Source organism: Pseudomonas sp. PDM30, from assembly GCF_019218985.1.
GTDB classification, from domain to species: domain Bacteria; phylum Pseudomonadota; class Gammaproteobacteria; order Pseudomonadales; family Pseudomonadaceae; genus Aquipseudomonas; species Aquipseudomonas jessenii.
The window spans coordinates 345235-402905 of record NZ_JAHUWM010000001.1 but is presented as its reverse complement, the minus strand read 5'-3'; the positions used below and the strand labels follow the sequence as shown (position 1 = coordinate 402905).

The 57671-nt window shown below is 60.2% G+C and carries 51 protein-coding genes, 1 tRNA gene and 1 pseudogene (2 of these 53 only partly in view); 24 read left to right on the top strand and 29 right to left on the bottom strand.

The annotated features are described in order from the left end of the window. The 4 genes from KW840_RS01830 to zwf all read right to left on the bottom strand — a co-directional run. A protein-coding gene (locus KW840_RS01830; RefSeq protein WP_218494307.1) for an intradiol ring-cleavage dioxygenase crosses the window boundary here: on the bottom strand, positions 1-110 show its 5' portion. It extends 616 nt beyond the left edge of the window; 110 of the gene's 726 nt are visible here — the first part of the coding sequence; the start codon lies at positions 108-110; the stop codon falls past the left edge of the window. Between the two features lie 275 nt (positions 111-385). Then, positions 386-1051, bottom strand: coding sequence for a bifunctional 4-hydroxy-2-oxoglutarate aldolase/2-dehydro-3-deoxy-phosphogluconate aldolase (locus KW840_RS01825; RefSeq protein ID WP_008050561.1), 666 nt, complete (start codon positions 1049-1051; stop codon positions 386-388). A gap of 17 nt (positions 1052-1068) precedes the next feature. Further along, the gene (gene pgl, locus KW840_RS01820; RefSeq protein WP_057713555.1) at positions 1069-1782 is read right to left on the bottom strand and encodes a 6-phosphogluconolactonase; all 714 of its coding nucleotides are present in this window, start codon (positions 1780-1782) and stop codon (positions 1069-1071) included. Beyond that, the gene (gene zwf, locus KW840_RS01815; protein ID WP_057713554.1) at positions 1769-3238 is read right to left on the bottom strand and encodes a glucose-6-phosphate dehydrogenase; all 1470 of its coding nucleotides are present in this window, start codon (positions 3236-3238) and stop codon (positions 1769-1771) included. The genes pgl and zwf overlap by 14 nt, the downstream gene beginning before the upstream one ends. 226 nt (positions 3239-3464) lie before the next feature. Between zwf and KW840_RS01810 the strand changes: the two genes are divergently transcribed. Further along, positions 3465-4325, top strand: a complete 861-nt coding sequence (locus KW840_RS01810; protein ID WP_170948639.1) for a MurR/RpiR family transcriptional regulator — start codon at positions 3465-3467, stop codon at positions 4323-4325. A gap of 167 nt (positions 4326-4492) precedes the next feature. Here the strand turns inward: KW840_RS01810 and KW840_RS01805 are convergent, their stop codons facing one another. The 11 genes from KW840_RS01805 to edd all read right to left on the bottom strand — a co-directional run bounded on the left by KW840_RS01805 (position 4493) and on the right by edd (position 18384). Continuing rightward, the gene (locus KW840_RS01805; protein WP_057713553.1) at positions 4493-5347 is read right to left on the bottom strand and encodes a D-hexose-6-phosphate mutarotase; all 855 of its coding nucleotides are present in this window, start codon (positions 5345-5347) and stop codon (positions 4493-4495) included. A 292-nt stretch (positions 5348-5639) separates the two neighbouring features. After that, on the bottom strand, positions 5640-6986 hold the full coding sequence (locus KW840_RS01800) for a carbohydrate porin (protein ID WP_218494306.1): 1347 nt from the start codon (positions 6984-6986) through the stop codon (positions 5640-5642). Positions 6987-7179: 193 nt separating this feature from the next. Next, entirely contained in the window at positions 7180-8340 is a 1161-nt protein-coding gene (locus KW840_RS01795; protein WP_218494305.1) for an ABC transporter ATP-binding protein, read from the bottom strand. Between the two features lie 3 nt (positions 8341-8343). After that, complete coding sequence (locus tag KW840_RS01790; RefSeq protein ID WP_007974434.1) at positions 8344-9189, bottom strand: carbohydrate ABC transporter permease; 846 nt, start codon at positions 9187-9189, stop codon at positions 8344-8346. After that, positions 9182-10090: a carbohydrate ABC transporter permease gene (locus KW840_RS01785; protein WP_007974433.1), complete on the bottom strand. Its 909-nt coding sequence runs from the start codon at positions 10088-10090 to the stop codon at positions 9182-9184. The genes KW840_RS01790 and KW840_RS01785 overlap by 8 nt, the downstream gene beginning before the upstream one ends. A 200-nt stretch (positions 10091-10290) precedes the next feature. Next, complete coding sequence (locus KW840_RS01780; protein ID WP_150813281.1) at positions 10291-11589, bottom strand: ABC transporter substrate-binding protein; 1299 nt, start codon at positions 11587-11589, stop codon at positions 10291-10293. A 117-nt stretch (positions 11590-11706) separates the two neighbouring features. Further along, positions 11707-12966 (bottom strand): AGE family epimerase/isomerase, encoded by a 1260-nt coding sequence (locus KW840_RS01775; RefSeq protein ID WP_218494304.1) that lies wholly within the window; start codon positions 12964-12966, stop codon positions 11707-11709. A 267-nt stretch (positions 12967-13233) separates the two neighbouring features. Then, the gene (locus KW840_RS01770) at positions 13234-14661 is read right to left on the bottom strand and encodes an ATP-binding protein (protein ID WP_198530255.1); all 1428 of its coding nucleotides are present in this window, start codon (positions 14659-14661) and stop codon (positions 13234-13236) included. Between the two features lie 31 nt (positions 14662-14692). Beyond that, positions 14693-15424 (bottom strand): response regulator, encoded by a 732-nt coding sequence (locus KW840_RS01765; protein ID WP_008050538.1) that lies wholly within the window; start codon positions 15422-15424, stop codon positions 14693-14695. A 177-nt stretch (positions 15425-15601) separates the two neighbouring features. Beyond that, positions 15602-16561 carry a glucokinase gene (locus KW840_RS01760; protein ID WP_154860414.1) on the bottom strand — a complete coding sequence of 320 codons (960 nt, stop codon included), beginning with the start codon at positions 16559-16561 and terminating at the stop codon, positions 15602-15604. Next, on the bottom strand, positions 16558-18384 hold the full coding sequence (edd, locus tag KW840_RS01755; protein WP_057713545.1) for a phosphogluconate dehydratase: 1827 nt from the start codon (positions 18382-18384) through the stop codon (positions 16558-16560). The genes KW840_RS01760 and edd overlap by 4 nt, the downstream gene beginning before the upstream one ends. A 220-nt stretch (positions 18385-18604) precedes the next feature. Between edd and gap the strand changes: the two genes are divergently transcribed. The 8 genes from gap (at position 18605) to KW840_RS01715 (ending at position 26759) form a co-directional block, all read left to right on the top strand. Beyond that, the gene (gene gap, locus KW840_RS01750; protein WP_218494303.1) at positions 18605-19606 is read left to right on the top strand and encodes a type I glyceraldehyde-3-phosphate dehydrogenase; all 1002 of its coding nucleotides are present in this window, start codon (positions 18605-18607) and stop codon (positions 19604-19606) included. A 161-nt stretch (positions 19607-19767) separates the two neighbouring features. Next, positions 19768-20232, top strand: coding sequence for a methylglyoxal synthase (locus KW840_RS01745; protein WP_057713543.1), 465 nt, complete (start codon positions 19768-19770; stop codon positions 20230-20232). Positions 20233-20309: 77 nt separating this feature from the next. After that, positions 20310-20828: an RNA polymerase sigma factor gene (locus tag KW840_RS01740; protein ID WP_057713542.1), complete on the top strand. Its 519-nt coding sequence runs from the start codon at positions 20310-20312 to the stop codon at positions 20826-20828. Between the two features lie 121 nt (positions 20829-20949). After that, positions 20950-21915: a FecR domain-containing protein gene (locus tag KW840_RS01735; protein ID WP_218494302.1), complete on the top strand. Its 966-nt coding sequence runs from the start codon at positions 20950-20952 to the stop codon at positions 21913-21915. Between the two features lie 122 nt (positions 21916-22037). Continuing rightward, positions 22038-24605 carry a TonB-dependent receptor gene (locus KW840_RS01730; RefSeq protein ID WP_218494301.1) on the top strand — a complete coding sequence of 856 codons (2568 nt, stop codon included), beginning with the start codon at positions 22038-22040 and terminating at the stop codon, positions 24603-24605. Positions 24606-24718: 113 nt separating this feature from the next. Then, positions 24719-25327 carry a biliverdin-producing heme oxygenase gene (locus tag KW840_RS01725; protein ID WP_218494300.1) on the top strand — a complete coding sequence of 203 codons (609 nt, stop codon included), beginning with the start codon at positions 24719-24721 and terminating at the stop codon, positions 25325-25327. A 160-nt stretch (positions 25328-25487) separates the two neighbouring features. After that, positions 25488-25877, top strand: coding sequence for a YbaN family protein (locus KW840_RS01720; protein WP_218494299.1), 390 nt, complete (start codon positions 25488-25490; stop codon positions 25875-25877). Between the two features lie 147 nt (positions 25878-26024). After that, a complete protein-coding gene (locus tag KW840_RS01715) occupies positions 26025-26759 on the top strand; it encodes a hypothetical protein (RefSeq protein WP_218494298.1) in 735 nt (244 codons plus the stop codon). A gap of 62 nt (positions 26760-26821) precedes the next feature. Here KW840_RS01715 and KW840_RS01710 read toward each other — a convergent pair whose 3' ends face one another. Continuing rightward, positions 26822-27607 (bottom strand): hypothetical protein, encoded by a 786-nt coding sequence (locus KW840_RS01710; RefSeq protein ID WP_131726847.1) that lies wholly within the window; start codon positions 27605-27607, stop codon positions 26822-26824. A gap of 457 nt (positions 27608-28064) precedes the next feature. On the opposite strand from KW840_RS01710, the pseudogene KW840_RS28885 reads away from it, so the two are divergent. The 3 genes and pseudogenes from KW840_RS28885 to KW840_RS01700 form a co-directional block, all read left to right on the top strand. Next, positions 28065-29297: pseudogene (locus KW840_RS28885) on the top strand (chemotaxis protein); the annotation flags it as partial. A gap of 150 nt (positions 29298-29447) precedes the next feature. Continuing rightward, a complete protein-coding gene (locus tag KW840_RS28880; RefSeq protein WP_371318440.1) occupies positions 29448-30203 on the top strand; it encodes a methyl-accepting chemotaxis protein in 756 nt (251 codons plus the stop codon). A 174-nt stretch (positions 30204-30377) separates the two neighbouring features. Then, positions 30378-31727, top strand: coding sequence for a CoA transferase (locus tag KW840_RS01700; RefSeq protein ID WP_218494296.1), 1350 nt, complete (start codon positions 30378-30380; stop codon positions 31725-31727). Positions 31728-31795: 68 nt separating this feature from the next. Here KW840_RS01700 and KW840_RS01695 read toward each other — a convergent pair whose 3' ends face one another. Continuing rightward, positions 31796-32659, bottom strand: coding sequence for an AlkA N-terminal domain-containing protein (locus tag KW840_RS01695; RefSeq protein ID WP_218494295.1), 864 nt, complete (start codon positions 32657-32659; stop codon positions 31796-31798). Then, positions 32656-34083 (bottom strand): arginine-ornithine antiporter, encoded by a 1428-nt coding sequence (arcD, locus tag KW840_RS01690; RefSeq protein WP_218494294.1) that lies wholly within the window; start codon positions 34081-34083, stop codon positions 32656-32658. Before arcD (KW840_RS01690) ends, KW840_RS01695 begins: the two co-directional genes overlap by 4 nt. A gap of 444 nt (positions 34084-34527) precedes the next feature. Here arcD (KW840_RS01690) and arcD (KW840_RS01685) point away from each other — a divergent pair, with 444 nt between their 5' ends. The 12 genes from arcD (KW840_RS01685) to KW840_RS01630 all read left to right on the top strand — a co-directional run bounded on the left by arcD (KW840_RS01685) (position 34528) and on the right by KW840_RS01630 (position 49229). Further along, the gene (arcD, locus tag KW840_RS01685) at positions 34528-35955 is read left to right on the top strand and encodes an arginine-ornithine antiporter (RefSeq protein ID WP_218494293.1); all 1428 of its coding nucleotides are present in this window, start codon (positions 34528-34530) and stop codon (positions 35953-35955) included. A 34-nt stretch (positions 35956-35989) separates the two neighbouring features. Next, positions 35990-37246: an arginine deiminase gene (gene arcA, locus KW840_RS01680; protein WP_218494292.1), complete on the top strand. Its 1257-nt coding sequence runs from the start codon at positions 35990-35992 to the stop codon at positions 37244-37246. 74 nt (positions 37247-37320) lie between these two features. Continuing rightward, the gene (locus KW840_RS01675) at positions 37321-38331 is read left to right on the top strand and encodes an ornithine carbamoyltransferase (protein WP_057713529.1); all 1011 of its coding nucleotides are present in this window, start codon (positions 37321-37323) and stop codon (positions 38329-38331) included. 184 nt (positions 38332-38515) lie between these two features. After that, positions 38516-39445: a carbamate kinase gene (arcC, locus tag KW840_RS01670; RefSeq protein WP_057713528.1), complete on the top strand. Its 930-nt coding sequence runs from the start codon at positions 38516-38518 to the stop codon at positions 39443-39445. Between the two features lie 63 nt (positions 39446-39508). Next, positions 39509-39871: a DUF5064 family protein gene (locus tag KW840_RS01665; RefSeq protein ID WP_090457435.1), complete on the top strand. Its 363-nt coding sequence runs from the start codon at positions 39509-39511 to the stop codon at positions 39869-39871. A 218-nt stretch (positions 39872-40089) separates the two neighbouring features. Further along, the gene (locus KW840_RS01660) at positions 40090-41598 is read left to right on the top strand and encodes a sigma-54-dependent transcriptional regulator (RefSeq protein WP_102670347.1); all 1509 of its coding nucleotides are present in this window, start codon (positions 40090-40092) and stop codon (positions 41596-41598) included. Positions 41599-42030: 432 nt separating this feature from the next. Then, positions 42031-42414, top strand: coding sequence for a glycine cleavage system protein GcvH (gene gcvH, locus KW840_RS01655; protein ID WP_007996035.1), 384 nt, complete (start codon positions 42031-42033; stop codon positions 42412-42414). Between the two features lie 11 nt (positions 42415-42425). Beyond that, the gene (gene gcvP, locus KW840_RS01650; RefSeq protein ID WP_218494291.1) at positions 42426-45278 is read left to right on the top strand and encodes an aminomethyl-transferring glycine dehydrogenase; all 2853 of its coding nucleotides are present in this window, start codon (positions 42426-42428) and stop codon (positions 45276-45278) included. 215 nt (positions 45279-45493) lie between these two features. Next, complete coding sequence (locus KW840_RS01645) at positions 45494-46870, top strand: L-serine ammonia-lyase (RefSeq protein WP_102670349.1); 1377 nt, start codon at positions 45494-45496, stop codon at positions 46868-46870. A 36-nt stretch (positions 46871-46906) separates the two neighbouring features. Then, complete coding sequence (gene gcvT, locus KW840_RS01640; protein ID WP_057713523.1) at positions 46907-48031, top strand: glycine cleavage system aminomethyltransferase GcvT; 1125 nt, start codon at positions 46907-46909, stop codon at positions 48029-48031. A gap of 402 nt (positions 48032-48433) precedes the next feature. Next, positions 48434-48646: a cold-shock protein gene (locus KW840_RS01635; protein ID WP_007977299.1), complete on the top strand. Its 213-nt coding sequence runs from the start codon at positions 48434-48436 to the stop codon at positions 48644-48646. Between the two features lie 94 nt (positions 48647-48740). Beyond that, positions 48741-49229 (top strand): RDD family protein, encoded by a 489-nt coding sequence (locus tag KW840_RS01630; protein WP_057713522.1) that lies wholly within the window; start codon positions 48741-48743, stop codon positions 49227-49229. Positions 49230-49365: 136 nt separating this feature from the next. Here KW840_RS01630 and nadA read toward each other — a convergent pair whose 3' ends face one another. The 11 genes from nadA to ybgC all read right to left on the bottom strand — a co-directional run. Continuing rightward, on the bottom strand, positions 49366-50424 hold the full coding sequence (gene nadA, locus KW840_RS01625; protein ID WP_007995624.1) for a quinolinate synthase NadA: 1059 nt from the start codon (positions 50422-50424) through the stop codon (positions 49366-49368). A 270-nt stretch (positions 50425-50694) separates the two neighbouring features. Continuing rightward, positions 50695-50770, bottom strand: a tRNA-Lys gene (locus tag KW840_RS01620). A gap of 63 nt (positions 50771-50833) precedes the next feature. Beyond that, positions 50834-51526, bottom strand: a complete 693-nt coding sequence (gene queC, locus KW840_RS01615; RefSeq protein ID WP_090457445.1) for a 7-cyano-7-deazaguanine synthase QueC — start codon at positions 51524-51526, stop codon at positions 50834-50836. 1 nt (position 51527) lies between these two features. Beyond that, entirely contained in the window at positions 51528-52175 is a 648-nt protein-coding gene (queE, locus tag KW840_RS01610; protein ID WP_007995628.1) for a 7-carboxy-7-deazaguanine synthase QueE, read from the bottom strand. A gap of 166 nt (positions 52176-52341) precedes the next feature. Continuing rightward, positions 52342-53175, bottom strand: a complete 834-nt coding sequence (gene ybgF / locus KW840_RS01605) for a tol-pal system protein YbgF (protein WP_057713519.1) — start codon at positions 53173-53175, stop codon at positions 52342-52344. Positions 53176-53181: 6 nt separating this feature from the next. Next, positions 53182-53679, bottom strand: a complete 498-nt coding sequence (gene pal, locus KW840_RS01600) for a peptidoglycan-associated lipoprotein Pal (RefSeq protein WP_003178634.1) — start codon at positions 53677-53679, stop codon at positions 53182-53184. A 52-nt stretch (positions 53680-53731) separates the two neighbouring features. After that, on the bottom strand, positions 53732-55012 hold the full coding sequence (gene tolB / locus KW840_RS01595) for a Tol-Pal system beta propeller repeat protein TolB (RefSeq protein WP_167362903.1): 1281 nt from the start codon (positions 55010-55012) through the stop codon (positions 53732-53734). 17 nt (positions 55013-55029) lie between these two features. Next, complete coding sequence (gene tolA / locus KW840_RS01590) at positions 55030-56109, bottom strand: cell envelope integrity protein TolA (protein WP_056726036.1); 1080 nt, start codon at positions 56107-56109, stop codon at positions 55030-55032. Beyond that, on the bottom strand, positions 56109-56561 hold the full coding sequence (gene tolR, locus KW840_RS01585) for a protein TolR (protein ID WP_162135951.1): 453 nt from the start codon (positions 56559-56561) through the stop codon (positions 56109-56111). The genes tolA and tolR overlap by 1 nt, the downstream gene beginning before the upstream one ends. Before the next feature lie 23 nt (positions 56562-56584). Beyond that, the gene (gene tolQ, locus KW840_RS01580) at positions 56585-57280 is read right to left on the bottom strand and encodes a protein TolQ (protein WP_007897030.1); all 696 of its coding nucleotides are present in this window, start codon (positions 57278-57280) and stop codon (positions 56585-56587) included. Beyond that, on the bottom strand, positions 57270-57671 hold the 3' portion of the coding sequence (gene ybgC / locus KW840_RS01575; RefSeq protein WP_057713518.1) for a tol-pal system-associated acyl-CoA thioesterase. The gene runs 66 nt beyond the window's last position; the window shows 402 of its 468 coding nt (coding positions 67-468); its start codon lies off the right edge, out of view; it ends in the stop codon at positions 57270-57272. The genes tolQ and ybgC overlap by 11 nt, the downstream gene beginning before the upstream one ends.

Here is a 57671-nt window from a genome sequence, read left to right as displayed (position 1 = left end):
CTGATGTTTCTGCGGATCAGTTTGGGGTTGCGGAAATACGGGCCGGCAATCTGTTCGGGAGACAGCAGGTAGACCGGTGCCGGGGGTGCAGCTGAGGTGGTAGCGTCCATGACGTTCTCTCTTCCATAAGATGAACGCAGGCTAGCACCGGTCGATTTTCGTTATGCGGTAACTATGTATCGCATGATGTCCTTGTCCCAGTGGGAGTGAGCTTGCTCGAGCTGGCGTCGTGTCAGTCAACATCCATACAATCTGTCACACCGCTATCGCGAGCAAGCTCGCTCCCACAGGGGTACGACAACTTTCTTCAGGCAAAAAAAAACGGTGCACCGACCAAGCGCACCGTAAAGCCGTAGAACACACAACGAGGTGTAGGGTGAAGCGATCAGTCCAGCAGCGCCAAAGCCTCGGCGGTGCATTCCTGAATGCGGGCCCAGTCGCCGTTCTTGATCCACTCCGGATCAAGCATCCAGCTACCGCCCACGCACATGACGTTTTTCAATGCCATGTAGCTCTTGATATTGGCAGGTCCCACGCCGCCGGTCGGGCAGAATTTCACTTCGCCGAACGGGCCGCCCAGAGCCTTGATGGCCGCGACGCCGCCGCTGACTTCGGCCGGGAATAGCTTGAAGCGGCGATAACCCAGGCCGTAGCCTTCCATGATGCCCGAGGCATTGCTGATGCCTGGCAACAGTGGAATCGGGCTGGCGACGCTGGCTTCCAGCAGGTCGCGGGTGATACCCGGCGTGACGATGAATTGCGAGCCGGCCGCTTCCGCCGCCGCCAGCATGTGGCGATCCAGCACGGTGCCGGCACCGGTCACCAGCTCCGGACGCTGCTCACGCAGAATCTGGATGGCCTTGAGGCCGAATTGCGAACGCAGGGTGACTTCCAGGGCCGTCAGGCCACCGGCCGCGAGGGCGTCGGCCAACGGCAGAACGTCCTGCTCGCGGGCAATGGTGATCACCGGCAGAATCCGCGCTTTCGCGCAAATACTGTCGATCAGGGCAACTTTGTCCGCCATGGAAACGGTCGGGGATGGGTTTGTCATAGCGGCTGTTCCTTGGCTCATGGGCACCAGTAAATCTCTAACGTGGGTTGCAGAAACGCGCGCACCGGCATTTCGGCGACATCGTCACCGGCCAGCGCGAAACTCAGGGTGGTCAGCTTGGACTGACCGGAGATCGACAGAATTTTATGTTTGGCCGAAGCCAGCAGCGCGCGGCTCATGGTCAGGCGCTGATGCGGCACGGTCGGCGCCAGCATCGGCCAGCAGCGACGAACGCCATCGACCTGTAATGCCTCGGCAAGGTTCGGGCTGTTGGGGAACAGCGATGCGGTGTGGCCGTCATCGCCCATGCCGAGGATCAGCACGTCGATCACCGGCAACTCCGACAGCAAGCGGTCGGCCTGCTCGGCCGCCTGTTCCAGGTTGGCACTGGCGCTGTACAGGCTCAGGAACTGCGCCTTGGCCGCTTGGCCTTGCAGCAGGTAACGCTTGATCAGGCCGGCGTTGCTGTCGGCGTGTTCGACCGGCACCCAGCGCTCGTCGGCCAGGCTAACCACCACGTTCGACCAGTCCAGCGTCTGCTTGGCCAGGTGCTGGAAAAACGCCACCGGGCTGCGGCCACCGGAAACCACCAGGGTCGCAGTGCCCTGGGCGTCGATCGCGTCGCTCAGTTGTTTCGCCACGTTCAGTGCCAGGCTTTCAGCCAGCAGCACCGGGCTCTTGTATGCATGGGCGCTGACGCCCTGCGGCAGTTTCAAATCAGATATCGCCATACCACGACCTCCCGTCCCGCGTGATCAGAGCAATGGAGCTCATCGGTCCCCAGGACCCGGCCGCGTACGGCTTGGGCGCATCACCGGATTTTTTCCACCCGGCGATCAACTGGTCACACCACTTCCACGCGGCTTCGATTTCATCTTTACGGACAAACAGGTTCTGATTGCCGCGCATCACTTCCAGCAACAACCGCTCGTAGGCATCGGGAATCCGTGCGCTGCTCCAGGTGTCGGAAAAATTCAGCTGCAACGGACCGCTGCGCAGCTGCATGCCCTTGTCCAGGCCTTGATCTTTGGTCATGACACGCAAGGAAATGCCTTCGTCCGGTTGCAGGCGGATAATCAGCTTGTTGCTGATTTGCAGGCGCTGCTCGGGAGCGAAGATGTAGTGCGACGGTTCCTTGAAGTGGATGACGATCTGCGACAGCTTCTGCGGCATGCGCTTGCCGGTACGCAGGTAAAACGGCACGCCGGCCCAGCGCCAGTTGCGGATGTCAGCACGCAGGGCGACGAAGGTTTCGGTGTCGCTCTGGGTGTTGGAATTGGGTTCTTCCAGGTACCCCGGTACTGCCTTGCCTTCGCTGTAGCCGGCGATGTACTGGCCGCGCACCACTTGAGTGGTCAGGCCTTCCGGGCTGATCGGCGCCAGGGCCTTGAGCACTTTGACCTTCTCGTCGCGGATGCTGTCGGCGGACAGGTCGGCCGGCGGGTCCATGGCGATCAGGCAGAGCAGTTGCAGCAGGTGATTCTGGATCATGTCCCGCAGCTGGCCGGCCTTGTCGAAGTAACCCCAGCGGCCTTCGATACCGACCTTCTCGGCCACAGTGATTTCCACGTGGGAAATGTAATTCTGGTTCCACTGGGTTTCGAACAGGCTGTTGGCGAAACGCAGGGCGATCAGGTTCTGGACGGTCTCTTTACCCAGATAGTGGTCGATGCGGTAGGTGCGGTTCTCCGGGAAGAACTGCGCCACGGCGTCGTTGACCTTGCGCGAGGATTCCAGATCCGAACCGATGGGTTTTTCCAGCACCACACGGGTGTTTTGCGCCAGGCCGACCTTGGCCAGGTTCTCGCAAATCGCGCCATACACGGCGGCAGGAGTCGCAAAGTAGGCGATGACCCGCTGCGAACTGCCGGCGGATTCGGCCAGGGCCACATAATCATCGGGGTTGAGGAAGTCAACGTGCAGGTAGTTCAGGCGCGCCAGAAAACGCTCGACCACGGCTTCGTCCAGCTCTTTGGCACCGACATAGCGGCGCAGCTCGGAGGTGATGAACGCCAGGTGCTCCTGCTCGCTGCCCGGCTCACGGGCCAGCGCAATAATACGCGTGTCCTCGTGCAGCAGGCCGGCGCCGTCGAGTTGATAGAGGGCAGGAAACAGCTTGCGCAAGGCCAGGTCGCCAAGGGCGCCGAACAAGGCAAAGGTGCACGGTTCAACCGTAATCGAGAGCATGATGTTTGTTCTTTTATCAAGTTAAGCTACAAATACCTTTTTTCAAGGCATCACTCAAGGGAAAATGTAGTAATAACCACAACATTTTCGCAAAATACAGATTCCGAGTGGTGGTCGGTCGGAGCCATCAGTAGGATAGGCCACCGTTACGGGCCTCACCAAAGGCCCTTTTTGCATTAGCCGCGCGCTTGTTGGCGCAGGTGTAAAGGATACTTATATGGACCGCGTGCGAAATTTACTGGAGCAAATCCAGAATCGCCTTGAAGAGCTGAACAAGGCCGAACGCAAAGTCGCCGAGGTGATCCTGCTCAACCCGCAGCAGGCCACCCGCTTCAGCATCGCCGCCCTCGCCCAGGCCGCCTCGGTCAGCGAGCCGACGGTCAACCGTTTCTGCCGTTCGTTCGGTGTCAGCGGCTACCCCGAGCTCAAACTGCAACTGGCCCAGAGCCTGGCCAGTGGCGCCGCCTATGTCAGCCGTGCGGTGGAGGCCGATGACAATCCGGAGGCCTACACCCAGAAGATCTTCGGCAGCGCCATCGCCTCACTGGACAGCGCCTGCCAGGCACTGGACCCGAACCTGATCAGTCGCGCCGTCGACCTGCTGATCCAGGCCCGGCAGATCCACTTCTTCGGCCTCGGCGCCTCGGCCCCGGTGGCACTGGATGCGCAGCACAAGTTCTTCCGCTTCAACCTCGCCGTCACGGCCCATGCGGATGTGCTGATGCAGCGCATGATTGCCTCGGTGGCCCATACCGGCGAATTGTTCGTGATCATTTCCTACACCGGTCGCACCCGCGAACTGGTGGAAGTGGCGCGCATCGCCCGGGAAAACGGCGCCTCGGTGCTTGGCCTGACCGCCGAGAACTCGCCACTGGCCAAGGCCAGCACCCTGAGCCTGAACATCCCGCTGCCGGAAGACACCGACATCTACATGCCGATGACGTCGCGGATCATCCAGCTGACCGTGCTGGACGTACTCGCCACCGGCATGACCTTGCGCCGTGGCGTGGACTTCCAGCCGCATTTGCGCAAGATCAAGGAAAGCCTGAATGCCAGCCGGTATCCGGTTGGAGATGAGTTCAACTGATCCAACATTTGCGCTGATCGTCCTGACCTCATCGTCGGAACGCCGCCCGGAGCAAGCTCGCTCCCACAGGGGATTGGTGTTGAACACAAAAACTGTGTTCACCGAAGATCCAGTGTGGGAGCGAGCTTGCTCGCGATGGCGGCAGACGCAGCACCGCAAATCCAGAGCTAAGCCCCCACCCGCGCCTGCAAACTCAAATGCGCCCGCTCCCCGGGTGCAAGGCACAGGCTGTCGGTGCCGCCGCTAGCGGCCTCTACGCAAACGAATTCGGATATCTCGTTCCAGGTCACGCCGAGCAACGGGCGTGAACCGGGATGCCACACCACCGTGTCTGCCGTATCCCCGGTATCAATGCACAACGCCCGCTGCCAGGCATGGTCGTTCAACTGCAATTCGCCGTCGTGCTGGAACACCCGCTGACACCCGCCATCAACGCGTAACTCGCCTTCCTGCTGACAAACCTGTCGGCTCAACTGATCGTAACCCTGCGCGCCTTCGAGCCCAGACAGCGCTATCTCACTGACATCGCCAATACGCCAGTAAGCGTGCAAAGCCTGGCTCAACTGGCACGGCATGTCGTCCTGATGCTCGGTGCTCAGACGCAGTTCCATGCGCTCACCCAGGTGCGCGTGCAGGTCCACCTGCCAGTCGCACAACTTCAGTTGCCAGTGCAATCGCACGCCATCGTCGTCACTGTTGCTGTCGAGCAGCTTCCAGTCGAGCAACCGCGCCCAGCCATGGGACGGCCAGGCATTTTCGCTCGGATGCCGGCCATACCACGGCCAACATACCGGCACGCCGCCGCGAATGGCGCCGACCTGCGGCCACTTTGCCGCGCACCACAGCCAGGGTTTCTGGCCCTTGGGCTGGAAGTGCAACAACTGCGCGCCCTGACGACTGAACACCGCCTGACACAGCGGATGATCGATCACCAGCACATCGCGCGTCTGATAGCGCTCCCACGCGAACACCGGACGTTCGCGCAAGGATTTGAAGAAGCGTTGTAGCGGATGCTCAAGCATGTGCCACGGTCCTGAAAAACATGGGTGCACTCATACTGTCGTGACCAGTGAACCACTGTGGCGAGGGGGCTTGCCCCCGCTGGAGCGCGAAGCGCTCCCAATACTGTCGCAACGAATTATCTGAAAGAACCAGTTGGCTGTTTTTGGGGCCGCTTCGCAACCCAACGGGGGCAAGCCCCCTCGCCACAGTTGCGCTCGACACAACATGTCTTGTTAGCCCTCACAAAAAAAAACGGACAGTCATGGCTGTCCGCAAATATGCGCACATGGAGAGAAGCTTATCGCAGACGCGTTAGAACACCGACTGAATTTTCAGGCCGGCCACCAGCGCATTGTCGACTTCATCCACACCACCCGGGTGAGTGACGTATTGCAGGTTGGGACGTACGGTCAGCCAGTTGGTCACGTGGAAGCCGTAGTTGATCTCGTAGTTGTATTCGGTTTCACGAATGGGCGAGAACAGCGGATTGTCGTATTCCGAAACACCGTTGGCCGCGTTGGTCAGTTCAGCGTTTTTCTTCACGTCATCGTTGACGTGGATACGGGCGAAACCGATGCCCACGTCATCCTTCGGACGCGCGTCGAACGGGCCCTTGTACACGAACATCAGCGACTGGTAGTTGTCGATGAAGTTGGTGTCTTTGTCGTGGAACGTTGCGTTGGCCGCGATGTTCAGACCACGGGAAGCATCGCCATTGTGGTTGGTCAGTTGCTGCTGCGCGACGAACCAGTAGCCATGCTTGCTATCGTGGACGCGATAAGGGTTGCCGGTGGTCGCTGCGTTCTGGCCGTTGTCGTCCTTGAGAACGTCGTCGGCATCAGAGGTACTTTTGTAGTAACCGACACGGTATTCGCCCGGCAGGTTGTTGACCTTCGGCGACCAGACCAGCTCGACCGGCAGGACGGTGCCATTGGTGCCACTGCCGCTGAGCTTGAAGCCGTTACCGTGCTCCAGTTGCGACGTGTTCTGGTTGTACGCGCCAATCTGGGCGTAGAGCTCGTCATTGATGTTGTACTTCACACGGATCGCCGCCTGGCTGACCGGCCAGTTGTACCAGATGTTGGTGGCCCAGTTACCCACCTGGGATCCGCAGAACGCCAGGTTCTGGAACTCGCACGGGAAGGTGTTGAAGTCTTCACCTTCACCGAAGTAACCAGCCTTGACGTCCAGCTTGTTGTCGAAGAACTGGTGCTGAATCCACAACTGGGTCAGACGGACCATGTGGCCGCGACCATAGACTTCCTGGGATGAACTCAAGGTGCCGGCACGCGGATCGCCGATACGGTCGTTGGAGATGTTCTCACCGTTACGGTTGGTGAGCTGGATCTTGGCCTGGGTGTTATCCCAGCCAAACAGCTTCTCCAGGTCCAGCGCCGCGCCCAGGCCAAACTGGTCGGCGTAGCGCGCGGTCTTGTCATCGTTGAAGCCGCCATGCAGGTTAGCGCCGACTTCACCGACGTAATCCATCTTGATGTCGATGCCTTGCTCGATCAGCTTGGTACGCTCGCCACCCCAATCGCCCGTCATCCATTTGGAGTCGGAGCTGAACGCTTCATCGGCCATCGCATTGCCGGCCAGAACCAGTGCTGCCGCTGCTGAAACCTGGCAGATCAACCGGGCCTTGTTCTTCATCTTCATCCCTACTTCCTCGTTTTATTGTTATTAACTTTTCTTTTTTTAACGCGGTTACATCCGGTGCAACGCGCGACAGGCCGCGCATTGCGAATCCCCCCCTGTAGGAGCGAGCTTGCTCGCGATGGCGGTGTATCAGGTGACAAAGATGTTGAATGTCATTCCGCTATCGCGAGCAAGCTCGCTCCCACATTGATCTCTATCTACCTTTGAACTGTGCGACGTTGGCAGCGTGCGATTCGGTTTTCGCTACGCCGGCGACGCCCAGTCGTTCACCCGTTTTCGCATCAAACAACAGCACTTTCGCCGGATCGAATTGCAGGGTCAGGGTCTCGCCCACCGCCGGCGCCACGTCCGGCGCCAGGCGGCAGCAGACCTTGGTGTCGTTGAGATTGACGAAGACCAGGGTGTCGGGCCCGGTCGGTTCGGTGACCTGGACTTCGGCACGAATGGTCGGCAACCCGTTTGCTTCGCCGTTGGCCAGGATGATCTGCTCAGGGCGGATGCCGAGGATCACTTCGCGGTCTTCAAGACCGGCGTCCTGCATGCCCAGCGGCAATTCGCAACGGGCCTGACCGCTGTCGAGCAGCGCCAGCAGACGACCGTCCTTGCGTTGCAAGCGCAGCGGGATGAAGTTCATCGGCGGCGAACCGATGAAGCTCGCCACGAACAGGTTGGCCGGGTTGTTGTAGATGTCCTTCGGCGTACCGAACTGCTGGATGATCCCGTCCTTCATCACCGCCACTTTGTCGCCCAGGGTCATGGCTTCGATCTGGTCGTGGGTCACGTAGACCGTGGTGGTTTTCAGGCGCTGGTGCATCAGTTTCATTTCGGTGCGCATCTCGACCCGCAGCTTGGCGTCGAGGTTGGACAGCGGTTCGTCGAACAGATAAATCTTCGGCCGCCGCGCCAGGGCACGGCCCATCGCCACGCGCTGTTGCTGGCCGCCGGAGAGCTGGCCGGGCTTGCGGCTGAGCAGGTGTTCGATCTGCAACAGCTTGGAAACCCGAGCGACCTCTTCGTCGATTTCGGCGGTCGGCATTTTGCGGATCTTCAGGCCGAAGGCGATGTTGTCGCGCACGCTCATGGTCGGGTACAGCGCGTAGGACTGGAACACCATGGCGATGTCGCGATCCTTGGGGCTCATGCCGCTGATGTCGGCGTCGTCCACCAGGATCGCGCCACCGCTGATGGTTTCAAGGCCCGCGATGCAGTTCATCAAGGTCGACTTGCCGCAGCCCGACGGGCCGACCAGGATCAGGAACTCACCGTCATCGATCTTCAGTTCGATGTTCTTCAGGGTGTCCGGCAAACCGGGGCCGTAGGTCTTGTTGACGTTGCGTAATTCGAGAGTTGCCATGTTCTACCCCTTGACCGCGCCGGACGTCAGCCCGCGCAGGAAATACTTGCCAGCGAATATGTAGACCAGCAGTGTCGGCAGCCCGGCGATCATCGCGGCGGCCATATCAACGTTGTATTCCTTGGCCCCGGTGCTGGTGTTGACCAGGTTGTTCAGGGCCACGGTAATTGGCTGGGCGTCGCCACTGGCGAACACCACGCCGAACAGGAAGTCGTTCCAGATCTGGGTGAACTGCCAGATCAGGCAGACCATCACGATCGGGATCGACATCGGCAGCAGGATCTTCAGGAAGATCGTGAAGAAGCCCGCGCCATCGAGCCGTGCGGCCTTGACCAGCGCATCCGGAATGCTCACGTAGTAGTTGCGGAAGAACAGCGTGGTGAACGCCAGGCCGTAGACCACGTGCACCAGCACCAGGCCGGTGGTGGTGTTGGCCAGGCCGAACTTGCCGAGGGTGAACGAGGCTGGCAGCAGCACGGTCTGGAACGGCAGGAAGCAGCCGAACAGCAACAGGCCGAAGAACAGTTGCGAACCACGGAAGCGCCACATCGACAGCACGTAGCCGTTCATGGCCCCGATGAACGTGGAGATCAGCACTGCCGGCACGGTGATCTTCACCGAGTTCCAGAAGTAGCCGCCGACCACGTCCCAGGCCTTGATCCAGCCAATGCCGTCGATCACGGTCGGCCAGCTCAGCAGGTTGCCGGTACGGATGTCTTCCGGAGATTTGAAGCTGGTCAGCAGCATTACCACCAACGGGATCAAGTACACCGCTGCCGCCAGCAACAGAGTTGCGTAGATCGCGATGCGGCTGAAACTGATACCCGATTTTCCGAGTTGATTAGTCATGGCGTTTGCCTCGCAGCTCGGAGTACAGGTACGGCACGAGGATGGTCAGCACGGCGCCGAGCATCAGCATGGCGCTGGCCGAACCGATGCCCATCTGGCCACGGCTGAAGGTGAAGGAATACATGAACATCGCCGGCAGGTCGGAGGAGTAGCCAGGACCACCCGCGGTCATCGCCGCGACCAGGTCGAAGCTCTTGATCGCGATGTGCGCCAGGATCATGAAGGCACTGAAGAACACCGGGCGCAGGCTCGGCAGGACGATCTTCAGGTAGATGGTCGGCAAGCTCGCGCCATCGACTTGCGCAGCGCGGATGATCGATTGATCGACACCGCGCAGGCCGGCGAGGAACATCGCCATGACAAACCCGGAGGCTTGCCACACGGCGGCGATCACCAGACAGTAGACCACGCGATCCTGATCCACCAGCCAGTCGAGACGGAAGCCTTCCCAGCCCCAGTCGCGCAGCATCTTGTCCAGGCCCAGGCCTGGGTTGAGCAGCCATTTCCACGCGGTACCGGTGACGATCATCGACAGCGCCATCGGGTACAGGTAGACGGTGCGGATGAAGCCTTCCTTGCGAATGCGCTGATCCAGCAGCACCGCGAGGAACACGCCCAGCACCAGGCTGATGCCGATGAACATGCCGCCGAACACCGCGAGGTTCTTGCTCGCGACCCACCAGCGGTCGTTGTCCATCAGACGCATGTATTGCTGCAGGCCGACCCACTTGTAGCTCGGCATGAAGCTGGAGTTGGTGAAGGACAGAATGAACGTCCAGATGATGTAACCGTAGAAGCCAACCAACACGATCAGCATGCTCGGCGCGAGTACCAACTTGGGTAACCAGCGTTGCAGCGCATCGAACGGTGAGGCTTTGCTGAAAACCGCCACAGAGCTCATCGGGATAATCCAGGTGGAGAAGTGAAATCCGGACAGAGTTCCCCCCTGTAGGAGCGAGCCTGCTCGCGATGGAATCAAAAACACCGGGGCCTGTCTGGATTGGCGCGGTGCCTGGTAGTCCATCGCGAACAAGCTCGCTCCCACAATGGGATGGAGCTCTCTCTGGGGTTTGCCGCAGGATCACCTGCGGCGATTACGAGTTACTGGGCAGCTTTGACAGCCGAGGCCAGTTGGGCGCTGGCCTTGGCCGGGTCAGCGTCCTTGTCGTTCATGAAGTTGGTGACCACGTCGAAGATCGCGCCCTGCACGGCCAGGGAGGTGGCCATGTTGTGCGCCATGCTCGGTTGCAGGCCGCCGGTCTTGTCGTCCGCGATGAAGTCCTTCGCCGACTTCTGGGCACACTCGTCGAAGCCGAGCTTGTCCATTTCGTTCAGCATGTCGTTACGCACAGGGATCGATCCCTTGTTCATGCTGAAGACTTTCTGGAAGTCGGTACCCAACGCCACTTTGGCCAGGTCTTGCTGGGCAGCGATGTCGCCTTTGCGATCGGCCTTGAGCTTGAACACCGCCATCGAATCGATGTTGTAGGTGAAGGCTTTTTCGGTGCCCGGGAACGCTACGCACTGGTAGTCCTTGCCGGCGATTTTCTTCGCGGCGGTCCACTCGCTTTTCGCCCAGTCGCCCATCATCTGCATGCCGGCCTTGCCATTGATGACGTCGGCGGCGGCGATGTTCCAGTCACGACCGGCGCGGTTCGGGTCCATGTAGCCGGTGATTTTTTTCAGCTCGGCGAACGACTTGGTCATCTCCGGGCCGGACAGGGTTTTCTGGTCCAGGTCGACCAGGGCTTTCTTGTAACCGTCGGCGCCCATGACCGAGAGCACCACGTCTTCGAACACGGTGCTGTCCTGCCAAGGCTGACCGCCGTGGGCAAGCGCGATGAAGCCGGCGGCCTTGAGCTTGTCGCCGGCGGCATAGAATTCTTCGAGGGTCGTCGGGGCTTTTTCGATCCCGGCTTTCTTGAACACTTCAGGGTTGATCCACAGCCAGTTGACGCGGTGGATGTTCACCGGCACGGCGACATAGTCACCTTCGTACTTCACGGTGTCGGAGACTTTCTTCGACAGCAGGCCATCCCAGTTTTCCGCCTTGGAAACGTCTTTCAACGCGTCGGTGCTGAGCAGGCCAGTGCTGCCCCACTCCTGGATGTCCGGGCCTTTGATCTGGGCAACGCCCGGCGGGTTGCCGGCTACGGCGCGACTCTTGAGTACGGTCATGGCCGTGGAACCGCCACCGCCGGCGACTGCGCCGTCCTTCCAGGTGAAGCCGTCTTTTTCGACTTGAGCCTTCAGGACATCGACCGCTGCTTTTTCACCACCGGAAGTCCACCAGTGAACGACTTCAACGGAACCTTTGGATTCGGCGGCCAGGACACTGAGGGGGAGCGCAGACAGGGAAGCGAGAGAAATGACAGTAGCGAGGCGAGAAATCGCATTCATCTAGGAGCACCTTTCTTGTTGTTATGCATGCAAGTCTGTTGCTTGCGCTGCATAAGATTCTAAACAGGGGATATCCCCTCGCAGGTAACGAAGGGATGCGCGAATGTCACCGCATGGTTACATAGAACCGCTCTGGGACGGCTGCGCCAGCGCCGTGGCCATGCTCGGCGCCAGCGCCAGGCGCGGAATCAGCACGGCTTGCCAGGCGTGGTAAAGATCAGGCTTGCCGGGCCAGATATCGGCACTCGGGCGGTTTTGCGGGTCGAGTTCGTGATGCCAGCTGCCGTCTTCGCGGTCGATGAAATGACTGTCACAGAATTCCCAGAACAGTCGGTACCAGTGTTCGTATTGCTCTTCACCGGTGCGTTTGAGCAGCGCACTGGCGGCTGCACTGGCTTCACAATGGGTCCAGTGCAGGCGATGGCGGACCACCGCTTTGTTGTCCCAGTCCAGGGTGTAGACAATGCCCGGCGCGCCATCGACATCCCAGCCATGGAGGCAATTGTGCTCGAACAGTTTTTGCGCGTCGGTGACCAGCCAGCCCGGCGTGAGCATCCCGGCCTTCACCCGCGAAGCTTCGAGGTGCAGCAACAGCCGCGCCCACTCAAAACCATGGCCCGGGGTGGTGCCGTAGGGGCGGAAGCCGTCGGCCGGATTGTCGCGGTTGTAGTCCCGCAGTGGCTGCCAGGCGCGGTCGAAATGCTCGATCACCAGGTAATCGTTGGCGGCGGCGTGGCCATGAATTACGCGCTCGACAATCCGATGGGCACGGCTGAGCCAACGGTTGTCATCGGTGACATCGGCCAGGGCGAGGAAGGCCTCGGTGGCGTGCATGTTGCTGTTGGCGCCCCGGTACGCCTCCTCTTCGCTCCAGTCGCGATTGAAAGACTCGCGCATCGCGCCTTCTTCTTCGCTCCAGAAATAAGTGTCGATGATATCGATGGCATCATCGAGCAACGCTTGCGCACCGGGGCGCTGCGCGACTACCGCTGAACTGGCGGCCAGCGCGACGAAGGCATGCAGATAGGCGTTCTTGCCGGTATTGCCGTCGCGATGTTCGGCAGTCGCGAACCAGCCGCCGTGCAGCGCATCCCGCAGTGGCCCGCGAAGTGCCGCGACACCGTGATCCACCAGCTCGGCAAAGCCCGGCAGCCCTTGGACATGGGCCATGGCGAAGCTGTGGGTCATGCGCGCGGTGTTCATGGTCTGGGCTTGCGCATCAGGCGGGAGGCGGCCTTTTTCATCGAGGTTGCCGAAGCCTTCAGGCAGTTTCGAAGCCTTGGCGAAGGTCAGCAGGCGCAAGCCTTCGGTGGCGAGCCATTGCTGATGGGCAGGTGCGTTCAGCCAACTGCTGAAGGCCGGTTGGAAGGTGTCCATGGCGTACCTTTTTTGTTGTTATGACTGTGGGGCAGCATAAACAACGGACGAAGGTCGGCTTGTAACGAAGGGGGTGGGTTATGTCACCAGCCCGTGACAATGGACACAGACATTGAGTGAAATACTTGTGGCGAGGGGGCTTGCCCCCGTCCGACTGCGCAGCAGTCGTAAAATCAGCGACCTGATTTTTACAGGCAGTCTGTGGGTGATGGTTTTGGGACCGCTTCGCGGTCCAACGGGGGCAAGCCCCCTCGCCACAGGGTGGTGTCAATCCACTGAGCGGGGCAACTGCAACGTTACCCGCAACCCGCCTTCACGCAAATTCTGCAAGCTGACCTCACCACCATGGCTATGGGCAATGTTGCGGGCAATCCCCAGCCCCAAGCCGTAACCCTGCTGCTGCCCGGCCAGGCGGAAGTGCGGTTCGAACACCTGCTCCAGGCGCTGCTCCGGCACGCCCGGCCCCTCGTCATCGACATGCAGGATGAACGCGCTTTCGTCGTCATCGATGTGCAGGTGCGCGTTCTGCCCGTACTTCAGCGCATTGTCGATCAGGTTGCCGATGCAGCGCTTGAGCGCCAGCGGTTTGCCCGGGTACGCCGCCAGCGCCCGCCCCTGCTGGGTCACGCGGCCGTTGCCGTTCGGCGCGAGATAGGGTTCCACCAGGCAGTCGAGCACATGGTTGAGGTCCACCGGCTCGATGTTCTCGTGGATGTCGGTGTCTTTCACGCATTGCAGCGCACCCTTGACCAGCAATTCGAGCTCGTCCAGATCGCGCCCGAACTTGGCTTGCAGTGTCTCGTCTTCGAGCAATTCAACCCGCAGGCGCAAGCGGGTGATCGGCGTGCGCAGGTCGTGGGAAATGGCGCTGAACAACTGGCTGCGTTCGGTCAGGTAACGGCTGATGCGCTCGCGCATGGTGTTGAAGGCACGCCCGACCTCGACCACTTCGCTGCCACCGCCCTCGGCCACCGGTTCCACGTCGGCCCCCAACGACAGGTCCCGCGCCGCCCGCGCCAGGCGCTTGAGCGGACGACTCTGCCAGTGCACCAGCAGGCCGATGAACAACAGCAAAAAGCTACTGGTCAGGACGATGAACCACACCTGCTGCGCCGGCAGGCCCTGCTCTTCAAGACTGGTGTAGGGCTCGGGCAACAGCGAGGCGATGTACAGCCATTCCCCCGGTGCCATCTGGATCTGCGTGACCAGCACTGGCGGGTTCACCGGCTCCAGGGTCAGCGCGTAGTGCGCCCAGGAACGTGGCAACTCATCGAGCTTCAGGCCGCCATTGAAGATGCGCAGGTCTTCCGGGCTGACGAAAGTCACCGAGATGTCCGTGTCTTGGCCGAGGGACTGGCGCAGCACTTCGTCCACCGCCTTGAGCACCGCCTCTTTGCGCGGGGTGATGGGCAGCACTTCCATGCCCAGGGGTTTGTCGTTGAGCGTCACCACGAACCGGGTGCCGCCCATGCTGCGCAATTGATCGAGCACCAGGGGCCGAAACGCCACCGGCAACGAACGGAAATAACTGACGCTGGCGGTCATTGAATGGGCCAGGCTGCGGGCACTGGTGACCAGGCCCTCGAGCTGCGTGGCGCGCAGTTGCGACACCCAGATCACACTCGACAATGCCTGGGCGAACAACACCGCCAGCAGGGTCAGCAGCAGCATCCGCCCGAGCAGCGAACGCGGCATCGGCACCTTGGCGGCGAGCTTGCGCAAAGCCTCAGTGACCATTGCTGGCAACCACGTTGGCCGCCAGTTGGTAGCCGCTGCCACGCACGGTGCGGATCAGCCGTGGCGGTTTTTCCGTGTCGCGCAGGCGCTGGCGCAACCGGCTGACCGCCATGTCGACGATGCGATCCAGGGGCATCAGTTCGCGGCCGCGGGTGGCGTTGCCGATGGTGTCGCGGTCGAGGATTTCCTGTGGATGATCGAGGAACAGTTTCAGCAGCGCGAAATCGGCGCCCGAAAGAATCACCTCTTCGCCGTCGATGTGAAACAGCCGATGGCTGACCATGTCCAGCCGCCAGTCATCGAAGGCCAGCACCTCACCGCCACTGCGCTCCTGACCGAACTGCGCGCGGCGCAGCAACGCCTTGATCCGTGCCTGCAACTCCCGTGGGCTGAAGGGCTTGCCGAGGTAATCGTCGGCGCCCAGTTCCAGGCCGATGACGCGATCGGCTTCGTCGGAACTGGCGGTGAGCATGATGATCGGCACCTGCGCCTGGCGCGGATGCTGGCGAATCCAGCGGCACAGGCTGAAGCCGTCTTCGTCGGGCAACATCACATCAAGGATCACCAGATCACTCGGCGCCTCGTTCAGCGCCTGGCGAAAGCCGGCACCGTCGGGCGTGGTACGTACCTGGAAACCGGCGCGGGTCAGGTAGGTATCCAGCAACTCGCGTATCTCTTGATCGTCATCGACCAACAAAATCGACTTGTTGACTGAGCTCACGGGCGGCGTCCTTGTTGTTTGAATTGGGCGGATTATGCCTTAAGCGCTGAAACTGCAAACACCACAGAAACAACTGTGGGAGCGGGCTTGCTCGCGAAAGCGGTGTGTCAGTCAACGAATGTGTTGAATATAAAACCGCATTCGCGAGCAAGCCCGCTCCCACATTTTGATCGTATTTCAAGCTGGGAGAGATTGCTCCAAGGCTACTCCGGCGCCAACCAACCCGGAATACGGCGCTGTCACCAGCCACACCGGAATCCCCTTGAAGTAGTCGCTCATGCAACCCTTGTCGGCGAAGCAGCGGGCGAAACCGCTTTCGAGGAAGAAATCGGCAAAGCGCGGAATCACCCCGCCCACGATGTACACGCCACCGCGTCCACCGGTGGTCAGCACGTTATTGCCGGCCACGCGACCGAGCCAGCAGCAGAACTGTTCAAGCACTTCCACGGCAATCGGGTCGCCCGCCAGCCCGGCAGCGGTGATGGCTTCCGGTGTGTCGAGCACAGGCGTGTGCCCGTCCACCGCACAGATCGCCCGATAGACACGGGGCAAGCCGCCACCGCTCAAGGCTGTTTCCGCACTGACATGGCCAATTTCGTTGAAGATGTGCTGCCAGAGCTGTGTTTCACGCGGGCTGCTCAATGGCAGATCGACGTGACCGCCCTCCCCCGGCAACGCGGCAAAACGGCCCGCGCCCAGATCGAGCAAGGTGCCGACGCCCAGGCCTGTGCCCGGGCCAATCACCACCGCCGGGCGCAACGGCTCCGGCGTGCCTTCGCAGACCACGCGGAATTCGCCGGGCTGCAGACGGGTCATGCCCAGGGCCATGGCCGAGAAGTCGTTGACCAACAACAGCTGATCCACCTGCAAGGTCTGGCAAAAGCCCTTGCGGCTCAGGCGCCAGTGATTGTTGGTGAACTTGAATTCGTCACCACTCACCGGGCCCGCCACCGACAGGCACACCGAACCGATCGAACCCGGCGCCAGCCCCAGACCATTGAGGTACAGGCTGATAGCTTCTTCCGGGCTGGGAAAATCTGCCGTTGCCAGCACCTGGACCGATTCCAACTGCTGGTTTTTCCACAACGCGAAACGTGCGTTGGTCCCACCGATGTCACCGACCAAAGCCAGTTTCAATTAAGCGTCTCCAGGGCAGAAGTAAAGGCGCTGGCGCCCTGCTCCGCCGAGCTGAAGGCCATGCGCATGAAACCGAACAGCTCGCGACCGGTGCCGATGTTGTTGCCCAACAGGCCCTTGGCCGGCGTGCGCGCTGCGAATTCTTCGGCGTCCACCTTAAGCTCCAGGGTGCCTTTGACGCCATCGACGCGGATGATATCGCCCTCTTGTACCCGCGCCAAAGCGCCGCCGACATAAGCTTCGGGGCTGACATGAATGGCCGCCGGAATTTTCCCCGACGCACCGGACATGCGCCCGTCGGTCACCAGCGCGACTTTGAAGCCGCGATCCTGCAACACGCCGAGGAACGGCGTCATCTTGTGCAGCTCTGGCATGCCGTTGGAGCGCGGGCCCTGGAAGCGCATCACCGCGACAAAATCCTTCTCCAGCAAACCGGCCTTGAACGCATCGGCCAGGTCCTGCTGATCCTGGAACACCATGGCCGGCGCTTCGACGATCTGGTTTTCCACGGCCACGGCCGAGACTTTCATCACACCGCGACCGAGGTTGCCTTCCATCACCCGCAGGCCGCCTTCGGCCGAGAATGCACGGGCGACCGGACGCAGGATGCTTTCGTCGAGGCTGTCGGTCACGCCTTCACGCCAGACCAGTTGGCCATTGTCGAGGAACGGCTCCTGGGTGTAGCGGCTCAGGCCGTGGCCCATTACGGTGTTGACGTTTTCGTGGAGCAGCCCGGCTTCCAGCAGTTCGCGGATCAGGAACGACATGCCGCCCGCAGCCTGGAAGTGGTTGATGTCGGCTTTGCCGTTCGGGTAGACGTGGCTCAGGGTCGGCACGACTTCGGAGAGGTCGGCCATGTCCTGCCAGGTCAATTGAATGCCCGCCGCCATGGCGATGGCCGGCATGTGCAGGGTGTGGTTGGTCGAACCGCCCGTGGCATGCAACGCGACAATCGAGTTGACCAGCGAACGCTCGTCGACGATTTCGCCGATCGGCATGAAGTCGCCGTTCTGCTTGGTCAGGCGCGTGACCTGGTGCGCGGCTTCGCGGGTCAAGGCATCGCGCAACGGCGTGTTCGGGTTGACGAAGGACGCGCCCGGCAGATGCAGGCCCATGACTTCCATCAGCAACTGGTTGGTGTTGGCGGTGCCGTAGAAGGTGCAGGTGCCAGGGCTGTGGTAGGACTTCATTTCCGATTCCAGCAGCTCTTCGCGAGTCGCCTTGCCTTCGGCGTACTTCTGGCGCACATCGGCTTTCTGCTTGTTGGAAATGCCCGACACCATCGGCCCGCCCGGCACGAAGATCATCGGCAGATGGCCGAAGCGCAGCGCACCCATCATCAGGCCCGGCACGATCTTGTCGCAGATGCCGAGCAGCAGCGCGCCGTCGAACATGTTGTGGGACAGCGCCACGGCAGTGGACAACGCGATCACTTCGCGGCTCGGCAGGCTCAGCTCCATGCCCGGCTCGCCCTGGGTCACGCCATCGCACATGGCCGGCGTGCCACCGGCGAACTGACCGACGGAGCCGATTTCGCGCAGGGCTTTCTTGATCAGTTCGGGGAAGACTTCGTACGGCTGGTGTGCCGAGAGCATGTCGTTATATGACGAAACTATCGCGATGTTCGCGGAGTTCATCATCCGCAGGCTGTGCTTGTCGTCGCTGCCGCAACCGGCCACGCCATGGGCGAAGTTGGCGCACTGCAGCTTGCCGCGCATCGGACCGTCGCTGGCCGCACCGCGGATCAATGCAAGGTAGGCCTCACGCGTGGCGCGGCTGCGGGCGATAAGCCGTTCAGTGACCTCAAGGACGCGGGGATGCATGTGTAGAACTCCAGGCTAACGGATGTGGCGACCTGATTGTCTATGCTGATCAAAGGCCGGTGTCGATGGGATGACAGACGGTTTATTTGACCATTCGGACCAGTTGATTCAGGTCACTCGTTGTAGATCGAACAAAATATTGCCATCAAAAAGGCTTGTTTTCTATTTTTTTACGAATAATCTTGTAATTCCAACAACAAAACGACGGTAGCGCCGCACTATGACTCTTCGAATCGCAATCAATGGTTTTGGCCGCATCGGCCGTAATGTCCTGCGCGCACTCTATACCCAGGGCTACCGTCAGGATCTGCAGATCGTCGCCATCAACGACCTGGGCGACAGCGCGATCAATGCTCATCTGCTCAAGTACGACACCGTTCACGGCACATTCGATGCCGATGTCCAGCACGACCAGGAGAGCCTGACGGTCAACGGCGACCGCATTTCGGTCAGTGCCATCCGCAACCCGGCCGACTTGCCTTGGGCCGCGGAAAAGATTGATGTGGTGTTCGAATGCACCGGTTTGTTCACCGACCGGGCCAAAGCCGCCGCGCATATTACGGCGGGCGCGCGCAAAGTCATTATCTCTGCACCGGCCAAAGGCGCCGACGCCACCGTGGTTTACGGGGTGAACCACGACATTCTGCGCCAATCGCACCAGATCATTTCCAACGCGTCGTGCACCACCAACTGCCTGGCCCCGGTGGCCCAGGTGCTGCACCGCGAGCTGGGCATCGAAAGCGGTCTGATGACTACCATTCACGCCTATACCAACGACCAACACCTGACCGACGTCTATCACGTCGATCCGTACCGCGCCCGTTCGGCCACCCAGAGCATGATCCCGAGCAAGACCGGTGCTGCTGAAGCGGTGGGCCTGGTGCTGCCGGAACTGGCGGGCAAATTGACCGGCATGTCGGTGCGCGTACCGGTCATCAATGTATCGCTGGTGGACCTGACGGTGCAGCTCAAGCGCGAAGCGTCGGCCCATGAGGTCAATGCGCTGATGAAAGAAGCCAGCCAGCACTCGAAGATCCTTGGGTACAACACCCTGCCGCTGGTCTCCAGCGACTTCAACCACAACCCGCTGTCGTCGATCTTCGACGCCAACCACACCAAATCCAGCGGCAAGCTGCTCAAGGTACTGGCGTGGTATGACAACGAATGGGGTTTCTCCAACCGCATGCTCGATAACTGCCTGGCGCTGTGTAACGCCGAGTAAGAAGCACGCCCCCGGTCTTGTAGGAGCGAGCTTGCTCGCGATGGTCGTGAACGATAACGCGGGGAACCTGATGCCCCGCGGTGTTCTAAAGTCCATCGCGAGCAATCGAGCGTCGACCGGCTGCTCCTACAGGGTACGTGTCATTTCTGGAGCCAGCATCGATGATCGGCATCAGCTTTACGCAAAAGACCATGGCGGCGCGCAAGCGTATCGCCCTGGTTGCCCATGACCACTGCAAGGTGTTCTTGCTGGACTGGGCCGAACGGCAAAAAGACAGGCTGGCCCAGCATGATCTGGTCGCCACCGGCACCACGGGGTTGTTGTTGCAACAACGCCTCGATCTGCCGGTGCAAAGCATGATCAGCGGGCCACTGGGCGGCGACCAGCAGCTCGGTGCGCAAATCGCCGAGCAGCGGGTCGACATGCTGGTGTTCTTCTGGGACCCGTTCGAGCCACAGCCCCACGACCCGGATATCAAGGCGTTGCTGCGGGTCGCGGCAGTGTGGAACATCCCGGTGGCGTGTAACGAATGCAGCGCCGACTACCTGCTCAGCAGCCCGCTGATGGATCAGGCGCACCTCCATCGGATTCCCGATTACGCCACCTATTTGCAAGGTCGCGCGTAAAGCGTCACAAATCAGTGCTTGACCACTCGAGTAGATGATAAGCATTATCATCTACTCGAAATGGATCAGGTTCTCCCGTGAGTCAGTCGCGCTTCAACCACGTTTTCCTCACCCAGCGCACCTCCCTGCTGCGCACGCTGGAGCGGATGGTCAACAATCACAGCACCGCTGAAGACCTCTTGCAGGAAACTTACCTGCGGGTGACCCGGGCATTGAGCGAACGGGCCATCGATCATCTTGAGCCCTTTGTCTTCCAGACGGCGCGCAACCTGGCGCTGGACCATTTGCGCGCGCGGCGCATCCATTCGCGCACCATGGTCGACGACGTGCCGCAGGAGGTGATGCACAGCATCGCCGCCGCCACCAGCAGCGCCGAAGACGCCGCCCACGCCGAACAATTGCTGGAGCGTTTGAACGTGAGCCTCAGTGAACTCAGCGCCCGCCAACAGCGGATTTTCATCCTCAGCCGCCTGCACGGGCACAGTTACCAGGAAATCGCCGAGGAGTTGAACGTGTCCCTCAGCACCGTGCAGAAAGAACTCAAACTGATCATGTCGATCTGCATCGGGGTTGCCGATCGCTTGAACGCCAACTGAGCGCCAAGGCCCTGCGCTTACCTGGACCGACTGCGCTGATCATCGGGCTTTGCTACCCTTGGCCCACTTTTACGCTTCACTAAAAAAAACAGCCGTGCACAGACACTGCCGAGGAAACACCGTGACGGACAACCACCGCTCCCCCGAGCCTTCATCGGCGCAGGACCCCGCAAGCGCGATGGACCAGGCCCTGGACTGGCTGATCGTGCTCGGCAGTCCCGACGAGGAGCAGAGCCGCCAATTCCAGGCATGGCTCGACGCCGATCCGTTGAATGCCCAGGCGTTCGCCAAGGCCCAGGCGATCTGGGACGGCCCGCAAGTGGCGCAATGCGCGGAAAGCCTGGCCGCCCGTCCGGCGAAAATCACTGTCCTCGCCCGTCTGCGCCCGCACTGGAAACCACTGGCCACCGCCGCCGTGCTGCTGCTCGGGCTGTTCAGTTTCAGCAGTTTGCCGATGCGCCTGCAGGCCGATCACCTGACTGTGGTCGGCGAACGCCAGCGCCTGCAACTGGAGGACGGTTCCCGGGTTCTGCTCAATACCAACTCGGCGTTCTCAAGCACCATCAACGACCAGCAACGTGTTGCCCGCCTGTATCAGGGCGAAGCGTTTTTCGAAGTGCAGGCCAATCGCGGCCAACCACTGGAAATCGACGCCGGCCCGGTCACGGCCAGCGTTCGCGATACCGCATTTGCCGTGCGTTACCTGGACGGCGTGGCGCAGGTGCAGGTACAGCGCGGCGATGTCGACTTGCGCGCCACTCGGGATGACGCGCGGGTACGCTTGTCCGCCGGGGAAAGCATTCGCATCGGCCCCAACGGCTTCGACCGCCCGGCCAAACTCGACGCCGCCACCGACCTGGCGTGGGTCCAGGGACGGCTGGTGTTCGAAAACTGCCCGTTGAACCAGGTGCTGGCAGAACTTCGCCGCTACTACCCGGGCTGGATCATCAACAACAACGAACAGTTGGCCGATGTCACCGTGACCGGCAACTACCGTCTCGATCAGCCACTGGACGTGGTTCGCTCCCTGGCCCACATCACCTCGGCCCGGCTCCAGGAATTCCCGGCGCTGGTCATCCTGAACTGAATGAGAATTATTTTTACTCGATAGCCAAACCCCGTACGTCTCGTTATAGCCAATGCAATTGATTCGCATCTCACCATGCCAATCAGCACCTATAAAGATTCGTGCGACACGGAGCGCTATCGATGTCCCCTCGCCTTACCCGCCAAGCCCCTACACCTTCCCGCGTGCTGTCGCTGCTGACCGCCGCCATCCTGATGGCCGGTACCGCACCGCTCATGGCCGCCACCGCCACCGAGCAGTCGAGCCGCAAAATGGGCGACTACTCGTTCGCCATTCCCCAGCAATCACTGGTGTCGGCACTCAATGCCTTTACCACCGTAACGGGCTGGCAGATCGGTGTGTCGTCGGAGCTGGCGCAAGGTGTGGCCTCGCCGGGCGTCCGTGGTTCGCTGTCGCCGGAGAAAGCCCTGGATCGCCTGTTGGTGGGGACCAACCTGGGCTATCGCAAACTGGGCAACAACAGCATCGTTCTGGAAAAGCGCAGTGGTAGCAGCGCCCTGAATCTCGATCAGGTGACCATCAGCGCCACCCGTAACGAACAGTCTGTGAATAGCGTGCCGAGCACGGTCTCTGTCTACACCCGCGAAGATCTGGACCGCAACAACGTCAATACCATCAAGGAGCTGGTGCGCTACGAACCTGGTGTTTCGGTAGGCGGCGCAGGCCAGCGGGCCGGTATCACCGGCTACAACATTCGCGGCATCGATGGCGACCGCGTGCTGACCCAGGTCGATGGCGTGCAGGTACCCGACGGCTTCTTCAATGGCCCCTATGCCCAGACCAACCGCAACTATGTCGACCCGGAAATCGTCAAGCGTGTGGAGATCCTCCGGGGCCCGGCCTCTGTTTTGTACGGCAGCAATGCCATTGGCGGCGCCGTCAGTTACTACACGCTGGACCCGGACGACATCATCAAACCGGGCAAGGATGTCGGTGCGCGCCTGAAAACCGGTTACAGCTCCGCCGACGACAGCTGGCTGACGTCCGGCACCGTCGCCGGCCGCACCGGCGAGCTCGATGGCCTGTTGCATCTCAGTCAACGCAACGGTCATGAAACAGAGTCCTATGGCGAAACCGGCGGCACTGGGCTGAACCGCACTGAAGCCAACCCCCAGGACGCGCGCACCACCAGCGTGCTGGCAAAACTGGGCTGGAATTACGCCGACGACGCGCGCCTGGGCCTGACCTATGAGCATTACAAGGACGACCGCGACACCAATCAATTGAGCGCAGTGGGCGGCCCGTTCAATGCCGGACGCGGTTTCGGCTACTACAAGTCCCGTACCGGTAACGACACGATCACCCGCGAACGCTTTGGCCTGGAACACAGCTTCGGTCTGGACAGCGCCCTGGCCGACAACATCAAGTGGACGCTGAACTACCAGATCGCCAAGACCGACCAGAGCACCGAGGAAATCTACGCGCCGCCGTCACGAACCGTGCTGCGTAACCGCGATACCACCTACAAGGACCGCCAATGGGTATTCGATGCCCAGGCTGACAAGTCGTTTGCCATCGCCGACACCGACCACCTCGTCACCTATGGCACCACCATCAAGCAGGACAAAATCACCGGCCTGCGTACCGGCACCGGCACCTGCCTGACCGTGGCCGGATCCTGCCGGGTCATTGGCGCCCCTAGTGCCACCGACACGCTGACACCCGCCAGTGACTTCCCGGACCCGACCGTCAACAGCTACAGCCTGTTCGCCCAGGATCTGATCAGCTGGGGCAACTGGACCTTTGCGCCAGGTGCTCGCTACGACTACACCGAGCTCAAGCCGAACATCACCGAAGAGTTCCTGGCCACCGCCGACCAGAGCGGTAACGGTACGGTGAGCGACGAGACCAAAACCTGGCATCGCCTGTCGCCGAATTTTGGCACCACCTACAGCTTCAACGACTATTACACCTGGTACGGCAAATACGCTGAAGGCTTCCGCACCCCGACCGCCAAGGCGTTGTACGGTCGTTTCGAAAACATCGCCGGCGGCTATCGGGTAGCGCCTAATCCTGACCTCGAACCGGAAAAAAGCAAAAGCTACGAGACGGGTTTGCGCGGCAACTTCGAGCAGGGCTCGTTTGACGTAGCGGTGTTCTACAACAAATACCGCGACTTCATTAACGAGAACGCCATCACTCCGGGCTACACCGAGACCACGTTCCAGAGCAACAACATCAAGCACGCCACCATCAAGGGTGCCGAGGTCAAGGGACGCCTGAACCTGGACGCCTTCGGCGCGCCGCAAGGCCTCTACACCCAGGGCTCGGTGGCCTATGCCTACGGTCGCAACGACGACAACGGCGAGCCGCTCAACAGCGTCAACCCGCTGACCGGCGTATTCGGCCTCGGCTACGACCAGGACACCTACGGCGGCTTGCTCAGTTGGACGCTGGTGAAAAAGAAAGACCGCGTCGACAGCACCAGCTTCAAAACGCCGGACGGCACCAGCACCCAGTTCAAGACGCCCGGCTTCGGCATTCTGGACCTGAGCGCGTTCTACAAGGTGACCGACGACGTGACCGTCAGCGGCGGCGTCTACAACCTCACCGACAAGAAGTACTGGCTGTGGGATGACGTGCGCGGCTACGACAGCGTCGGCGAAGCCTCGGTGACCCAACCGGCCAACCTCGACCGTCTGACCCAGCCGGGTCGCAACTTTGCGGTCAACCTGATCTGGGATATCTGATCCGCTCAGCTCGCCTGGCGGTTTTATCAAGCCGCCCGGTGAAGATTTTTTACTGTCAGGCGCCTTCCTGTTCGTCTCGTTACCAAGCGCCTCTCTTTCTCCAAGGAATTGCCATGACTACCCAGGCCACCGAACAACGCCCCAACCTGCGTTCGCAACGTTTGAACCAGATCACCCACGAGCCGCACAGCAAGCTCGATGCCCTGGTCAAGGCTCATGCCCCGTTTGAAACCCCGGCCAATTTCGCTCGTTTCGTAGTGGCGCAGTACCTGTTCCAGTCGGAACTGGTGTCGCTGTACAACGATGCCGAACTGACCGCCATCGTCCCGGACCTGCCGGCCCGCTGTCGTGCCGAAGCAGCCAGGGCCGACCTCGCGGACCTGGACACCGACGTGCCGGCACCTGTCGCCGGTGCACTGAAGAACCCGACCAAGGCCGAGGCCCTGGGCTGGATCTTCGTCTCCGAAGGCTCGAAGCTCGGCGCGGCGTTCCTCATCAAGCGTGCCGTGGGCCTTGGCCTGAGCGAAACCTTCGGCGCCCGCCACCTCGGCGAACCGGCCGGCGGCCGCGCTGAAGGTTGGAAGAGCTTCGTCAAAACCCTGGACGGCCTGGCATTCAGCGCCCAGGAAGAAGCCGAAGTGGAAAAAGGCGCCATCGACGCGTTCAACCGTTTTACCGTGTTGCTGGAGCGGGCTTACGCCAGCGCTCCGGAAGTCGCCTGACATACCACATTCCCCTGTGGGAGCGAGCTTGCTCGCGATGACGGTGTTCCAGACAGCATTATTGTCGACTGATACTCCGCTATCGCGAGCAGGCTCGCCCCCACAAGGAACGAAGCAAATCCGTAAGATTTCGATCAGCCTCACATGTTGCCTTGAGCCCATGCCCGCCACCTCCAGACTCTCCCGCCTCCTCTTCGGCCTGCTGGCCTACGTCAGCCTGGGCATCGGCCTGATCGCCATCGTCATACCCGGCCTGCCAACCACCGAGTTCATCCTGCTGGCCGCCTGGGCCGCGACCCGCAGTTCGCCGCGCCTGAGTGCCTGGCTGGAAAACCATCGGCTGTTCGGCCCCATCCTCCATAACTGGCGCAACGGCAAGATCATCGCGCGTCGGGCAAAAGTCAGCGCCACGGTCAGCATGCTGTTATGTGCCGGTCTCATGCTGGTGATGCTCGATCACGGCTGGCCGATTTACCTGGCAATTGCCGGCATGGGGCTGGGCAATCTGTGGATCTGGTCACGGCCGGAATCACTGCCGCAAGTCACCTGAAACCTCTTCAAACCGCCCTGTGACAGCCGACAACGGCATACTTGAAAGCACCTACTTCCTGTTCGGACTTCTCCTACGTGTTTATCAGGTCATCCATGACCGGGTTTGGCCGTTAAGCACGATGAACCCACACAATGAGAAGCTGACATGAATGTAAGTGACGCTGCATATTTTCAAGTTCCGTATCCGCAAACAGTGAAGGCGAACACGGAAAAATCCCAGCTTGAGAAAGTCGACATTCCGGTAATGGATGACAGGATAAGGTTGACCATCGAGAAACTCCGAGCTCCTCGAAGTGAACCTAGAAATCTCAGCAGCGAAAAACTGAATGAGGTGGAGGATTTCTTGAATACGCTCGAATCACTTAACGGGTTCTATGACCTACCCCCTCAGATAAAAAGCTTTAGATATTCAATGATCAGGCATCATGAATTCCAGGCAAATTTGATGCTCAAAAAAATGGAAGGGATTTACTCCGACTTCAAAAAAGACCTGCAAAACAAATGGTCTGGCCTGGCCCATAACGTAATGGGCTTCACCGTGGCCGAAGACGGTCAGTTGAAAGTCACTTCGCCCCCCGACACCCTGACTGCCAGGGATGAGGAAGTATTGAACACCCTGTTGAACGAGGCCAAAGGCTTGCAACCCCTGACCCTCAAGCACGCCAAGACCGTAATCGAGTTGATTCAGCTGGATAAGCCACAGTTCGAGGGCAAGGTGAAACTGGACCTGAGCAACTTCCACAAGATGGTTGACTATGGATTATTGCTGAACAAAGGTGCGCTGGACCTGGGAAGTTCAGACTCCTGGCTGGATCAATTGCATAAAAAAGCCGAAAAGGACCCGAGCGAGAGAAAGCAGGGACTGCACATCGAGGCCTGATCGTTTGAAAAAAAGCCCGGCAAAGCGGTGTACATCACCGCATTGCCGGGAATATGCCGGATCTAGTTATGCAACATGTTTTGATAGCATATCTGAGCGAATGAAACGTTCGGCACGTTGTGACCGCCCACCCCCGACGCCTCTTTGTCTTGAACCTGAATCGACCAATATCCCAGGTTGTATTCGACCTCCCACTTATAGCGATACTTGCCACTGCTGGTCCAGAAAGGATCAGACTTCAACTGGCCATAGCACCTGCCCAACTCAAGGGCTTGCGCGGCGCTACCAGTGCTGTCCGTTATAAGGTCGAACCTTTCGTCATCCCCCCCCTTGTTCAATATCAAGGTAGCTTTAGCGCCTTCGAGCGGCTGCCCTGTCGAATCCCTCAATCGGACCGACCAGTTCAGGACTCTGTAGGCCTGCGTGGTCGCCCAGTACAGCGGCAGCTCACCGGCATCGCCCCGGACGCGACTGTCGGCGTAGTAAGGTGCAGAACCAAACTCAAGCGTGTAGATATCACCCGCCACGAACGGGGCGGACGGTTTCTTCGAGATGCGAACCTGAACTTCCTGATTCGGCTGCAAACCAGAAACCGTTAAGGGTGTACCCCAAGGGATTACGGCCCAGTTTCCATCGCGATTGTATTCCAGCGTCAATGGCCCGCCTTTCGTCCCGCTCGCACGGATCCACACATCCTGCCCCCGCACCGCCATGAAGCTGTATTGCTTCACATCCGTTTCGTCAGCCAGACTTTCCTTGAGGGTGTTCAGCTTGTCCGGCAGTACCGTGGCCGCCGAGGGAATTTGAGAGGCAATACCCGAAATAGCTGCCGAGTTCAGAAAAGACATGGCAGGAGCCGCGCCTGCCGCCAACAACATCCCCCAAAACAACAACACCGAGCGCAACCCGGTCCTTTTAAAGCAAGTAATCCACATAGAGTCTTCTCATTATTTTCTGTCAGATGCCGAAAGCCAAAGCTTCCGGAAGTGTTCCACCGAGGTGGCATCTGCATTGAAACGTCCTGCCGTTTATGAGAAGCGGTACATATGTATTTTGTGAATTTCATTCAGGCGCTTCGAGACCGGCGTCCCTGATGCCCCCTGAATTCACCCCGCGCTTTTTCCTCTTTTTATCCCCATTTTCGGCACATTTTTCTGCGCAAACGTTCAACAACTACCGCTCGTCGGGTTGCCCCTCATGTAACCTCTTCGCCACGCCGATGTGCATTGATCGGCGCTAAATGGATTTAGCGAGTGAGCCACAACGGCCCACAGCCAACACTTCATCCATTCGCGAGCTCGCCCTATGTTCGACTCACTGTCCATTCGCCTGAAAATCGTCCTGCTGTCCGGTCTGTGCCTGCTGGGCGTAGTCGCCTTGATAGTGGGTATGAACATCTACCAGACCAATCAGAACGATGATCTGGTCAGCGATTCCAGCAGCAGAATGCTTACCGCCAGTGTGCAGGACCTGCTCCAGGCCAAGGCCGCCGAGCAAGCGGTGCGGGTGCAGAAGACCTTCGGTGAAACCCTGACGGTGGTGACCGCCCTCGCGGACCAGATCCAGGACATGCGCAACCTGGCCGCCAAACGCTCCCTCGAGCCCGGCGTCTTGCGAGAAGAGTTGAACCAGAGCCTGAAAACCGCCTTCGAACGCAACAGCAAAGTACTGGGCATTTGGCTGGCGTTCGAACCCAATGGGCTGGACGGCAAGGACAGCGAATTCGTCAATGACGCCGCCCGCCAGTCCAACGAGATCGGCCGTTTCGCCACGTACTGGAGCCGCGCCGGGGGTAAGTCGCTGAACACGATCATGGTCGAAGAAGACATGACCAAAACCACCCTGAACCTCAGCGGCACGCCGTACAACGTCTGGTACACCTGCCCGCGGGACAGCAAGCGCATCTGCCTGCTCGACCCGTATGCCGATACGGTCGGCAACAAGGAAATGTTGATGACCACCATTTCCGTACCGCTGCTGGTAGATGGCAAGTCCATCGGCGTGGTCGGCATCGACATCGCCCTCGACGCCCTGCAAGCGGCGGCAGTCGACTCCCAGCGCGACCTGTTCAACAGTGCCGGGCACATGCTCATCGTTTCCGGCACTGGCGTACTGGCCGCCTACAGTGTCGACGCCGGCAAAGTCGGCAAGAACATCGGCGACACCCTGGGCGGCGATGGCAAGGACATCCTGCAGTTGCTCACTAGTGGCGCGCCGAAGATTCTCCAGCAAGGCGACCTGATCCGCGCGGTGTACCCAGTCAGTCCGATTGCCGATGCCAAGGCCTGGGCCGTGGTGATCGACCTGCCCAAGCAAGTGCTGCTGGCCGACTCAGTGAAACTGCAAGCGGTACTCGACGATGCTCAGCAAAGCGGCACGATCAAGGCACTGTCGGTGGCAGTGATTGCCGGTGTGATCGGTCTGCTGCTGATGTGGCTTACCGCGTCCGGCGTGACCCGCCCGATCAACAGCGTGGCCGACATGCTCAAGGCGATTGCCAGTGGGGACGGCGACCTGACCCAGCGCCTGCACTACAGCAAGAAGGACGAGTTGGGCGAACTGGTGAGCTGGTTCAACCGCTTCCTCGACAAGCTGCAACCGACCATCGCGCAGATCAAGCAAAGCATCACCGATGCCCGTGGCACGGCCGACCAGTCTTCGGAAATCGCCCGCCAGACCAGTGAAGGCATGCAGGTGCAGTTCCGCGAAATCGACCAGGTCGCCACCGCGTCCAACGAAATGAGCGCCACCGCCCACGATGTCGCCAACAGCGCCTCGAACGCGGCCAACGCGGCGAAAGGTGCCGACCAGTCGGCCCGCGACGGCATGCAAATCATCGAGCGCAGCACCCGCGACATCAATCAACTGGCCGAAGAAGTCAGCAAGGCTGTGACCGAAGTCGAAGCCCTCGCGGTCAACAGCGAGCAGATCGGTTCGGTGCTGGAGGTGATTCGCAGCATCGCCGAACAAACCAACCTGCTGGCGCTCAACGCCGCCATCGAAGCCGCCCGTGCCGGTGAAAGCGGTCGTGGTTTTGCGGTGGTCGCCGATGAAGTGCGCAACCTGGCCAAACGCACCCAGGACTCGGTGGAAGAAATTCGCCTGGTGATCGAACGCATCCAGAGCGGCACCCGCGGCGTGGTCGCCACCATGCACTCAAGCCAGACCCAGGCCCACAGCAACGCCGGGCAGATCCAGCAGGCCGTCCAGGCCTTGGGCAAGATCAGCGATGCAGTCACCGTGATCAGCGATATGAACCTGCAAATCGCCAGCGCCGCCGAACAGCAAAGCGCCGTCGCCGAAGAGGTCAACCGCAACGTCTCGGCGATCCGCACCGTCACCGAAACCCTGACCAGCCAGGCCACCGAATCGGCGCAGATCAGCAGCCAGCTCAACTCCCTGACCACCCATCAGATGAAGTTGATGGATCAGTTCCGCGTTTAAAGAACCTACCGAAGATCCCCTGTGGGAGCGAGCTTGCTCGCGATGACGCACTGACATTCAACATTGATGTCGACTGACAGTCCGCTATCGCGAGCAAGCTCGCTCCCACAGGGATTTCATCTGACCTGGATTTTTTTGATCTATGATCGGGCTCTCGCTCCGGAGGGCTCTTCAATGACTGATCTGCTCACGTCCATTCAAGCCGCACTCGGTTTGCCTCACACCCCGATTCCATTCACGTCCAGTGGCGCCTTGCCCTCGGCGTTTGCCGTCACTGATCTGGCCTGCGTCAGCATGGCCGTCGCCGGCCAGGCTGCCAGCGAACTGCTGCACCAACAAACCGGGCGCCTGCCCGACCTTGAAGTTGACCGACGCCTGGCGTCATTCTGGTTCGCAACCTCGATTCGCCCGCTTGGCTGGAGCGTTCCGCCGTTGTGGGACCCGATCGCGGGTGACTACGCCACCCGCGATGGCTGGATTCGCCTGCACACCAACGCGCCCCATCACCGCGCCGCTGCCGAAAGCGTGCTCGGTGCCTGTACCGACCGCGCAGCGATGGCCGACAAAGTGGCTCGGTGGGCGAAAAACGATCTGGAGCAGGCTGTGGTCGATGCCGGTGGCTGTGCCGCCGAAATGCGCACCTGGGAACAATGGCAGGTCCATCCTCAAGGCCAGGCGGTAAACGTCGAACCCTTGATTCAATTCGCCAACAACCCAAGCCAGAGCCGCCAACCGTGGTCAGGTTCAGTGGCTCGTCCACTGGCTGGCATCAAGGTGCTGGACTTGACCCGGGTACTGGCCGGCCCCATCGCCAGTCGCTTTCTGGCAGGCCTGGGCGCCGATGTCCTGCGCATCGATCCGCCGACCTGGAACGAACCTGGAGTGGTGCCGGAAGTCACCTTGGGAAAACGCTGCGCGCGTCTTGATCTGAACGACAAGTCCGACCGCGCCGTATTCGAATGCCTACTCAAGGACGCCGACATTCTGCTTCATGGTTATCGTGCCGATGCACTGGAACGACTTGGACTGGGCATGAGTGAGCGCCGGCAACTGAACCCGGACCTGATCGATGTTTGTCTAAACGCCTATGGCTGGAGCGGCCCCTGGCAAAATCGGCGGGGCTTCGACAGCCTGGTGCAGATGAGCAGTGGCATTGCCGAAGCGGGCATGCGCTGGAAGCAGTCGGACAAACCGACGCCATTGCCGGTGCAGGCCCTCGATCACGCCACCGGGTATCTGATGGCGGCCAGTGCGATCCGGTTGTTGGCGCAGCGGTTGAGCGACAGTATCGGGGGTTCGGCGCGATTGTCGTTGGCGCGTACGGCGAGGTTGTTGATCGAGCATGGGGCGGGGACGAGTGAAGCGTTACGTGCGGAAGATGAGCAGGATCAGGGGTTGATGGTGGAGCAGACACCCTGGGGGCCGGCGCATCGGTTGCAGGCGCCTCTGAAGATCACAGGAACGCCTCTGCAATGGACCTTGCCCGCGACTGAACTGGGTTCACATCCTGCACAGTGGGGGTGACAGTCATATCGCCATCGCGAGCTTGCTCGCGATAGCGCCAGAAACAGCAGCACAAATCCCGGATCAGCTCAGTCCGCCCGACTCAAGGAAGTCCACAACACCTGCGCCGCATACCCTCGATACGGCCGCCACCCTTCAGCCCGCTGCAACAGTTGCCTGGCTGTCACCGGCCCCCCCTCCAGCGCCGCCAACGCATTGATCAGCCCGACATCACCATTGGGAAACCCATCCATCTCCCGCAACTGTCGCAAGGCAATGTATTGCGCCGTCCAGTCACCAATCCCGTACAACGCCAGCAACCGCGCTACGCCCCCCTCCCGGCCGGGCTCAAACAATCGCGGATCATCGAGCAGTGCCTGAGCCACCCCCGACAAGGTCCGGCCTCGGCTTTTCGGCATGCCCAGCGCCGCCAGATCTGCGCCTGCCAAAACGCTGGCCCGGGGAAAAACATGGGTCAATCCCGGTAACGCTGAACTCAATGGCGTTCCGTACTGCGCTACCAGTTTCCCCGCCAGGCGGATCGCCGCCGCCACCGTAATCTGCTGCCCCAGTACCGCGCGAATCGCCAGCTCCAGCCCGTCCCACGTCCCGGGTACGCGCAGGCCCGGGCGTTCGGCAATCAACCGCGCCATCAGCGGATCAACCGCCAGGCGTCGGTGAATCGTGGACAGGTCGGCATCCAGGTCGAACATTCGCCGCACTCGCGCAACGATCTCAGGCACGGCCGCAGCCTCCGGAAAGTCCAGGGTCAGCTCAAGTGCATCGGATGTAGCAGGCTGGATCGAAAACGTACCGTGAACGCCATCCAGGTCGATGCTGCGCGAGTACACACCCCCGACCACCCTTTCCAGGCCCACGATCGCCCGCGCCGACAAGAACCCCAGGAGCGCCGGCCAGTCATAGGGCGGCTGGTACGCCAGCAACAACCTCACAGACTGAGCAACCCGCTGTACAACCCGTAAGCCGCCAGCCCCGCACCACCGATGACACAGGTGAAAATACCTTTCTCGACAACCGTGAACAGTGGCTTGCCCTGCTCATTACGAGCCTTGGCGAACAGGATCACACCCGGCGCATACAGCAGCGCCGACAGCAGCAAATACTTCAGGCCGCCGGCATACAGCAACCACACCGCGTAGCCCAGAGCGATGCCACCAATGAGCAGGTCCTTGACCCGCTCGGCGGGTGCCTGTTGATAGGTTTCACCCCGTGCGCACAACAACACCGCATAGGCCGCCGACCACAGGTACGGCACCAGAATCATCGAGGACGCCAGGTAAATCAGGCTGGTGTAGGTGCCGGCGGAGAACAGGGTGATCAGCAGGAACAACTGGATCATCGAGTTGGTCAGCCACATCGCATTGACCGGCACATGGTTGGCGTTTTCCTTGGTCAGGAATGCCGGCATGGTCTTGTCTTTCGCCGTGGCGAACAGGATTTCGGCGCACAGCAACGCCCAGGACAACAAAGCCCCCAACAGCGAGATCGCCAGGCCGACGCTGATCAGCAACGCCCCCCAGGGGCCGACGATATGTTCAAGCACTGCCGCCAGCGAGGGGTTCTGCAGTTTCGCCAGTTGCGGCTGGGTCATGATGCCCAGCGACAGCACGTTCACCAGCACCAGCAGTGCCAATACCCCAATGAACCCGATCACCGTCGCCCGGCCCACGTCAGAACGTTTCTCCGCCCGGGCCGAATAGACACTGGCCCCCTCGATACCGATGAACACGAACACGGTCACCAGCATCATGTGCCGAACCTGATCCATCACGCTGCCGAATTCCGGGTTGTTGCGCCCCCAGATGTCGGCGGTGAAGATATCCGCCTTGAACGCCACGGCGGCGATCACGATGAACATGATCAGCGGCACGATCTTGGCCACGGTGGTCACTTGATTGATGAACGCCGCCTCCTTGATCCCGCGCATCACCACAAAATGCACGGTCCAGAGCAGCACCGAAGCGCAGACGATGGCAATCGGCGTGTTGCCTTCGCCAAACACCGGAACGAAATAACCGAGGGTGCTGAACAGCAGCACGAAGTAGCCGACGTTGCCCAGCCAGGCGCTGATCCAGTAGCCCCAGGCCGAAGAAAAACCCATGTAATCGCCGAACCCGGCCTTGGCATAGGCGTACACCCCGGAGTCCAGCTCCGGCTTGCGATTGGCCAGGGTCTGGAACACGAACGCCAGGGTCAACATGCCGACGGCGGTGATTGCCCAACCGATCAGGATCGCCCCGGCATCGGCCCTGGCCGCCATGTTCTGCGGCAGGGAAAAAATCCCGCCGCCGATCATCGACCCCACCACCAGCGCGATCAGCGCGCTCAGGCGAAGCTTGTTCGGTGATTGCGACATCGTTGCATCTCCATTTTTCGTTGGTGGGCGGCAACGGCCACGAGATCGTCAGATAACGGGCGCTAACTAAACTGATGAAGAGTAATAACGTTTATTGGATAACGCCAACCAGCCTCTTATTTACTTGCACAAAATGGCTATTTTGGCACCGATATATTCATTTGTTTTATACGCACTTTTAATACATCGACCCTGTACAAAAAACCCATGAACAAAACTTGCAAATTCGGAAACCCCAACTAGCGTCATAATTCGAAACAAATACAAAAAGTGCTAAAACAAACTGCAAAAGGCTCTAGAACAGGCTTTACAGACAGAAACACTGTAAATGATGGCACTCCGCCAACAAACTGGGAACGCTCTCATTTAGTGATCTAAGTCAGCTGATTGAGCAGTCAACGGAATTAGTCTGTTGCCTCTCTTCTCCTGCATTGGAGTCATGCAATGTCTGAAGCTCCCGGAAAACTGAAACTCGGCGCGCTGGTTGCGTTAGTCGTGGGTTCGATGATTGGTGGCGGGATATTTTCCTTGCCACAAAACATGGCGGCCAGCGCGGATGTCGGCGCCATTCTGATCGGTTGGGCGATCACCGCCGTCGGCATGTTGACCCTGGCGTTCGTGTTCCAGACCCTGGCCAACCGCAAACCCGATCTTGATGGCGGGGTTTACGCCTACGCCAAGGCCGGGTTCGGCGACTACATGGGCTTCTCGTCCGCCTGGGGGTACTGGATCAGTGCCTGGCTGGGCAACGTGGGGTACTTCGTACTTTTGTTCAGCACCCTCGGCTACTTCTTTCCGATATTTGGGGAGGGGAATACCCCCGCTGCCGTGATCGGCGCCTCGGTGCTGCTGTGGGGCGTACATTTCCTCGTACTGCGAGGAATAAAGGAAGCAGCGTTCATCAACCTGGTGACCACTGTCGCCAAGATCGTGCCGCTGCTGCTGTTCATGTTGATTGCGTTGTTCGCCTTCAAACTGGACATCTTCACCGCCGACATCTGGGGCCTGAAGAACCCGGACCTGGGCAGCGTGATGGACCAGGTGCGCAAGATGATGCTGGTCACCGTGTGGGTGTTCATCGGCATCGAAGGCGCGAGCATCTTTTCGGCCCGGGCGGAAAAACGCAGCGACGTGGGTAAGGCCACCGTGATCGGCTTCGTCACCGTGCTGCTGTTTTTGGTCCTGGTCAACGTGCTGTCGCTGGGGATCATGACCCAGCCGGAACTGGCCAAACTGCAGAATCCGTCGATGGCCGCCGTGCTGGAGCACGTGGTCGGTCACTGGGGTGCGGTGCTGATCAGCGTCGGTTTGATCATCTCGTTGCTGGGGGCGTTGCTGTCGTGGGTGCTGCTGTGCGCGGAGATCATGTTCGCCGCCGCCAAGGACCACACCATGCCGGAGTTTCTGCGCAAGGAAAACGCCAACCATGTACCGGTCAACGCCCTGTGGCTGACCAACGCCATGGTGCAGGTTTTCCTGATCATCACGCTGTTCTCGGCCAGCACTTACCTGTCGCTGATCTACCTCGCCACCTCGATGATCCTGGTGCCTTACCTGTGGTCGGCAGCCTACGCCTTGCTGCTGGCGGTGCGCGGCGAAAGCTACGAAGGCGCCCCGGGCGAGCGGCAGAAGGATCTCATCATCGGCGCCGTGGCCCTGATCTACGCGGTCTGGCTGTTGTACGCCGGCGGCATCAAGTACCTGCTGCTGTCCGCCCTGCTCTACGCCCCCGGTGTGATCTTGTTCGCCAAGGCCAAGCTGGAAATCAACAAACCGGTTTTCACCAACGTCGAGAAGCTGATTTTCGCTACGGTGGTCGTCGGCGCCATGGTGGCAGCCTACGGTCTCTATGACGGCTTCCTGACTCTGTAAACCCCCTGTTTTTGTCATCTGGAGGATCACTGTAATGACCACGGAAAAAGTTAAGTACGGCGTCCATTCCGAGGCCGGCAAACTGCGCAAAGTCATGGTTTGCTCCCCAGGCCTGGCCCATCAGCGGCTGACCCCGAACAACTGCGATGAACTGCTGTTCGATGATGTGCTGTGGGTGGCCCAGGCCAAGCGCGACCACTTCGACTTCGTTACCAAGATGCGCGAACGCAACATCGATGTGCTGGAAATGCACAACCTGCTGACCGACATCGTCGCCATCCCCGAAGCCCTGGACTGGATTCTGGAGCGCAAGGTCACCGCCAACTCGGTGGGCCTTGGCCTGATCAATGAAACCTCTTCGTGGCTGCGCAGCCTGGAACCGCGTCACATCGCCGAGTTCCTGATCGGCGGCGTCTCGGGCGACGATTTGCCCACCAGTTTCGGTGGCAAGGCCATCGAGATGTTCCGCGACTTCCTCGGCAACTCCAGCTTCATCCTGCCACCGCTGCCCAACACCCAGTTCACCCGCGACACCACCTGCTGGATTTACGGTGGCGTCACCCTCAACCCGATGTACTGGCCGGCACGTCGTCAGGAAACCCTGCTGACCACCGCCATCTACAAATTCCACCCCGAGTTCAACAAAGCAGATTTCGAGATCTGGTACGGCGACCCGGACCTGGACCACGGTAACTCCACCCTTGAGGGAGGTGATGTGATGCCGATCGGCAACGGCGTGGTCTTGATCGGCATGGGTGAACGCTCGTCGCGCCAGGCCATTGCCCAACTGGCGGTGAACCTGTTCAAAAACAAAGCCGTGGAGAAAGTGATCGTCGCCGGCCTGCCGAAATCCCGCGCGGCGATGCACCTGGACACCGTCTTCAGCTTCTGCGATCGCGACCTCGTCACGATCTTCCCGGAAGTGGTGAACCAGATTGTCGCCTTCACCCTGCGCCCTGATGAAAGCAAGGCGGGCGGCATCGATATTCGCCGCGAAGAAACCAGCTTCCTCGACACCGTGGCCCAGGCCCTGAACCTCAAAGCGTTGCGCGTGGTGGAAACCGGCGGCAACAGCTTCGCCGCCGAACGCGAGCAATGGGACGACGGCAACAACGTAGTGGCCGTGGAGCCAGGCGTGGTCATCGGCTACGACCGCAATACCTACACCAACACCCTGCTGCGCAAGGCCGGTGTGGAAGTGATCACCATCAGCGCCGGCGAACTCGGCCGGGGACGGGGCGGCGGCCATTGCATGACCTGCCCGATCATCCGCGACCCGATTGACTACTAACCTATTGCCTTGGCTCGCGCTGCCCAAGGGCATGCGCAGGCCAAGGGGATTACCGACACCTTAGGAGATCCAAAATGGCGTTCAATATCCATAACCGCAATCTGCTGAGCCTGGAACACCACACCCCTCGCGAATTGCGCTACCTGCTCGACCTGTCCCGCGACCTCAAGCGTGCCAAGTACACCGGCACCGAACAGCAGCATCTCAAGGGCAACAACATCGCGCTGATCTTCGAAAAAACCTCGACCCGCACCCGCTGCGCGTTTGAAGTTGCAGCCTATGACCAGGGCGCCAACGTCACCTACATCGACCCGAACTCCTCGCAGATCGGCCACAAGGAAAGCATGAAGGACACCGCCCGCGTGCTCGGGCGCATGTATGACGCCATCGAGTACCGTGGTTTCAAGCAGGAAATCGTCGAGGAACTGGCCAAGTTCGCCGGCGTACCGGTGTTCAACGGCTTGACCGACGAATATCACCCGACGCAAATGATCGCCGACGTGCTGACCATGCGTGAGCACGCCGACAAGCCGATCCACGAGATCAGCTACGCCTACCTGGGCGATGCACGCAACAACATGGGCAACTCGCTGCTGCTGATCGGCGCCAAGCTCGGCATGGACGTGCGCATCTGTGCGCCAAAAGCCCTGTGGCCGGCGGACGACCTGGTGGCGCGCTGCAAACAGTACGGCGAAGAAAGCGGTGCGCGCATTACTCTCACCGAAGACCCGAAAGCGGCGGTCAAGGGCGTGGACTTCATCCATACCGATGTGTGGGTGTCGATGGGCGAGCCGGTCGAAGCCTGGGCCGAACGCATCCAGCAACTGCTGCCGTACCAGGTCAACGCCGAACTGATGAAAGCCACCGGCAACCCGCGCACCAAGTTCATGCACTGCCTGCCGGCGTTCCACAACTGTGATACCAAAGTCGGCAAGCAGATTGCCGAGCAGTACCCGTACCTGAGCAACGGCATCGAAGTGACCGATGACGTGTTCGAGTCGCCGGCCTGCATCGCCTTCGAGCAAGCGGAAAACCGCATGCACACCATCAAGGCGATTCTGGTGTCGACGCTGGCTGATCTATAACGGCTGACTGACTCCCACTGACGGAACACGATCAATGTGGGAGCTGGCTTGCCTGCGATGGCAGCGCCGCGGTGCATCTGACAGACCGAGGCGATCCCATCGCGAGCAAGCTCGCTCCCACAGGATCGGGTTCCATCGACAGACCGAGTCGCCCGCTTACTTCTCTTTTAGAAGGACTAGCACCATGCGTATCGTCGTAGCTCTTGGCGGTAATGCCCTGCTCCGCCGGGGCGAACCCATGACCGCTGACAACCAGCGCGCCAACATCCGGATCGCCACCGAACAGATCGCCAAGATCCATCCCGGCAACCAACTGGTCATTGCCCACGGCAATGGCCCTCAAGTCGGCCTGCTGTCATTGCAGGCGGCGGCCTACACCTCGGTTTCGCCTTATCCGCTGGACGTGCTCGGTGCCGAAACCGAAGGCATGATCGGCTACATCATCGAACAGGAACTGGGCAATCTGCTGGACTTCGAAGTGCCCTTCGCGACCTTGCTGACCCAGGTCGAAGTCGATGCCAATGACCCGGCCTTCAAGAACCCGACCAAACCCATCGGCCCTGTCTATACCAAGGAAGAGGCCGAAGCACTCGCCGCCGAGAAAGGCTGGGCCATTGCCCCGGACGGCGACAAATACCGTCGCGTGGTCGCCAGCCCGAAACCGAAACGCATCTTCGAAATCCGTCCGATCAAATGGCTGCTGGAAAAAAGCAGCATCGTGATCTGCGCCGGCGGTGGCGGCATTCCGACCATGTATACCTCGCCCGGCAAACTCGAGGGCGTCGAAGCGGTCATCGACAAGGACCTGTGCTCGGCGCTGCTGGCCGAACAGCTTGAAGCCGATCTGCTGGTGATCGCTACCGACGTCAACGCCGCCTTCATCGACTTTGGCAAACCCACGCAGAAAGCCATCGCCCAGGCCCACCCCGACGAAATGGAAAAACTCGGCTTCGCCGCCGGCTCCATGGGACCGAAGGTGCAGGCAGCCTGCGAATTCGCGCGCCATACTGGGAAAGTCGCAGTGATCGGCTCGCTCTCGGACATCGAAGCGATCGTCCAGGGCAAGGCCGGTACGCGCATCAGTACGGCGACACCGGGCATCAGCTATCAGTAAACGAAACGGCGGGGCAGGCCTGGGGCCGGCCCTGATTCAAGATCTTTTGAAGGAGAGTCAACAATGGCAACGTTCGAGCCGGGTCACCTGCACATCGAGCGACACGCGCTGAACAAGGATGACGTCAGCTACAACATCTGCATCGACTATGAAGTCGCCCAGGATCCCAAGGAAGGCAAAGGGATGCAGTTCAAGATGCACGGCAGCATCCAGGGCAAGGACATGAGCGAGACGTTCTTCCTGCCCAAGGACATGGCCTACAACTTCGCCAGCAACGTCACCAAGATTGCCGAGAAGCACGGCATCCCGAAAACCCATAGCAACATCGGTTCGATCCACAAGCATTACGACGCCATGTTCGAGGACGTGCGGGTACAACTGAACATGAAATCGGGCGACCCGGTCAAACCCGAGCATCTGGAATAACCCCGGACTCTGTGAACACCACCGATCCCTGTGGGAGCGAGCTTGCTCGCGATAGCGGCCTGTCATCCACCATTGATGTTGACTGACACACTGCCATCGCGAGCAAGCTCGCTCCCACAGGGGGCGTTCGCCCAATCGAAGTCCGCGCAGGATTTCACCATTAGCCCGCCCCAAGGCATACTTGCCACCCTTCGCACTGCAGAACCCAAGACCGCCCCATGCGTATCCACGTCAGCTTCATCGACCGCGTCGGTATCACCCAGGAAGTCCTGGCCCTGCTCGGCGGGCGCAATCTGAACCTGGATGCGGTGGAAATGGTCCCGCCCAATGTTTATATCGACGCCCCGACGCTGAGCCCGCAAGTCCTCGAGGAATTGCGCGATGCCCTGTTCAGCGTGCGAGGCGTGCAAGCGGTGACGGTGGTCGACATCCTGCCCGGACAGCGCCGACACCTGCAGCTCGACGCCTTGCTCGCAGCCATGACCGACCCGGTACTGGCACTGGACAGCGACGGCAAGGTGCTGCTGGCCAACCCGGCCCTGATCGCCCTGTACGGCCGCGAACCGGACGGTGAAAGCGTGGCCGACCTGTTTGCCGACCCGGCCTTGCTCGACGCCCTGCTCGAACACGGCTTTCGCCTGCCGCTGCGGGAAATCACCGTCAACGGCCAGACCCTATTGCTCGACGCCACACCGATTACCGACGCCGGCGCCCTGCTGACCCTGTACCAACCGAACCGCATCGGCGAACGCCTTTCCGCGCTGCACCATGACCACGCCGAAGGTTTCGATGCCCTGCTCGGCGAGTCCCCGGTGATCCGCACCCTCAAGGCGCGCGCCCAGCGGGTGGCGGCCCTCGATGCACCGTTGCTGATCCAGGGCGAAACCGGCACCGGCAAGGAACTGGTGGCCCGCGCCTGCCATGCCATCAGCGCCCGGCACAGTTCCCCCTTTCTGGCGTTGAACTGCGCGGCATTGCCGGAGAACCTCGCCGAAAGTGAACTGTTCGGCTACGCCCCCGGCGCCTTCACCGGCGCACAACGGGGCGGCAAACCCGGTTTAATGGAACTGGCCAACCAGGGCACGGTGTTTCTCGATGAAATCGGCGAGATGTCGCCGTACTTGCAAGCCAAATTGCTGCGTTTCCTCAACGACGGCAGTTTTCGCCGGGTCGGCGGTGACAGAGAGGTCAAGGTCAACGTACGGATCCTCAGCGCCACCCACCGCGACCTGGAAAAAATGGTCAGCGAAGGCCTGTTCCGCGAGGACCTGTTCTATCGCCTCAACGTCCTCAACGTCGAAGTGCCGCCCCTGCGCGAGCGCGGCCAGGACATTCTGCTGCTGGCCCGCTACTTCATGCAGCAGGCCTGTGCGCAGATCCAGCGACCGATCTGTCGCCTGGCGCCGGGCACTTATCCGGCGCTGCTGGGCAACCGCTGGCCAGGCAACGTGCGGCAATTGCAGAACGTGATCTTCCGCGCCGCGGCGATCTGCGAAAGCAGCCTGGTGGACATCGGCGACCTCGACATCGCCGGCACCTCGGTAGCCCGCCAGGGCGATCATGACGTCGACAGCCTGGAACAGGCCATGGACGAGTTCGAGAAAACCCTGCTGGAAAAACTCTACGCCAGCTACCCCTCGACCCGGCAACTCGCGACCCGTCTGCAAACCTCCCACACGGCAATTGCCCATCGGTTGCGCAAGTACGGGATTCCGAGCAAGGCCTGAGGCCTGACACCGAACAAACCTGTGGGAGCGAGCTTGCTCGCGATGGCGGTATTACATTCAACGTTTGTGTCGGCTGATACTCCCTCATCGCGAGCAAGCTCGCTCCCACAGGTTTTGTGTCCGGTGCGAAACCGCGCCAAAAACGACTTCCACCTGTACTGAAAGCGCTACAGCGGAACGATATCGCTACACCCCTCTCCGATCACGGCTGTGCAAGGCTTTGATCCACCTCGGCTTTTATCCTTGACATATACCGTATCGATTTCGCTACAACGAGTGAATTTCAGCGTTTGTCGAAACCACCTAAATCATTGATCAATAACAATAAAAACAACGTTGGCCGCGTTCTTGCTATGTAGTCCTCCATAACCTGGGCATTGCCCAAGCCTTCAATCGCGTCCACCAGACGAGTCTGGCCCCTTAGGAGTTTCCATGAGCGAGTTGCGTTTTACTGAAGATCACGAATGGCTGCGCACCGAAGCTGACGGCAGCGTCACGGTCGGCATCACCGCTTTCGCACAGAACGCCCTGGGCGACGTGGTTTTCGTTCAACTGCCTGAGCTGCAGTCCTACGACAAAGGCGCCGAAGCCGCCACCGTGGAATCGGTAAAGGCTGCAAGCGGCGTATACATGCCGCTGGACGGCGAAGTGCTGGAAGTGAACCCGGCGCTCGACAGCAGCCCGGAACTGGTCAACGAAGATCCGCTGGGCGAAGGCTGGTTCTTCCGTTTCAAACCAAGCGACGCCGCCGCTGTCGGCCAACTGCTGGATCAGGACGCCTACGACCGCCTGATCAAAGCCCAAGCCGAAGCCTGAGGAGCACCGACATGACCCAGATCAATTTGACTACCGCCAACGAATTCATCGCCCGTCACATCGGCCCGCGCGCCGGTGACGAGCAAGCCATGCTCAACAGCCTCGGTTTCGACTCCCTGGAAGCCCTGAGCGCCAGCGTGATTCCCGACAGCATCAAGGGCACCAGTGTCCTCGGCCTGGAGGACGGCTTGAGCGAAGCCGATGCCCTGGCCTTGATCAAGTCCATCGCGACTAAAAACCAGCTGTTCAAGACCTTCATCGGCCAGGGTTACTACGGCACCCACACGCCGTCGCCGATCCTGCGCAACCTGCTGGAAAACCCGGCCTGGTACACCGCCTACACCCCGTACCAGCCAGAAATTTCCCAAGGCCGTCTCGAAGCGCTGCTGAACTTCCAGACCCTGATCAGCGACCTCACCGGCCTGCCGATCGCCAACGCCTCGCTACTCGACGAAGCCACCGCCGCTGCCGAAGCCATGACCTTCTGCAAACGCCTGAGCAAGAACAAAGGCAGCCACGCCTTCTTCGCTTCCGTGCATTGCCACCCGCAAACCCTCGACGTACTGCGCACCCGTGCCGAGCCTTTGGGCATCGACGTGGTGGTGGGTGACGAGCGTGAACTGAGCGACGTGACGCCATTCTTCGGCGCGCTGCTGCAATACCCGGCGAGCAACGGTGATGTGTTCGATTACCGCGAGCTGACCGAGCGCTTCCACGCTGCCAACGCCCTCGTCGCCGTGGCTGCGGACCTACTGGCCCTGACCGTGCTGACCGCGCCGGGCGAATTCGGCGCCGACGTGGCCATCGGCAGCGCACAACGCTTCGGCGTGCCGCTGGGCTTCGGTGGCCCACACGCGGCGTACTTCTCCACCAAGGACGCATTTAAGCGTGACATGCCGGGCCGTCTGGTCGGTGTTTCCGTAGACCGTTTCGGCAACCCGGCCCTGCGCCTGGCCATGCAGACCCGCGAGCAACACATCCGTCGCGAGAAAGCCACCAGCAACATCTGCACCGCGCAAGTACTGCTGGCCAACATCGCCAGCATGTATGCCGTGTACCACGGTCCAAAAGGCCTGACGCAAATCGCCAATCGCGTGCATCACCTGACTGCAATCCTGGCCAAAGGCTTGAGCGCACTGGGCCTGAGCGTCGAGCAGGCGAGCTTCTTCGACACCCTGACGGTGAAGGCCGGCGCGCAAACCGCCGCCCTGCACGACAAGGCACACGCCCAGCGCATCAATCTGCGCGTGGTCGATGGTGAGCGCCTGGGCCTGTCCCTGGACGAAACCACCACTCAGGCCGACGTTGAAACCCTGTGGAGCCTGCTGTCCGACGGCAAGGCCCTGCCGGACTTCGCCGCCCTCGCCGCCTCGGTGCAGAGCGCCATCCCGGCCACGCTGGTGCGTCAGTCACCGATCCTCAGCCACCCGGTGTTCAACCGCTATCACTCGGAAACCGAGCTGATGCGCTACCTGCGCAAACTGGCGGACAAGGACCTGGCGCTGGACCGCACCATGATCCCGCTGGGTTCGTGCACCATGAAACTCAACGCCGCCAGCGAAATGATCCCGGTGACCTGGGCCGAGTTCGGTGCCCTGCACCCGTTCGCCCCGGCCGAGCAAAGCGCTGGCTACCAGCAACTGACCGACGAGCTGGAAGCGATGCTCTGCGCTGCCACCGGTTATGACTCGGTGTCCCTGCAACCGAACGCCGGCTCCCAGGGTGAATACGCAGGTCTGCTGGCGATCCGTGCCTACCACCAGAGCCGTGGCGAAGACCGTCGCGACATCTGCCTGATCCCGTCGTCGGCCCACGGCACTAACCCGGCCACCGCACAAATGGCCGGCATGCGCGTGGTCGTCACCGCGTGCGACGCCCGAGGCAACGTCGACATCGAAGACCTGCGCGCCAAGGCCATCGAGCACCGCGAACACCTCGCCGCGCTGATGATCACCTACCCGTCGACCCACGGCGTGTTCGAAGAAGGGATCCGCGAAATCTGCGGCATCATTCATGACAACGGCGGCCAGGTGTACATCGACGGCGCCAACATGAACGCCATGGTCGGCCTCTGTGCCCCGGGCAAGTTCGGCGGCGACGTTTCGCACCTGAACCTGCACAAGACCTTCTGCATTCCCCACGGTGGTGGCGGCCCGGGCGTCGGCCCGATCGGCGTGAAGTCGCACCTGGCGCCATTCCTGCCGGGCCACGCACAGATGGAGCGCAAGGAAGGCGCCGTTTGCGCGGCACCGTTCGGCAGCGCGAGCATCCTGCCGATCACCTGGATGTACATTCGTATGATGGGTGGCGCGGGCCTCAAGCGTGCTTCGCAGCTGGCGATCCTCAATGCCAACTACATCTCCCGTCGCCTGGAAGAGCACTATCCAGTGCTGTACACCGGCAGCAACGGCCTGGTGGCGCACGAGTGCATCCTCGACCTGCGTCCACTGAAAGACAGCAGCGGCATCAGTGTCGATGACGTCGCCAAGCGTCTGATCGACTTCGGCTTCCACGCGCCGACCATGTCGTTCCCGGTGGCAGGCACGCTGATGATCGAGCCGACCGAAAGCGAATCCAAGGAAGAACTGGACCGCTTCTGCGACGCCATGATCCGCATCCGCGAAGAAATCCGCGCAGTGGAAAATGGCACGCTGGACAAGGACGACAACCCGCTGAAGAACGCGCCGCACACCGCCAAGGAACTGGTTGGCGAGTGGTCGCACCCGTACAGCCGTGAACAAGCGGTTTACCCGGTTGCGTCGCTGATCGAAGGCAAGTACTGGCCACCGGTCGGTCGCGTCGACAACGTGTTCGGCGACCGCAACCTGGTCTGCGCCTGCCCGTCGATCGAAAGCTACGCTTAAACCAATGAGGGGGCGGTTGATCCCGCCCCCTTTTTGCAGGAACACCACATCTGTGGGAGCGAGCTTGCTCGCGATAGCGGTCTTTCAATCAACATCTCTGGTGAATGTCAGTCCGTCATCGTCGGAACGCCGCCCGGAGCAAGCTCGCTCCCACAGGGATCTGTGCCAAGTCTTATGTTCCGTGAATTCCTATAACAAGAAACCGGAGAACCACCATGTCGTTAAGCGTGTTCGACCTGTTCAAGATTGGCATCGGCCCCTCCAGTTCCCACACCGTCGGCCCGATGCGTGCCGCTGCGCGCTTCGCCGAAGGTTTGCGCCGCGAAAACCTGCTTGAAGCCACCGCCTGCGTCAAAGTCGAGCTGTATGGTTCGCTCGGTGCCACCGGCAAGGGCCACGGCAGTGACAAGGCTGTGCTGCTCGGCCTGGAAGGCGAACACCCGGACACCGTGGATACAGAGACCGTCGCCGCGCGCCTGCAAGAGATTCGCGGCAACGGCCGCTTGAACCTGCTCGGCGAACACAGCATTGCGTTCAACGAGAAAGAACACCTGGCGATGATTCGCAAACCGTTGGCCTATCACCCCAACGGCATGATTTTCCGCGCCTTCGACGCCGCGGGCCTGCAGATCCGCAGCCGCGAGTACTACTCGGTCGGCGGCGGTTTTGTGGTCGATGAGGACGCCGCCGGCGCCGACCGCATCGTCGAAGACGCCACACCCCTGACCTTTCCGTTCAAAAGCGCCAAGGATCTTCTCGGTCATTGCGTCAAATACGGGCTGTCCATCAGCCAAGTGATGTTGACCAACGAAAGCGCCTGGCGTCCGGAAGCGGAAACCCGCGCCGGCCTGCTGAAAATCTGGCAAGTGATGCAGGACTGCGTCGCCGCCGGATGCCGCAATGAAGGCATCCTGCCCGGTGGGCTGAAGGTCAAGCGCCGGGCCGCCGCACTGCATCGGCAATTGTGCAAGAACCCGGAATCGTCGTTGCGCGATCCCCTGTCGGTGCTGGACTGGGTCAACCTCTACGCGCTGGCGGTCAACGAAGAAAACGCCAATGGCGGGCGCGTGGTCACGGCACCGACCAACGGCGCGGCCGGGATCATTCCGGCGGTGCTGCATTACTACATGCGCTTCATCCCCGGCGCGAATGACGACGGCGTGGTGCGCTTTCTGCTCACTGCCGCAGCCATCGGCATTCTGTACAAGGAAAACGCCTCGATCTCCGGCGCCGAAGTCGGCTGTCAGGGTGAAGTCGGCGTCGCCTGCTCGATGGCCGCCGGTGCCTTGTGCGAAGTACTCGGCGGCAGCGTGCAGCAAGTGGAAAACGCCGCGGAAATCGGCATGGAACACAACCTCGGACTGACCTGCGACCCGATTGGCGGGCTGGTGCAAGTGCCTTGCATCGAGCGCAACGCCATGGGCTCGGTCAAGGCCATCAATGCGGTGCGCATGGCGCTGCGCGGCGATGGACAACACTTCGTCTCCCTCGACAAGGTCATCCGCACCATGCGCCAGACCGGCGCCGACATGAAAAGCAAATACAAGGAAACCGCCCGTGGCGGTTTGGCGGTCAACATTATCGAGTGCTGATGCGCGCTCATCTGCACCCTTTTTCAGGAGCTGAATATGTCCACCGAACAACTGTTGAAAACTCCGTTGCACGCACTGCACATCGAACTCGGCGCCCGCATGGTGCCCTTCGCCGGCTACGATATGCCCGTGCAGTACCCGCTGGGCGTGATGAAAGAACACCAGCACACCCGCGACCAGGCGGGGTTGTTCGATGTCTCGCACATGGGCCAGATTCGCCTGACCGGCGCCAATGCCGCCAAGGCCCTGGAAACCCTGGTGCCTGTGGACATCATCGACCTGCCAGTGGGCATGCAACGCTACGCGATGTTCACCAATGCGACGGGCGGCATCCTCGATGACCTGATGGTCGCCAACCTGGGTAATGACGAACTGTTCCTGGTGGTCAACGCCGCCTGCAAGGACCAGGACCTGGCACACCTGCGCAAGCACATTGGCGACCAGTGCACGATCGAACCGCTGTTCGAAGAGCGCGCCCTGCTCGCCCTGCAAGGCCCGGCTGCAGTGACCGTGCTTGCACGTCTGGCCCCCGAAGTGGCGAAGATGACTTTCATGCAGTTCGCCCGCGTGAAGCTGCTGGGCGTGGACTGCTTTGTCAGCCGTTCGGGTTACACCGGTGAAGACGGTTTCGAAATTTCCGTACCCGCCACCAACGCCGAAGCCCTGGCTCGAGCCCTGCTCGCTGAAGCCGAAGTGGCCGCCATCGGCCTGGGCGCCCGCGACTCCCTGCGCCTGGAAGCGGGTTTGTGCCTGTACGGCCACGACATGAACACCGACACCACCCCGATCGAAGCGAGCCTGCTGTGGGCGATCTCCAAGCCACGTCGCGCTGATGGCGCACGGGCCGGCGGCTTCCCAGGCGCCGAAACCGTATTCGCCCAGCAACAGGCAGGCGTGAGCCGCAAACGTGTAGGTCTGCTACCACAGGAACGTACACCCGTGCGCGAAGGCGCCGAGATCGTCAACGAAGCCGGCGACATCATCGGCAGCGTCTGCAGCGGTGGTTTCGGGCCAACCCTGGGCGGCCCGCTAGCCATGGGTTACGTCGACAGCGCTTACATCGCACTGGACACACCGGTCTGGGCGATCGTTCGTGGGAAAAAGGTGCCTTTGCTTGTAAGCAAAATGCCATTTGTTCCACAACGCTACTATCGCGGCTGATTGAATGTTCCTATAAGTAACGCGGTTGCGTTAACGGCGCACTAATGTGTAACGCAACCGCCATAAAATAGTGCATTGTTTGGCTATAAGCTTCGATTATGAACTTTGCTTATAACGATCGAAAACAATTGAACAAGGTTAGTGAATAAGGCCCCACTAGTGGACTTACTTTGCCATCAACCTGAGGAAATACGGGGCCTACACGGGGCTTGTTTTTTCTCCCGTAGTTGGCGTAGAGTTTGTTCACTGTGTTTGCATGGGTCGCTTGGAATCGTGACCTGGGCAGTAGCCTACAAGTTAGCTACATCCCGTTCGACGTCTTCTTACTCTCCTGCAACCAGCCCCAGTACTCTTTCATGAGAAGGAGACTGTCATTAATTTTTGCGTCAAAGGAAATAAGAAATGTCCCAACGTCAGAGCGGTACCGTCAAGTGGTTTAACGACGAGAAAGGTTTTGGTTTTATCACTCCTGAAAGCGGTCCGGATCTGTTCGTGCATTTCCGCGCCATCCAGGGCAACGGCTTCAAGAGCCTGAAAGAAGGCCAGAAAGTGACTTTCATCGCCGTGCAGGGCCAGAAAGGCATGCAGGCTGACGAAGTACAAGCAGAAGCCTAATCTTCTGTAACGAAAAAGCCCCTGATGCTGACATCAGGGGCTTTTTTGTGCGCGTAAATCCGTAAAATGGCTTCTTTTTCGCCGAGAGCCTGCCATGTCGAAACACCTGCTTACCCCCCAGGGCGACTTTCCTGCCGCTGGCCTGGGTCGTCGCCTGGCAGCCATGTTCTATGATTTCCTGTTGTGCACCGCCCTGCTGATCGTCACCAGCGGCATCTACAAGATGATCCAGATGGCGATCATCGGCGAAGAAAGGATGCGCACCCTTACCGAAGCCGGGGCGCTGGACGGCGATCCCCTGCTCTCCACGGTCCTGCTGTTCGTACTGTTCGGCTTCTTCGCCAAATTCTGGACCTGGTCCGGTCAGACCCTGGGCATGCAGGTCTGGTGCATCCGCGTACAGAATGCCGATGGCTCGTCCATCAGCCTGTGGCAGGCGCTGCTGCGCTTTGTGGTGTCGATTGCTTCGTTGCTGTGTGTTGGCCTGGGATTCTTCTGGTCGCTGTTCGACAAACAGAAACGCAGCTGGCATGACATCTACTCCAATACCGAACTGGTGCGGATTCCGAAGAAGACCAAATAATTTCCCGACGCAGAAACCACTGTGGGAGCGAGCTTGCTCGCGATGGCGTGGTGTCAGTCAACTTCAATGGTGACTGATACACCGCTATCGCGAGCAAGCTCGCTCCCACAGTTTTTTTGGGCCTGGTTGAAAGATCTCAGGCGTTACCGGCCAGCTTCATCCGCGCCGCTTGGGTGAAATCGAGCATGCGCTTGAGCGGCCGGATCGCCTGCGGGATCAGTGCCGGATCGACAAAGATCTCGTTCGCCCCTTCCTTCAACGCCTTGAGCGTGCGCTCAAGGGTGTTCATGGCCATCCACGGGCAATGTGCACAACTGCGGCACGCCGCGCCGTTACCCGCCGTTGGGGCTTCGATAAAGACCTTGTCCGGGCACAACTGCTGCATCTTGTAGAAAATGCCGCGGTCGGTCGCAACGATCAGCGTCTTGTTCGGCAGGCTCTGTGCCGCCGCGATCAACTGACTGGTGGAGCCCACGGCGTCCGCCAGTTCGATCACCGAGGTCGGCGACTCCGGGTGCACCAGAATCGCCGCATCCGGGTACAGCGCCTTCATGTCTTCAAGCTGCTTGGACTTGAACTCTTCGTGAACGATGCAGGCACCGTCCCACAGCAGCATGTCGGCACCGGTCTGGCGCTGGATGTAGGTCCCCAGGTGCTTGTCCGGGCCCCAGATGATGGTCTCGCCGTTGTCCATCAGGCTTTCGACGATCTCCAGCGCACAGCTTGAAGTCACCACCCAATCCGCTCGGGCCTTTACCGCAGCCGAAGTGTTGGCGTACACCACCACCGTGCGCTCCGGGTGTTGATCGCAGAACGCGGAAAACTCGTCCACAGGGCAACCCAGGTCGAGCGAACAGGTCGCTTCGAGCGTAGGCATCAGCACGCGTTTTTCCGGGTTGAGGATCTTGGCAGTCTCACCCATGAACTTCACGCCGGCGACGACCACGGTCTTGGCCGGATGGGCGTTGCCGAAACGGGCCATTTCCAGCGAGTCGGAAACACAACCGCCCGTCTCTTCGGCCAGCGCCTGAATGACAGGGTCACAATAGAAGTGGGCCACCAGCACCGCGTCCTGAGCCTTGAGCTCGGCAGCGATGGCAGCACGGTAATAAGCCTCTTCATCGGCAGTCAGCGGCTTGGGCTGTTTGGCGTCGAGGTGGGCTTGAACCAGAAGGCGTTCGGAAATTTGCGTCATGTTCGCAAGACCTGCAGGCGCATTCGCGCGAAAGTCGAGTATACACCCGGCTCCGGACCCTACGGGGTACCGCCGGGAAAGTGAGTATTCATCAGGCACGGACAGCGTTGAAGCTGCGCAAGGCTACAGAATATCCGATGGATGCAAAAGGTGATTCTGATCTGCGTCATGGGCAGCAGCCCGCAACGAGGCGGACCTGAATCGCGGGCAAAAAAAAACCCGGAAATCCTCACTTGCGTGGGCCTTCCGGATTTTCTAAACCGCCAAAAATGGTGGGTCGTGTGGGATTCGAACCTACGACCAATTGGTTAAAAGCCAACTGCTCTACCAACTGAGCTAACGACCCGCTGTGTGGTGGCGCGTATAATACTGATTTTTAAGGACTATTCAACACCTATTTTGAAATAAATCAAAAATAAGGGGTTGGATCGCTGATTCCGGCCGCTGCAAAGCCTTCCGCACGCAGTCGGCAGCTGTCGCACTTGCCGCACGCACGGCCTTCATCGTCGGCCTGATAGCAGGAAACGGTCAGCCCGTAGTTCACGCCAAGCTTCACGCCCGCCTGGACGATCTGCGCCTTGCTGAGGTTTTGCAGCGGTGCCTGAATACGGAAGCCATTGCCTTCAACACCGGCTTTGGTTGCCAGGTTGGCCATGCGCTCGAACGACTCGATGAACTCGGGACGGCAGTCCGGGTAACCGGAGTAATCCACGGCGTTGACACCGATGAAGATGTCCCGTGCGCCGAGTACTTCTGCCCAGCCCAGGGCCAGGGACAGGAACACCGTGTTACGCGCAGGCACGTAAGTCACGGGAATGCCTTCACCGAGCTCCTCTGGAATATCGATGCTGCTGTCGGTCAGGGCCGAGCCGCCCATGCCGTTCAGGTTCAGGCCGATCACCTTGTGCTCGACCACACCCAGGTCCCGCGCCACACGCTCGGCGGCGTACAGTTCGGCGTGAGAGCGCTGGCCGTAGTCGAAGCTCATGGTGTAGCAGCTGTAGCCTTCGGCGCGAGCCATGGCCACGACGGTCGCCGAGTCCAGGCCACCGGACAGCAGGATGACCGCACGTTTTTCAGCAGTATTGAGTTGTTCAGTCATTTCAGCGCCCCGGCTCGTCATTCCATAGATATTTATGCAGCTGCAATTGCAAACGCACTGGCAGGTTGTCCGCCACCACCCAGTCCGCCAGATCCCGGGCATTGAGATCATGGTGACTTGGCGAGAACAGAACCTCACCGGCACGCTGGTCCAGACCGTATTGGATCAGCTTGGAAACGGACCAGTCATAGTCCTCTCGCGAGCAGATGACAAACTTCACCTGATCGTTGGGCGTGAGCAGCTCGATGTTTTCGTAGCGGTTGCGGTGTGCTTCCTTCGAACCCGGGGTTTTCAGGTCGACAACGCGACTGACCCGGGAATCTACTGCCGAGATATCGATGGAGCCACTGGTTTCCAGTGACACTTCGTAACCAGCGTCACACAAGCGCTTAAGCAAGGGAATGGCGTTGGGCTGTGCCAGGGGCTCGCCGCCCGTGACGCAGACGTAACGCGGGCGAAATCCTGCGACCTGCTCGAGGATGTCGTCGAGCGTGCGAATGGTCCCGCCGGTGAACGCGTAGGCGCTGTCGCAGTATTGGCAACGCAGAGGGCAACCGGTCAGGCGCACAAAAACAGTGGGCAGGCCGGCAGTCCGCGTTTCACCCTGCAACGAGTAGAAAACTTCGGTGATTCTCAATGTGTCTTGCATAGTCGCCACGGGCGTAACAGCTAAACAGGCTGTCCGCCTCCGTCAGGCACTTGAAGGAACCCCGGCAAAGCGCAGGCCCCCAAAAGCGTGTTTCATAAAAAGGGCGTGAATTCTAACGAAAAAACCCGCGACAAGCGCGGGTTTCTTTGAAACGGGTCAAGCAGGCTTACATTTTTTGCAGATCGCGCTGGGCCAACTGAGCGGCGGAAGTGCCCGGATATTGGGAAACCACCTGCTGCAGAATGCCTTTGACTCGGTCGGTATGCCCCAAGCGGCGCTCTACATCAGCGAGCTTGTACAGCGAGTCCGGCACTTTGGCGTGCTTGGGATACAACTGCGAAACCTTGGCAAATGCCTGACCTGCGCCTTGCAGATCGCCTTTGGCCAGGTTCACTTCGCCCAACCAGTATTGGGCGTTGCCCGCGTACTGGCTGTTCGGGTATTTGCGCAGGAATGCGGCAAAAGCCTGACTGGCCTTGTCGAAATCCTTGGCTTTGATCAGGTCGAAGGCAGCATCGTAGTAGAGCTTTTCCTTCGCCGGATCCGCCGGTTCGCTACCTGCGGCCGGTGCCTGGGCGGCAGCTGCCCCTGCACCAGCTGCTGCACCGGGGGCGTTCAAATCGCCACCGGTGGAAGAATTTTCAGGAGTCGCGGCTGGTGCAACGCCGGTTCCTATGCGCCGATCAAGATCCTGATATCGCTCCAGGTTTTCCTGCTTCATGCGCGCTACATCATTTTGCAGAACTTCAATCGCACCTTGCTGGCGCTCGATCTGTTGCTGCATTGATTGCAGTTGGTTGAACAGCTCGCCCTGTGCCGAGACAGGGGCCGAAACCCCTCCCCCGGCATAGGCGCCGTTCGTACCGTAACCTGCAGGCGGATAACTGCTCCCGCTATTGTTATAGCCGGAGTCGTTATCGACCACAGGAACCGCAGCCCACACCGCAAGCGGCGCGAGGCTGAGAGCCAGAACAGTTACAGCACGACGGCACGTTCGCATGACGAATTACTTACGCAGTTCGACGCGACGGTTTTGAGCCCAGGACTGCTCGTCGTTGCCGGTAGCAACTGGACGCTCTTCGCCGTAGGAAACCAGTTCCAGCTGAGCTGGGGAAACACCTTGCAGTACCAGGTAGCGCTGAACGGCTTTCGCACGACGCTCGCCCAGTGCCATGTTGTACTCACGAGTACCACGTTCGTCGGTGTTGCCTTCCAGAACAACGCGAGCGCCGTTTGCTTTCAGGTCTTTGGCGTGAACGTCCAGAGCGCGCATGGCTTCTGGCTTCAGGTCCGAGCTGTCGTATTCGAAGTAGAAAGTGGTGATAGCGCGCAGAGCAGCTTCTTCGCTCAGGGAGCCGTCAACTGCACCAGTGTTTGCGCCGTAACCAGCGTTTGGATCTACCGCGCCTTCACCGGCATTGTCGCCGCCTTTGGACGAGCAACCTACAGCTACAGCCATGGCCAGTGCCAGCGCAGCAAATTTACCAAACTTCAGCATTTCCATCGTGAAACTCCTAATGAACCCCAGTGTGTTAAGTACAACGTATAGCGCCGCGTCAGTTCAGGTAAGGGGACCAGGAAGGTTCTCTGACTTCGCCTTGTGCGGTAGGAAGCGGGAGCCTTACGCGTCCATTGATGGACACGAGCATCAAGACTCCCCGGCCCTGCTGGCGGGTGGCGTAGATTACCATGGTGCCGTTGGGCGCAACAGTAGGCGACTCGTCCAGAGTGCTATCAGTGAGGATTTTTACACTACCGCGCTGCAAATCCTGGGCCGCCACCTTGAAATTGGTGAAGCCATCCTGACGGTGAATCATGACAAGCGTCTTTTCATCAGCCGACAGTTTAGGGTTGGCGTTGTAGTTACCGACGAAAGTCACGCGTTCGGCACCGCCACCACCGGCACTGGTCTTGTAGATCTGCGGTTTGCCGCCACGGTCGGACGTGAAGTAGATGGTCGAGCCATCCTTGCCCCAGAACGGTTCGGTGTTGATGCCAGGACCGTTGGTGACGCGGCTGATCTGACGCGAACCCAGGTTCATCACATAGATGTCCGGGTTGCCGTCTTTCGACAGTACGAACGCCAGGCGATTGCCGTCCGGCGACCAGGCTGGCGCACCGTTCAGGCCTTCGAAGTTGGTGATCTGCTCACGGCGACCGGTGTCGATGTTCTGCATGAAGATGCGTGGACGCTTCTGCTCGAAGGAGACATAAGCGATGCGCTTGCCATCCGGTGCGAAACGCGGCGACAGGATCGGCTCGCGCGACTGCAGCAGGGTCACGGCGCGAGCACCGTCGTAGTCCGAACGTTGCAGGGTGTATCGAGTGTTGTTCTCGGAGAAACGCTCGGCCGTTACGTACAGCAGGCGAGTCGAGAAGGCACCCTTGATACCCGTTAGTTTTTCGAACGACTGGTCGGAGATGTAGTGCGCCATGTCGCGCAACTGATCGACGCCGCCGGACACGCTGCCGGTCAGCACTTGCTGCTCGGTGGCCACGTTGAACAGTGCGTATTGCACCTGCAGGCGACCGCCCGCCGGCACAATGCTGCCGACCATGACGTACTGGGCGCCCAGTGCCTTGAAGTCACGGAAGATGATTTCGCTGGCCTGGCTCGGCTGGCTGATCATGTTCTGCTTTGGAAGCGGCGAGTAGTAACCCGAGTTGCGCAGGTCGTTACCGATGATTTCCGCCATGTCGTCCGGCAGCACGCTACCGCCCTGGAAGCCGAACGGCACGACTGCGATCGGGGTCGCCCGATCGCTGCCGCTGGTAACCAGAATGTTTTTCTCATCTGCCATCGCCATCCCTGCCATGCAGCAGATAACGACCAGCATTCCTCGAAGAAGGTTTCTCACAAGGCTAGATCCTCAGGTGTGAATGTCATCTTGAATGAACGATACGGAGCGAAATCACTCGGCTTCATTCCCTGCATTTCTGTCAAACGTCCAATATTCTTCACCGCTGCAACAGCCGATGCGTCAAACGGACCGTCGCCACTGGACTTGGACACGCTGACCGAAGTCACCGTACCGTCCGGCAACATGCCGATTTGCAACACGACCGTCATGCCTTTGCGTGCCGAAGGTGGACGAGCCCAGCCTTCCGCTGCACGCGCACGAATCAGGTCATCGAAACTGCCGGCGACTTCGTCGCCCTGCTCATCGGCCAAGGCCTGCTGACGCTGCGGCGTGTCTGAAAGCAAATCTGCCAGGGCCTGGGCCTTTTTGTCTTCGGCGGATTTACGTGCCGCATCCTGCGATTTCTTCTTCGCAGCATCGGCAGCAGCTTTCTTCTTCGCTTCCTCGGCGACTTTCTTCTTCGCCTCTTCAGCTTCAGCTTTCTTCTTGGCGTCTTCCGCGGCTTTCTTCTTCGCGTCTTCGACGATCTTTTTCTTGGCTTCTTCAGCGGCCGCTTTCTTGGCCTCTTCTTCAGCAGCTTTCTTGGCTTCTTCTTCAGCTTTCTTCTTGGCTATATCAGCCAATTGTTTCTCTTCTGCCTTCTTGGCTTCCGCGGTTTTCTTCGCATCGTCGGCTTTCTTGGCTTCATCAGCCTTTTTCGCCTCGTCCGCTTTCTTCGCCTCGTCGGCCTTCTTGGCTTCTTCGGCCTTTTGAGCCGCCTCTTCTTTCTTTTGTTCCGCAGCCTTCACCGCTTCCTGCTCGACCTTTTTCTGTTCCATCTGCTCGACTTCGGTCTGACGCGCAGCAGATTTCTGCGCCTCACCGGCAATCTTCTGATTGGTCTGGGTGGTGGCCCGACTTTTCGATTTCAGCTGGTACAAGGTCGCCTGGACAATCGGCTTGGCCGGCGGCAGTTCCGGGGTAAAGGCAAAACTGACGAACAGCATGCCGAAGACCAGCACGTGCAAGCCAATCGCCCAGACACTAGGCCAGAAGTAGCTTTCCGAGGCGGACGGCTCTCGCTGTTGCTGCATCAGGGCGCCTCGGTAATCAAGCCAACATTACCGACCCCGGCTTTCTGCAACCCGCCCATGGCGCCCATGACGGAGCCGTAATCGACACTCTTGTCGCCGCGAATGAAGACCTGGGTACGCTTGCCGCCTTCGTTGCCGACGCGAATGATCTTGGTCACCGCGTCAGTCATCTGCGGCAGGGTCATGGCCCGATCCTGCTGCTTTTCGGTGTCGACTTCGCTACCAAGGTTCCAGTAGTAGGTCTTGTCGGATTTGATGGAAATGGTCAGGACCTGGGTGTTGTTGTCCTGCGGCAAGGCTTCGCTGGAAACCTTGGGCAGATCAACTTTCACGCCCTGATTGAGCATCGGCGCGGTCACCATGAAGATGACCAGCAGTACCAACATCACGTCGATGTAAGGCACTACGTTCATCTCGGCGACCGGCTTGCGCTTTTTGCGAGCTCGAGCGATTAAAGCCATTGGAAATTACCTGCTTATTCTTCGCTGGTGTGCACTTTGCGGTGCAGGATCGCCTGGAACTCGTCGGCGAAGGTGTAGTAGCGGCCCAGCAGGGTTTCACTGCGCGCAGCAAAACGGTTGTAAGCGATAACGGCTGGAATGGCAGCGAACAGACCGATCGCGGTGGCAATCAGTGCTTCGGCGATACCCGGGGCCACAGTGGCCAGGGTCGCTTGCTGGGCGGTCGCCAGACCGCGGAAGGAGTTCATGATCCCCCAGACCGTACCGAACAGACCGATGTACGGGCTGACGGAACCAACGGTGGCCAGGAAGGGCAGGCTCTGCTCAAGCTTTTCTTCTTCGCGGGAAATGGCAACGCGCATGGCACGCGCCACGCCTTCCATGACCGCTTCCGGGTCAACGCCTGACTGCTGGCGCAGACGGGAGAATTCCTTGAAACCGGCACGGAAGATTTGTTCGACACCCGAATCAGGGTCCGGATTGCTGCCGGCCTGACGGTACAGCTTGGACAGGTCGATACCTGACCAGAAGCGCTCTTCAAAGCTCTCCAGGGCACGTCGACCGGCGCGCAGCAGGTTGCTGCGCTGAAAGATCATGATCCACGAGGTCACCGATGCGGCTACCAGGATCAGCATTACCAGTTGCACCACGATACTGGCATTGCTGACCAGGCTCCACATGGAGGAATGGTCGACGACGTTAGCTTCCACGCTTTATCTCCTGCTTTGAGTGTGTACCCGCGCCGCTCACGTCGGCAAAGGCCGCTCGTAGAGCTTCGGGAATGGCCCGGGGTTTTAAACTTTCAGTGCGCACACAGGCCACCAGAAACTGCCCTTCGCAGAGCAGTGCATTATCCGTTGCTCGCCTGACCTGCTGCTTGAAGCGCAGGCTGGCACGGTTCAATTCGATTACTTCAGCGCTTACCAACAGTTCGTCATCCAGTCGCGCCGGCGCGTGGTAGCGCGCTTCGCTGGAATGCACGACGAACAACAGGTCCTCCCCTGCCAGCTGCGATTGGGCAAAGCCCAGATCTCGTAGCCGCTCGGTTCGAGCCCGTTCCATAAACTTGAGGTAATTAACGTAATACACGATGCCGCCCGC

What these genes read in the sequence shown, in the direction of transcription:
- KW840_RS01825 (WP_008050561.1), bottom strand. Translation starts at nt 1,051, where the DNA reads ATGACAAACCCATCCCCGACCGTTTCCATGGCGGACAAAGTTGCCCTG.
- pgl (WP_057713555.1), bottom strand. Translation starts at nt 1,782, where the DNA reads ATGGCGATATCTGATTTGAAACTGCCGCAGGGCGTCAGCGCCCATGCA.
- zwf (WP_057713554.1), bottom strand. Translation starts at nt 3,238, where the DNA reads ATGCTCTCGATTACGGTTGAACCGTGCACCTTTGCCTTGTTCGGCGCC.
- KW840_RS01805 (WP_057713553.1), bottom strand. Translation starts at nt 5,347, where the DNA reads ATGCTTGAGCATCCGCTACAACGCTTCTTCAAATCCTTGCGCGAACGT.
- KW840_RS01800 (WP_218494306.1), bottom strand. Translation starts at nt 6,986, where the DNA reads ATGAAGATGAAGAACAAGGCCCGGTTGATCTGCCAGGTTTCAGCAGCG.
- KW840_RS01795 (WP_218494305.1), bottom strand. Translation starts at nt 8,340, where the DNA reads ATGGCAACTCTCGAATTACGCAACGTCAACAAGACCTACGGCCCCGGT.
- KW840_RS01790 (WP_007974434.1), bottom strand. Translation starts at nt 9,189, where the DNA reads ATGACTAATCAACTCGGAAAATCGGGTATCAGTTTCAGCCGCATCGCG.
- KW840_RS01785 (WP_007974433.1), bottom strand. Translation starts at nt 10,090, where the DNA reads ATGAGCTCTGTGGCGGTTTTCAGCAAAGCCTCACCGTTCGATGCGCTG.
- KW840_RS01780 (WP_150813281.1), bottom strand. Translation starts at nt 11,589, where the DNA reads ATGAATGCGATTTCTCGCCTCGCTACTGTCATTTCTCTCGCTTCCCTG.
- KW840_RS01775 (WP_218494304.1), bottom strand. Translation starts at nt 12,966, where the DNA reads ATGGACACCTTCCAACCGGCCTTCAGCAGTTGGCTGAACGCACCTGCC.
- KW840_RS01770 (WP_198530255.1), bottom strand. Translation starts at nt 14,661, where the DNA reads ATGCCGCGTTCGCTGCTCGGGCGGATGCTGCTGCTGACCCTGCTGGCG.
- edd (WP_057713545.1), bottom strand. Translation starts at nt 18,384, where the DNA reads ATGCATCCCCGCGTCCTTGAGGTCACTGAACGGCTTATCGCCCGCAGC.
- gap (WP_218494303.1), top strand. Translation starts at nt 18,605, where the DNA reads ATGACTCTTCGAATCGCAATCAATGGTTTTGGCCGCATCGGCCGTAAT.
- KW840_RS01745 (WP_057713543.1), top strand. Translation starts at nt 19,768, where the DNA reads ATGATCGGCATCAGCTTTACGCAAAAGACCATGGCGGCGCGCAAGCGT.
- KW840_RS01730 (WP_218494301.1), top strand. Translation starts at nt 22,038, where the DNA reads ATGTCCCCTCGCCTTACCCGCCAAGCCCCTACACCTTCCCGCGTGCTG.
- KW840_RS01725 (WP_218494300.1), top strand. Translation starts at nt 24,719, where the DNA reads ATGACTACCCAGGCCACCGAACAACGCCCCAACCTGCGTTCGCAACGT.
- KW840_RS01720 (WP_218494299.1), top strand. Translation starts at nt 25,488, where the DNA reads ATGCCCGCCACCTCCAGACTCTCCCGCCTCCTCTTCGGCCTGCTGGCC.
- KW840_RS01715 (WP_218494298.1), top strand. Translation starts at nt 26,025, where the DNA reads ATGAATGTAAGTGACGCTGCATATTTTCAAGTTCCGTATCCGCAAACA.
- KW840_RS01710 (WP_131726847.1), bottom strand. Translation starts at nt 27,607, where the DNA reads ATGTCTTTTCTGAACTCGGCAGCTATTTCGGGTATTGCCTCTCAAATT.
- KW840_RS28880 (WP_371318440.1), top strand. Translation starts at nt 29,448, where the DNA reads ATGCAGGTGCAGTTCCGCGAAATCGACCAGGTCGCCACCGCGTCCAAC.
- KW840_RS01700 (WP_218494296.1), top strand. Translation starts at nt 30,378, where the DNA reads ATGACTGATCTGCTCACGTCCATTCAAGCCGCACTCGGTTTGCCTCAC.
- arcD (WP_218494294.1), bottom strand. Translation starts at nt 34,083, where the DNA reads ATGTCGCAATCACCGAACAAGCTTCGCCTGAGCGCGCTGATCGCGCTG.
- arcD (WP_218494293.1), top strand. Translation starts at nt 34,528, where the DNA reads ATGTCTGAAGCTCCCGGAAAACTGAAACTCGGCGCGCTGGTTGCGTTA.
- arcA (WP_218494292.1), top strand. Translation starts at nt 35,990, where the DNA reads ATGACCACGGAAAAAGTTAAGTACGGCGTCCATTCCGAGGCCGGCAAA.
- KW840_RS01675 (WP_057713529.1), top strand. Translation starts at nt 37,321, where the DNA reads ATGGCGTTCAATATCCATAACCGCAATCTGCTGAGCCTGGAACACCAC.
- arcC (WP_057713528.1), top strand. Translation starts at nt 38,516, where the DNA reads ATGCGTATCGTCGTAGCTCTTGGCGGTAATGCCCTGCTCCGCCGGGGC.
- KW840_RS01665 (WP_090457435.1), top strand. Translation starts at nt 39,509, where the DNA reads ATGGCAACGTTCGAGCCGGGTCACCTGCACATCGAGCGACACGCGCTG.
- KW840_RS01660 (WP_102670347.1), top strand. Translation starts at nt 40,090, where the DNA reads ATGCGTATCCACGTCAGCTTCATCGACCGCGTCGGTATCACCCAGGAA.
- gcvH (WP_007996035.1), top strand. Translation starts at nt 42,031, where the DNA reads ATGAGCGAGTTGCGTTTTACTGAAGATCACGAATGGCTGCGCACCGAA.
- gcvP (WP_218494291.1), top strand. Translation starts at nt 42,426, where the DNA reads ATGACCCAGATCAATTTGACTACCGCCAACGAATTCATCGCCCGTCAC.
- KW840_RS01645 (WP_102670349.1), top strand. Translation starts at nt 45,494, where the DNA reads ATGTCGTTAAGCGTGTTCGACCTGTTCAAGATTGGCATCGGCCCCTCC.
- gcvT (WP_057713523.1), top strand. Translation starts at nt 46,907, where the DNA reads ATGTCCACCGAACAACTGTTGAAAACTCCGTTGCACGCACTGCACATC.
- KW840_RS01635 (WP_007977299.1), top strand. Translation starts at nt 48,434, where the DNA reads ATGTCCCAACGTCAGAGCGGTACCGTCAAGTGGTTTAACGACGAGAAA.
- KW840_RS01630 (WP_057713522.1), top strand. Translation starts at nt 48,741, where the DNA reads ATGTCGAAACACCTGCTTACCCCCCAGGGCGACTTTCCTGCCGCTGGC.
- nadA (WP_007995624.1), bottom strand. Translation starts at nt 50,424, where the DNA reads ATGACGCAAATTTCCGAACGCCTTCTGGTTCAAGCCCACCTCGACGCC.
- queC (WP_090457445.1), bottom strand. Translation starts at nt 51,526, where the DNA reads ATGACTGAACAACTCAATACTGCTGAAAAACGTGCGGTCATCCTGCTG.
- queE (WP_007995628.1), bottom strand. Translation starts at nt 52,175, where the DNA reads ATGCAAGACACATTGAGAATCACCGAAGTTTTCTACTCGTTGCAGGGT.
- ybgF (WP_057713519.1), bottom strand. Translation starts at nt 53,175, where the DNA reads ATGCGAACGTGCCGTCGTGCTGTAACTGTTCTGGCTCTCAGCCTCGCG.
- pal (WP_003178634.1), bottom strand. Translation starts at nt 53,679, where the DNA reads ATGGAAATGCTGAAGTTTGGTAAATTTGCTGCGCTGGCACTGGCCATG.
- tolB (WP_167362903.1), bottom strand. Translation starts at nt 55,012, where the DNA reads ATGCTGGTCGTTATCTGCTGCATGGCAGGGATGGCGATGGCAGATGAG.
- tolA (WP_056726036.1), bottom strand. Translation starts at nt 56,109, where the DNA reads ATGCAGCAACAGCGAGAGCCGTCCGCCTCGGAAAGCTACTTCTGGCCT.